The following is a 57307-nucleotide window of genomic DNA, read 5'->3' on the forward strand; positions in this document are numbered from 1 at the left end:
GCTTCTTTATAACTGCCTTTATCGAATAACTTGTTTTTCGCGTAGTCATAGAAAGCCTTTACATCATTTTCGTCGCTCAGAGGAGGAGGAGCACTGTCGATAGAAATTTCCAATGGCTTGATATCTTTAGTCGCACGAGGCGGTTGATCACCCTCTGCTAACGGAGGAGAAAGGCCTTCTACCAAGACCTCTAAATTTCGACGAATGTCGCTATCAAGCAAATCAACTTTAGACGCGAGTTGATTGATATCACCCTTAAAACCTTCGAATGCCTCATTTAAAGTTATCAGAGAGCTGTCGCCCTTTTGTATTTGCCCCTGAATTGTAGATACCTTCAGCGCCAATTCCTGAATCAACTGTTGGGCATCGTCTAGATTTGTCAATCTCCTCTTAATCTGCTCAAGGTCGCCTCTCAGCGCTCTGAGATCTTCATCCATCTTTTGGCGTTGATAAAAGTCAGTCACTGCTGTCTCGCGCTCTGACTCAAGGGGAGCCTCAGGCCGTTCCTGTCCTAAAGCAAAAGGCACACAACAAGACCATAACCAAAGGAAGGCCAAAACCAACAGTCGCACAATATTTAAATTACTCACAATTAAAGTCATTAGAGTAAAAGTTAAGCGCGATTAACGAACCGCCTAGCCTTTGAGCTAATCGAGATAAACTATATCACTTCGTCTATTTTTGGATCGACTCTCATCATCAATACCAACTGCCAAAGGCCGTTCCGCACCATAACTGGCGACGTCAATTTGCTCCGCACGCGCGCCTAAGTATACGAGCGCTTGCTTCAATTGTTCCGCACGACTTTGCCCAAGTGCCAGATTATATTCTCGGCTACCGCGATCATCACAATTTCCCTCAATGCGGATTCTCAATGAAGGATACTTCTTAAGAAAAGTCCCATGTGCCTCAATAACCGGCTGATACTTGTCCTTAATTACCGAACTATCAAAGTCATAATAAATACTTCTTTGCGAAAGTAATGAGTCATTTTGTGAGAGCTCCCTCTTAATCTCAGCCTGACGCTGTAACGCGTCCTGACTTAAAGCGTTTTGCTCATCCAGTTTTGTCCGCTCATTTTGAAGCCTTTGCTCCTCACGCTCAAACTCTCGTTTTAATTCATCTTGTTGGGCCTGTAATTCGGCTTCTGAAACCGCATCCAAACCATCGGTCGACTGAGCAGTTTGCTCAAACGAACGTCTATTTGATTGGTCAAACAAATCAATTTGCTCAATTTCAGCATTCGTTTTTGTTTTACTCGAGCACCCAACCAGTGCAGTGACCAACCCAGCTAGCAACAAGAATTTCATGGTCATAAAATATCCTGAATTAATTTGTGATTGAAGGCCCCCACGAGGGCTCTCGAAGATCATCCCCCCTTGGGTCAACGTAACGGAACTTCACTCGCCCGTTCTTAGAGACAAATCGTAATATACCACGCCCCTCTGCTTCAGAAGCATAAACAATAATTTTACCATTAGGAGCGATACTCGGCGACTGATCGCGAGAGCCATCAGTCAAAATCTGCAGCACACCCGACTTCATGTCTCGCACTCCAACATTAAATTTTCCTTCGTCAGAATTAATCAAAGCGATAAAACTGTCATCATGGCTAAATTGCGCTGACGCATTGTACCGACCATCTGTAAGTGGTTTCTCTGTTCCACCGCTCACAGGAACCCGGTACACCTGCGGCCGATTTGTTCGGTCTGAAGTGAACACTAAACTTTTACCATCGCTTGAAAAGCTGGGCTCGGTGTTGATAGATCGACTATTCGTAATTTGAACCAAACTTTGATCTTTAAGCGAGACCACAAAAATATGCGACCCCCCATCCTTGGCTATTGCCATCGCCATAGATTGTCCATCCGGAGACCACGCTGGTGCGGAATTTGATCCTAGAAATGGGCCGAGTACCCTTGGCTTACCGTTAGCGAGTTTCTTTTTGTAATTAACTGGCACAATGTAAACTGCAGCCTTTCTCTCAAGGAAAGAAACGAAGGCTATCCTGCCACCATCCGGCGCCCAACGCGGTGACAGAATTGGCTCTTTTGAGACGAAAATTTCATTCGGATTATCCCCATCGAAATCTGCTACAACCAGAACTGATTGATCTTTTTTCTTGACCACATATGCAATCTTTGTACTGAAGATCCCTCTATCTCCCGTTAATTTTTCATAAATAAGATCAGCAAAGTGGTGAGCCATTTGATGAAGCTGCTTTGGGTCATCTTTGATCTGATAACCAACTGACATAGCCTGGCCGGGAATATCGTACAACCAAAAGGCAGCCTGCAGGCGTCCATCATCGAGCTTGACAAAATTTCCGACCACCAGATTTTGTACTGCCCGTGAAGCCCAGTTCGTATAGTCCGCATCATCGTCTAATTTCAAACGACTCCAACTGCTATCAACACTTTGTATCGCGAAGATTCCTGTCTTAGTTAAATCCGACAAGATAATCTCAGAAATACGTTTGGCTTGATCCCCTTCGCCCTCAAAAGGTAAAACCGTTATCGGTATTTTCTTGCCCTCACTCGCAATGATCTCGATTTCTACCTGAGCTGATACAACGCCATACGACATAACGATAGCGAAAAAAATAATGCCAACAAATTTCTTAATCATGCGAAAAATAGAAAACATCCACCCCCCTAAAATATAAAAATAATACTCACTCCAGTCCCGAATGTCTTTTGGAAGAATGATTGATCTTTCGGCACCGGTAATGGTGAAGCAATTTGAATGGCCTTTTTAACTGATTCATCATAGGCAGCATCGCCACTGGTTTTAACCAACTGGATGACAACAACGTCTCCCGCCTCACTTAAGCGTAATTGATAAATCACCCGCAAGCTACCCCTGGGCTCGAAATTCCAGTTCTCGCGCACCTTCTTTACGATTGCATTGCGATATTTATTCAGCTCATCTTGCATTGTCGCTTCCGCAACGGCCGCATCCGCTTTTTGCTTATTCAATTCCTCAATCCCCTGCTGCCTTTGTAAGTCTTGATCTTGCTTATTTTTATCAAGAGTTGCTTGCAACTTTTGTACTTCTTCTACCCTGCGCTCCCTTTCTTCTAACTGGCGCTTAAGGTCTTTCTCTTCACGCTGCTTGTCTTCTTCTACCTTACGGTTCTGTTCTGCTAACTTACGCTCACGTTCTTTGTCTTTAAGCTTCTTGTCTTCTTCCACCTTACGATTCTGTTCTACCACCTTACGCTCACGCTCCTCATCTGCTACCTCCTGCTTACTCTCTTTTTCTTGCAACTGACGCTTGAGCTCTTTCTCTTTTAGCTGCTTTTCTTCTTCCCGCTTGCGCTCCATTTCTTCTCTCTGTTGCTTACGCTCTCTTTTTTCTAACTGTTGCTTGCGCTCTCTTTCTTCTAACTGGCGCTTAAGGTCTTTCTCTTCACGCTGCTTATCTTCCTCCTGCTTACGTTTTTCGACTCGCTTTTTTTCTAACGCAATATCCCTTGGAGACGGACCAACTTCTGGTTTAGGCTCTGGTTTAGGCTCTGGTTTAGGCTCTGGTTTAGGCTCTGGTTTAGGCTCTGGTTTAGGCTCTGGTTCTGTTTCAGGGTCGAGTTGAGTTTTAGCAGCCTCCTGCGGCGCATTAACCTCTGCCTTCAGGTCTGGTAACCACAGCTCTGCCATTACCGGCTCTGGATCCCGACGGTTCCAATCCAAACTAATGAATAAAAACAAAAATAAAACCGCGTGCACTAGAACGGACAGAAAACCCGACTTAATTCGAGAGTTTTTTATCCCACGAACCATTTATTCCTTCGGTGTTACCATCAGGCCAATACGCTCAACATTCATTTTTTGCAACACGTCCATCATGTCCATAACCCGTTCATATCGTACGCTTTTATCTGCTGAAATCAGGATAGGTTGCTTCGGATTAAACTCTTGCTTTTTAGTCACAATCGCCAAAAGCTCACTCCAACCAATCACTCTCGTTGCCTTTGATTTCTCTCGATCGATATAAGCGTAGTCACCACTGGCTTTGATGATCACCTCGAGCGGCCTTATAGGAACTTGAGAGGACTTACCGACAGTGGGTAATTCAACCACGCCAGGATTCAACATAGGAGCAGTCACCATGAATATTACAAGCAATACCAACATCACATCGATATACGGTACGACATTCATCTGATTCATCAATTTGCGCTGTCTTTTCACCATCACATCCCCCAATAATTGTAAGGACTGAGCGTTCGCTAATTCACCGTTACTGACCGTTGTAACAGATTGGATATTTCGTCCATCCCGCTTTCATATCGAGCCGTTAAACGCTCAACATCCCTGACATATTGGTTATAAGCTAGAACAGCCGGTATTGCTGCAAATAGGCCCATAGCCGTAGCCACCAGCGCCTCGGCAATCCCTGGAGCTACTTGCGCGAGCGTTGCCTGTCCTACATTTGCAAGCCCTCGGAACGCGTTCATAATCCCCCAAACTGTTCCAAAAAGACCAACATACGGACTCACTGATCCAGTCGTTGCTAAAAATGATAGATGCATTTCTAATTGGTCCAATTCTCTTTGATACTGCGCATTCATAGCCCTTCTGGTGCCATCCATGAGTGTCGGCAAAGACATTCCTGATTGCTGTTGTAACTTTGTAAATTCCCGCAAAGCCGACTCAAAAATTCTATCAAGCGCTCCTCGTGACTTACTCGCCCGCACATGCTGATAAAGACTTTTCGGGTCATCCACCGAGGCAAAATAACTCTGAAAGGCGTTAGCACTACGAAAAGCATCTTTGAAGACCCCGCGCTTTAAAAAGATATACCACCAAGAAACCAGCGACATTCCAAGAAGCACGATCATTACCAACTGAACCAAAAAACTCGCGTCAGCGATCAGCGAGAAAAAAGACATATTCTCCGATACGGTCACAGGCATGAAAGACCTTTCGTTTAAAAAAGAGAATTAAACATAATGTTGCAATGTTTCCATAAGCGGTTCTGGAAACCTAACAGGTGAAAAACTTTTCACGCTAATCGATGCCAAATTAACATTCGCATCCGCCAGCATCAATCCTGTTCTACGAACAGCCTGCTTTAATGTGATTTGGGCACGCTTAACCTCCACCTCATCTACAGACACTTCAACCTCATCATCTAAACGAGCAGGCTGATGGTAGCTCAATGTCACCTTGCGAACGACCAATACCACACCATAATCCTGGACTAATCGCGAGGATTCGTAGCCAAGATACCGTAGCCAATCAGCCCGAGCACGCTCGAAGAAATCAAGATACCGCGAATGATAAACTACGCCAACCGCATCTGTATCTTGATAATAAATACGTGTTGTTAAAGAGAAAATAATCTCTAAAGCTCCTTAAACAAATCTTGCTCACCAACCACGCTCGTTTCCAAGCCAAAATGGCTAAAAGCTCGAGGTGTCGCCAATCGTCCCCTTGGGGTTCTTTGAATATAACCTTCTTGAATCAAAAACGGTTCGATAACATCTTCAATGGTATCGCGAGACTCTCCGATCGCTGCAGCAAGATTATCGACACCAACGGGACCTCCAGCGAAACGATAAATGATCGCCTCTAGCAGCTTCCGATCCATGACGTCAAGACCTCGACCATCAACATCCAAGATCCTTAGAGCCTCATCAGCGACAGTTTGATCAATTTTACCTTGAAATTTAACATCCGCAAAATCCCGAACACGTCGTAATAAACGGTTTGCAATGCGTGGGGTTCCGCGTGATCTGGACGCTATTTCTCGTGCACCATCTCCATCAATGCTCGTATTTAAAAGCTTTGCAGATCTTTTTATAATCTCAGTGAGTTCGTCAGGCGTATAAAACTCTAGTCTGGACACAATTCCGAATCGATCACGTAAAGGATTAGTCAACATACCAGCCCGGGTGGTGGCTCCAATTAACGTAAAAGGCGGGAGATCAAGCTTCACTGAGCGCGCAGCCGGACCTTCGCCAATCATGATATCCAGCTGGTAGTCTTCTAATGCAGGGTAGAGTATCTCTTCGACCGCTGGTGACAACCGATGTATCTCATCAATAAACAAGACGTCATTAGATTCTAAATTCGTTAGTAACGCCGCCAGATCTCCAGCTTTTTCAATCACAGGACCGGAAGTCTGCCTGATGTTAACTCCCATTTCGCGGCCAATAATGTGCGCCAATGTAGTTTTACCCAGGCCCGGAGGGCCAAAAAGTAAAACGTGGTCCAGAGGTTCCTTGCGGCCTATCGCTGCTTGAATAAACACACTTAATTGACCACGGATTTTTTCTTGGCCGACATACTCGTCAAACCGACTCGGGCGTAGCGCTCTCTCCACGCGATCCTCTGGGGTAATCGGCGAAGATGCAGAGGAAACCAGTCGGTCCGTTTCAATCATAGAATCAGTTATCGCGCACAAAACCAGTGATATACGGGTCAATAAGCTGAGCATGCTCTATGGTCAGTATATCTGCCCTTGCCGCCAAGTAATTCAAACGCTCATTAATACGGCCCGTCAGGCCAATGATCAGTGTTGTGAAATATTTCTTTCCCAAGTGCGATAACGCGAATGCTTGGGCATCTGCACCATCTAGATCTGTAGTCACAAATTGCCCTTCTCTCTGCTCACGATGGTAAATTTCTTGAAATGACTCTAGATCACCTTCTAGCTGCTTTAAAGGGGATTTCAACTTGCCAGAGAACGTTAAGCTCATCATCACCTGTCGAGCAACGATGTGATCAATCAGGGACGCCTGCTTACCCCCAATATTCGTTTTGAAATGCGCGATCAATTGACTCACTTCTACGTCGTCAAATTTCTCTTGAACCATGCGCTCCCATTCAGGCAGCATCCACTCATAGGAGCTATAACTGTCAATCATACTCGATTCAATTGTTTCAATTAAAGCTTCTTCGGCCTGTCTCCACCAAGGGTTTTCCCGATTCCATCCGGGCCCTAGGTCCCTATCTCGGCCCACTTGAAATAAAAAATCCCTTACTGAAAGATGCGTTTCCTGCTTTAGAAAATAAGTACTGATCGCCGACGCAGAATCCAAATGGTGTATTGACCACAGCTCTTGTGTGCCATCCTTGCCTGCCTGAGCTGGTAGAGGGGCAATCACAAGAAAAAAAACGAAAAACAACAGTGGCGTTAAAACGGCCCGAGTTCCTTGCCCAATCAAACTTGACCGATCTTTCATTCTCTTTAATATCTCGGTGATAACCATGCTCTGATTATATCTGATGACACCAAAGATCATTCAGATCAGCTATTTTATTTTTAAGATTGGAGCCGAATCAGGATATTAATTTGATGATATGAGCTGTAGCGTTTGGCGAATCAGCTCTGGGAGTGTTAAACCCTCCTTAACTTTCAATACGGAGGCTCGAGCATCACGCTCACTGTACCCCAGTGATACCAAAGCGCTGACGGCATCATCGACAAGACTGGGCTTAGAGGCGCTCATAACTGAGCCGTCAGGTTTAGACAGCTTATCGCGCAACTCCAATATCAAACGCTCAGCTGTCTTTCTACCGATCCCAGGGACTTTCGTTAACCGAGCCACATCTTCAGATGCCACTAGAGATAGAAGCTCATTCAAAGTTAAGGCTGAGAGAATAGCTAATGCAATCTTCGCACCAATACCATTGACTTTAAGCAGTTGCTTAAAAGCTGTTTTCTCTCCTGGCTTGCCAAATCCATAGAGTAAATGAGCATCTTCTCGCACAAGAAGGTGCGTATATAACGTAACTTGCTGTCCAATCTCAGGCAAATCGTAAATGGTACTCATTGGCGCTTCTATTTCATAAGCAATACCGCCGACCTCAACCACCAATGTAGGTGGTAATTTTTCTATTAAAACTCCACAAATTCGACTGATCATAATCTCGCTACTCGATGCGTGACTGACTTGATTTTAATTGCTGGATTCTACTTGTAACGCGCTCTGAGTGCGCGTAACAAATTGCACAAGCCAACGCATCAGCTGCATCTGTTGCGGGTGCGCTTGGAAGATTCAACAACCGCCTTACCATTTCCTGAACCTGAGATTTATCCGCATGCCCATTACCGACAATAAATTTTTTAACCTGTAAAGCAGTGAACTCTGCCACCGACAAATCTTTCAGAACCGCTGCAGAAATGGCCGCTCCGCGAGCTTGGCCCAACAATAATGTTGACTGAGGATTCACGTTCACAAAGACCTTCTCAATGACTGCAATTGTCGGATCGTGAGTTTCAATAATCTCGATGAGGCCACTTAAAATCTCCTTCAATCGATCAGGTAGTCCTTCACCTGCCGTTTTGATACAACCACTGGTCACATAGGTCAATGACTGCTGATTCACTTCAATGACACCGAAACCAGTAACCCTCAGCCCAGGGTCAATACCTAAAATTCTCAAGAGCTTAGACACACCCGGTTGAACAGACGATTACATGTCATAGTCTGCTGTCGTATAAACGTCTTGTACATCATCAAGCGCCTCTAAAGCATCCAAAAGTTTTTGCATTTTCTCAGCCTCTTCACCCTCGAGCGCATTTAAAGTGGTTGGTTTATAGGTCACTTCCGCAAGCTCTGGCTCTAACCCGGATTCTGCAAACATACTCTTGAGCGTCTCAAAATCATTAGGGCTCGCTATAACTTCAACACTGTCGTCCGCGTCGGAGATGACATCCTCAGCACCTCCGGACAAACCCACCTCCATAATCAATTCCTCGTCAGCTCCCGGTGCGAACACAAACTGTGCGCAATATTTAAAGAGAAAAGCAACAGAACCATCCGTACCTAAGTTACCACCATGTTTAGAAAAGGCATGCCGCACATCAGCAACCGTTCTTTTAGTGTTATCGGTAAGACAGTCGACCATCACAGCGGCACCACCAATACCGTACCCCTCATACCGCGCTTCTTCGTAATTGACCCCCTCAAGCCCGCCCGAGCCCTTTTTAATGGCCCGATCAATGGTGTCTTTGGTCATGTTCGCATCAAGCGCTTTATCTACTGCCAGACGTAATCTAGGGTTTGAAGCAGGATCGGCGCCAGCCAGACGAGCCGCAACCGTAATTTCCTTAATCAGTCGAGTGAATACTTTTCCTCGCTTCGCATCAGCCGCCGCCTTCCGGTGCTTGATGTTCGCCCATTTGCTGTGTCCGGCCATAACTACCTACCACTCCCGACTGTTTTATGTCCCACAAACTGACCTTTCTTCATCCCATTAACACGTTGAAGCGCAATTGATCACCGCAAGCCTTGCCAATGCTAGGTATTGAATTTTCTGTATTCATTTCATACCCGATTTCATACCCGATTTTGATTTTTCGTTTGGGTTACCGCTGTCCCGCTAGTGAATGCCACCTTCTCGTACTCAAAAAACTCAACAACAGTCTCGATGCTGCCGCTCTCGTAATAGTACCTTGCTCGGCATCTACCCGCACAAATCAACCGAATTGGGCACTCCGAGCATTCCTCGATGGTGTCGACATTCATCTTACGCAGCGTGTTGAGAACCGGCTTCTTGAGGTGGTTAATTCGGTTACTACATTGTAAACTGTCACCAAGTCTTTCCTAAACATCCGTCCGACATGCTCAAACACATTATAAAAAGTTTACTCGATAAATCAGGAATTATCCGCGGCCCCCTCCATCGCAATGATCGTGCTGGAGCTCTTCACCGAGCTTGGGGCCATGTATTCACTAACCACATGGTGGGAGACTATGTGGAGTTTGGGGTCTATCTCGGGGCAAGCTTCGTAGAGAGCTATGAGCAATACCAGTTGTTTCGTAATTGGACTGTTGGTCAATTGCAAAGTGAGGAGTTGTGGCGTCGCGAAGTGGCCTCCAATTACATTGACCACCATGCCTTTTTTAGAGGGCTCGACACCTTTGAAGGAATGCCCGAGAACAACGAAGGTAACGCTACTTTTGCCGGAAAAACCTTTGTATCCTCCCTTGCTAAAGTGGAATCCCGCTGCAATAGAGCGGGTATGTCTAGTGAGCAATATTCATTGTATCAAGGGCTTTTTTCAGCAAGCAAGAAAGCCCTAACAAGAGATCTAAGGAAGATTGCTATTTTGAACGTGGATTCCGATCTTTATGAGTCTGCACTTGATGCGCTGACCATTTCCGAACCTTATCTACAGGTGGGGTCAGTAGTAATGTTTGATGATTACAACGCATTCAATGCAGATAACCGTAAGGGAGAGCGTCGAGCTTTTCGCGAATTCTGTTTAACGAGTCGTTATAAATTTGAGCCGTGGTTTTCCTATATGTACAGTGGTCAAGCATTTTTATGTGTGGAGGATTGATCTTACTGTAGCGCCGACTTTCTGTTTTTGCGAAACAGATTCAACCATCCCCAGGTCATCAATCGGATCAAGGCCCAAGCCAGTCAGCCGCCGATTCATTAGCCCAAGCCGTTCGGCCATGCCTGCCCATGACGCATTGGCGAAGGGATCATGCTCGGCTAAAATGCAAAATTTACTTCTACTTCTGTTTGATAAAATCCTAGCGTGTTACTGTAACCGCTCACGCTGAAGGTAGTAGCATTAGCGGTTTTTGCGAAGTGTACACTTGAATAGGCAGCAAACTCATTCTCTATGTCAAATTCAAATGTATCGTAGCGTACAACACCCTGTTGATCAATTGTGCTAGGTATACGTACATCTATACCACCTTTAATTACATAAGGCATACTGCCCACTGCCAGCCTTAAGCCTGCATCTTTCCAACTGATTTCGCCCCAGATACTATCTATGGGCGCCACAGCAGTAACTAAACCTTGGTTAAAATCAGTAATTGTGTGCATGTTCCCTACGTGGAACATAAAACTATCGTTAACGTGCGTTACTACAGTTTCTATAGTCTGCGAACTATTAATTGTGCCCCACATGCCTGACATATGAAACCAAGGATTACGATGTGCTAATTGTGTGTACTGCCCTTGAAAGTACCAATCTTTAGCAAGTTTTATATTACGCATTCCTGTTGTAAAGTTGCCAGATTCGTCTGACGGGCTATAGTTGAATTGTCCGTCACTAACTACATGATCAAAACTATAGTCCATCCTAGTAGCATTCTCTGTTAATTCTGCGTCATACCAGTGGTTCTGTATATCGGGAGTATGCATACTGTTGATGTTAACAACGAACATTCTGCCTAGGCTATCAACAGCCATAACGTTATTGAAGATACTAAGATTAAACCCATTTATCTCACCGCTGATCGCTACTGTACCGGACCTTCCATCTACTGGCATCCGTAACTCACCAATTGGCAACAACGCCTTTTCCAAGTCAATAACACCTGCACCATATACGCTGGGGTCAAACCCTTCAAAGTTCGTGAATGCTGTACTTGCCAGTATCTGTGCGGCTACGTCATCAGTGACATAGGGCCATACCTGCTGTATTAGGGCAATACTGGCCTGAGCACTAGCGCCACCTAAGTCACCTAGTTTAGAGGTGTACACAGCATTACTACCATCATTGAGCGTCACGGCCGTTACGAGAAACTTATCTCCGTTTGGACCAGTTAAGAATCTCACAGTGTTTAAACCATCTGTCTTGTTAGATTCATTTGCACGCGAGTCTGTAACAAAACCTTCAAATACGTCAGTGAAACTCTGTACGTACTTTCCTTCTATGGTTTGCAACAATACTCTAGTAGATTCTTTACTATTCGAGTTTTGCGAGCTTAATAGGATATCTACTAAACCATCATCATTTATATCTCTCAGTTGTGGGTTATAGTCACCATTTACAAATTCGTCCCATCCTACACGCACGGTAGCTGTTACATCAGTGAAGGTGCCTGATCCATTATTCTTTAAAAACTGTATTTCAGTTCTGTTCCTTCCATCTAGTGGTGCTGTACTCACACCGATGATAACAACGTCAAGACTGTTGTCGTTGTTAAAGTCAAATGGTAATGCCCTAATGTCATGACTGTGTTCATCTGAGTCATCAAACAATGGCGCTTTAGCGGGAGTATCAAAAATAGGATCGGGTAACACTGCAAGTTTGGTGAAAGTACCAGTAGTTACACCAGTTTGTGTAAAACTATAAAGATGCGTGTCCGACGCAGCGTCACCTCCTCCGCTATCAACAAAAACAAATGTAACTGTGCCGTTGCCTAAAAAATCACCTGCGGCTAATCCACTCATACCAGAGTGGTCAGTGGTGATTTTATTGAGCGTGCCACTCACATCGCCTTTGAGCACTACTGTATTACCGTATCCACCTAGTACAACATCATCAAATCCATCACCATTTATATCATGTACCGTAACATCATGAGTCCAATAATTGGTGTTGTAGTCCTGTCTACTAAAACTGCTTGTGCCTGCGTTGGTGTATACAATTGTTTCCCCAAGAAAATTCATGTCCGTACTGTGACCGACGACCATATCAACATTATCATCACCATTGAAGTCGCCAAACTTAACACTAGGCTCAGTGCCAATAATGCGATTGTCGGTCCCTGAGAACCATGAGCTAGTTTGATTTTCAAGTTGGTTACTGGCATTCCAGCCAAATATGCTTATCTGACTGTTCTGCCAAGCGGCGTTCTTAGCATCTTGGTTTGCGGCATTCGTAAGTTCAGTTGCACTCTGACTCATACGTCCAGAAATAACTACTTCCTCTTTGTTATCGTTGTTAAGGTCTTGTACAAATATGTCTTGTACTGGAGCAGTGGTACTGCCCGATGTAAACAAACTGTACGCACCAACCCTAACGGGTGTAGCAAAGTCTACATCTGTGTTTGGAGTTTGACGAACATTAGATCCTCCTCCCCCGCCACATGCTGATAGCAGAACAGTTATTAAGGCAATTTTATTTATATGTGCTGTAAATGCGTATAGCCAACTAATTTTCCGTGCAAAAGTTAAATCTCCCTTGAAAATAATGAAGGAGAAACTCGCCGGCATCCGATGTTTTGTTTAGACGTTGAAACGAAAGTGCATGACATCCCCATCGGCCAATACATAATCTTTACCTTCTAATCTAACTTTACCAGCATCCTTAGCTGCGCTCTCGCCGCCATATTGAACAAAATCGTCATAACCCACAACCTCAGCTCTAATAAAGCCTTTTTCAAAATCCGTATGAATGACCCCAGCTGCTTGCGGCGCCGTACTTCCTCGGCGGATCGTCCATGCTCGAACCTCTTTCTTACCCGCCGTAAAGTATGTTTGTAAGCCCAGCAATTCATAAGCCACTCTAATAACCCGATTCAGCCCAGGCTCATCCATGCCAATATCAGCCAGGAACATTTTTTTCTCATCGTCATCAAGGTCGACCAATTGCGCCTCCAGTTGAGCGGATATCGCGACTGCATTAGTCCCCTCCTTCTCAGACAGCGTTATTACCGCATCTAGCATTGGGTTTTGTGTGAACCCCTCCTCACTCACATTGGCGACATACATAACCGGCTTCATCGTGAGCAGAAAGAAGGGGTGCAGCGCATCGCGCTCTTCCTTGGACAAATCTACAGCACGCGCCGGAATCCCTTGATTAAGGGCCGCATCAACTTTTTCCAACACATCTAAGATACGCTTCGCTTCCTTATCATTACCGGACCGAGCCAGCTTGTTATAGCGAAACAGCTGTTTTTCAATGGATGCTAAATCCGCAAGTGCAAGCTCAGTGTTAATGACTTCGATATCAGAGAGCGGATCAACCTTGCCACCCACGTGAACGACGTTGTCATCCGTAAAGCACCGCACAACGTGAGCGATCGCATCGGTCTCTCGAATATTTGCCAGAAATTGATTGCCCAGACCCTCTCCTTGAGACGCCCCCTTGACTAGCCCGGCAATATCTACAAACTCGACAAGTGCTGGCACTGTTTTTTCAGGTACAACCATTGACGATAGTTTATATAGCCTCGGGTCAGGAACCTCCACGACACCGATATTAGGTTCAATAGTACAAAATGGATAGTTCTCAGCTGAGATCGCTGCTTTTGTCAGCGCATTAAATAGGGTCGATTTCCCCACATTTGGAAGCCCTACAATTCCACACTTCATATCCTTATTTCCTCAATAAACTCTTATTCAATTACAACTTTGCGTTAGATGAATGCAAAACTAACATGACCTGACTCATCAATCCCGCCATAATCTCTTGCTTCATTTTCAGCGATCGCTGTATCGCCTCATCAATTAAAACTGCCTCACTTTGTTTAGGTGCATGAAGCACGTAATCAGACACCAATCGTTTATCCCCAGGATACCCGACACCAATTCTTAACCTCCAAAAATCAAGACCGATATAACGACCAATGTCCCGAACTCCATTGTGCCCGCCATGTCCACCAGATTGCTTGAGCTTGATGACTCCCGGTTCTAAATCAAGATCATCATGAATCACCAAAATATCACTCGCTTCAATACCATAGAAACTGCACATCGATTGCACTGCACGGCCACTCTCATTCATGAAGGTATGCGGTTTTAACACCCAAGCATCGCCTTCATTTATGTTGATTCTCGACACATCTCCAAAAAATTTTGACTGTGGTTCAAATACGATCGCTAACTGAATAGCCAATTCATTGCACCACCAAAAACCGACGTTGTGTCGAGTCGCTTCGTACTTGCCACCTGGATTCCCTAATCCTACGAGCAATTTCATACTTAAATTTTACCTGTCATCTCAGTTATAAAAAAAGCCGAGCATCCAATGGTGCTCGGCTATTTAAGTACGGCCGATAAGACTTAAGTCTCGCTCGACACAACTTTATCTTTAGTTGTAGGCTCCGTTGACTCGGCATTCTCTTCGTCACCAGGCCCACCGCGGGGTTTTTGTACTGCAACCAATCCAAGATCCTCTCCACCTCGTCCAAGGTGTGCTGATTCGACACCTGAAGGAAAAATTAACTGGGACAAATGAATCGACTCCCCAATCTCCAGCGCACCGCAGTCAACCTCAATAAACTCCGGCAAATCCCCTGGCAAACAGGTTACTTCAACGTCAGACTCTATGTGATTCACAACGCCCCCACCCAACTTAACGCTCGGCGCATTATCTTCATTGATGAAGTGGAGTCGCACACGCATAGTGATCTTCTCTTTAGCTGAGACGCGCTGAAAATCAACATGCAACACCTCCATCTTCCAAGGGTGCATTTGATAATCTCGAAGCAATACTTTCTGTGATTTGCCCCCTAACGACATCTCTAGGATCGAAGCGTGAAATGCTTCTTTTTTCAATTGCATTAAGGTTTCCTTGTGGTCGAGCTCGATCATATAGGCTCCTTCTTGAGCACCATAGACCACACCTGGGACCTTACCCGCTCTGCGGAGACGGCGGCTCGCACCCGTTCCCTGCGCAGATCGACCTTCAGCATTTATTTTCATTTTAATATCTGACATATTACTTCTCCAATCTAAATGGGAATCTCGTCGCGACCAATTCGACCCCCGTATAAAAGTGCTAGTTTAACCCAGCAAAAAATATCGTTCTTCAATCAATGAATAACGACGAAACAGAATCCTCATTACTAATACGACTTATCGTTTCTGCAAAAAGATTGGCAATCGATAATTGCCGAATCTTGCCACACCCTCGAGATTCCTCTGTGAGCGGTATGGTATCGGTAACAACCAACTCATCAATCTCAGAGTTAGTAATTCTCTCAATCGCGTTACCTGATAACACTGGGTGTGTACAATAGGCTAGAACCTTCTTAGCCCCATTTTGCTTAAGAGCAGCCGCTGCTTCACATAGTGTATTGGCCGTATCGACCATATCATCCATCAAAACACACGTTCTATCACGCACCTCACCAATAATATTCATCACTGTGGAGACATTCGGTTTAGGCCGACGCTTATCAATAATCGCCAAATCTGACTCAAGCCTTTTTGCTAGAGCCCTTGCCCGCACCACGCCTCCAACATCGGGAGATACAACAATTAAGTCCTTATAACCACACTTCCAAATATCCCCCAGGAGCACTGGTGCCGCATAAACGTTATCGACTGGTATATCAAAAAAACCTTGAATTTGATCCGCATGCAGATCCATCGTCAACAACCGGTCTACTCCAGCAGATTGAAGACAATTAGCCACGACTTTAGCACTAATTGCCACTCGCGCGGATTTCGGTCTACGATCTTGTCTGGCATACCCAAAATAAGGTATCGCTGCTGTAATGCGTCCAGCTGACGATCGCTTGAGCGCGTCAACCATCAACAATATTTCCATCAAATTTTCGTTAGTCGGATTGCACGCTGACTGAAGGACAAAGACATCTCGGCCCCGCACGTTTTCAAGCAACTCGACCATCACCTCACCGTCACTAAACCTCCCGACGGTAGCACGACCCAGGCCGATATTTAAATGCTTAGCAACCTGTGCGGCTAAATTGGGATTCGCATTCCCCGTAAATACCATCAAACTTTCGTAGGCCATACTGTCACCGCTCTCCCGAAAAATGTCCTAATTTAGTTCGCTCTACAGTACCCAGTAGCGCGAAGCAATAATTAATCAGCTGAAGCTCAAGCGTGTTAAAAAACTATAGCTTCAGTTTAAAATATGGCTGGGGAAGAAGGATTCGAACCTTCGCATGCCGGAATCAAAATCCGGTGCCTTAACCAACTTGGCTACTCCCCAAAAACTTGTGCGCCTAATCACCCATCAAATCGCATAATGGGTGGTGATCCAATCCTCGAGCCGCAAATCCAAACCAACGCGATGGCACTTCCGCAACTAGCGCCTTAGCTCGCTCTGGATCCGCAAACTGACAGAATATGCTTGACCCCGACCCACTCATGGCGGCGGCCCCGTACTGCCCCAACCACTCTAGCGCCGACTGCACTTCTGGATACAAACGACATGCCGTATCTTGCAGATCATTTCGGCCCTCGTATGAGGAAAAGTCCGCTATTTTGATGGGTTTGGAATTTCGTGTCAATTCTAGGTCACCAAACACTGATGAAGTGGAAACAGAACAATTTGGATACACAACCAAGTAACAAGCCTCCGCAAGATCCAGTGGAGAGAGGTGCTCACCGATTCCCTCGGCGAAAGCATTACGACCAAAGACAAAAAATGGCACATCGGCACCAAGCAAAATAGCTAGATCCTGTAACTCCTGCCTTTTGAGATTAAGCGCCCACAGCTTATTCATCACTAAAAGAACCGTTGCCGCATCTGAACTGCCGCCTCCAAGACCCGCTCCATGAGGGATGCGTTTCACCACATCCAGCTCAACACCTTGATTGACAGAATAGCGCTCCACTAACAATCGAGCCGCCCGGACCGCTAAATCATCAGTATCAGACCAAGGGTGTTGCGACACGCGCCGGACCTCGTTTTGAGGTATCGCTCTAAACCCAATTGAATCGGCAAAATCGATCAACCGAAATACGGTTTGAAGCGAATGATACCCATCCTCTCGTTTCCCAATAATCCGCAAAAACAAATTAAGCTTTGCCGGCGCTGGGAAATAATCAAAGCCCTCTCGCATCGTCACAAATCAAGCCTTTTCCATTTATCTAAGACAAAGCGAATTTTGAGATCTTCAAATTCAAGTCTCATGGCTCGAGGAAGCATAGACCCCTCAGCATATTGCTCAAAAGTAATTTTCCACCCATCTTGCTCCAGATAGGTTAAGCGTTGCTGATCATCTCTTGGGGCCACGTGATCCACAGCCACCTGGGGATTTACCCGCCCGCGGGCCCAATACTTCAATCCATTTAAAGGCAAACTCCAACCCAGTACCTGCTTGGTTAACTCTTCTACCGAAGAAGCCTCATAGACCTGATCTTTCGTCTCCAAAACAGCGCCTGTCCGAGGAGAGACCAATATCACAGCAATGATCGATCCCATAGGCGCGTAAATATCAACGGCATCAATATCAGCGCGATGACTCCACTTGATTCGAGCCGAGGAACCCTCCTCCCCTATCTTCGCTGAAATTCGACCCGAGACCTGAAATTCGTCGTCGACTAACTGAGCTGCTGGCAGCCTCATCTCTTGCAATAGCGAACAACCTGTCACAAGGACACTCAGAACAACACAAAATCCCCAGGCCTTAATCGACCCCATACCGCTTCGCTGTATCGAGCAAAACATCGTTTTCAGGGAATTGGTCTAAGGCAAACCTCCAGACAGATTTAGCCTCGACCTCATGGCCTATAGCCCAAAGCGCTTCGCCTAGGTGGGCCGCTATTTCGGGATGACGCTCTAGCTCATAAGCTCTTTGCAACAACGCGATACTTTTATCATAATTCTTCAGCTTAAATTCAATCCAACCCATGCTATCAATAAATACAGGGTCATCTGGAGACAATTCAAGCGCGCGGACAAGCAACGTTTTAGCCTCTTCAAATCGATCCGTTTTATCTACAAGGGTATAACCCAACGCGTTGTAGGCCTGCGCGTTATTGGGCTGTAACTCCATCAAACGTCTCAGTCTTATCTCTAAAATATCGAGACGACCAATTTGTTCTGCCGCCATAGCCGAGCTGTATAAGAGACTAGGCTCGTCCAGCCTTATTTTCAAGCCGTCGTCAAGAACACTAAAATACTTTTCAAGCTTTCCAGAATCTCGATATATCATCCCTTGCAGCTCAACAAACGCCACAAAATATTCTGGCGTCTCGCTCGCCCTTAGGTTGAGATAATCTATGGTCGACTCAAGCCCCTCTGAGGCCAACTTGAGTTTCGCTAAATGCGATTGTGCCTCAATAAACCGCCCGCCTTTAGGTACGCTTGAAAACCAATTCGCAGCCGTTTCAAGAGAATTTAATTTTTCATCGATGAGACCCAATTGGAAATAAGTCGAGGCTCGATCTTCATACCCTAGAGAAAGTGCTAGATGAACCCAATGTTTAGACTCGTCATATCTCTCGACCTCAAACATTACCAAAGCAAGAGTAAACCGCACATTGGCATTACTGGCATCATCTTGCGCCATGCGCTGTAAATGAGGGATTGCATCTTCGTAACGCTCTTCTCGAATCAAATCTTCTACAACACTGGCACGCACAGTACCCGCCTCAGGATGAGACTCCAGAAAGTCAAAAAGAAATGTAATAGATTGGGCGCTATCAATTTTTCTCAAAGCGGAGGCCCGCAATAAAGCGGCATCTTCCGAGCGAGGCCCAAAAACCAATGCCTCATCAGCATGCTTGCTGGCTTCTTGAGCAAAACCGGCTCTCAAAGCTGATTGGCCAAGCAATAGCGACTTAAGTAAAGAGTCCGGCGTGTTTAATGTGACCTCCAAGAAGAACCGATAACCCCCCTCGCGATCCTGTGCGCTACCTACCAGGTCACCTACATATTTAAGTTTCGTATCTATAGCACTGTCATTATTAACCAAAAACTCTAGAACTAAAGGTCTCGCAACATCAAATTCGTTGTTCCTCAAAATCACCGTCAAGTAGACGAATTTGGCCTTTAATGAATCGGGCTCCAAGCGAAACCATATTTTTGCCGCCTCTAGCGCAAGATCCAGCCTGCGGGCAACATTAGCTGCATCGGCGGCCATCTCTGCAATATCAGATCGCTCCTCACTGCGGAGTATGTCCACCAATGTCTCCGCGGAAAGCTCATAAAGCTTATTATGTTTCGCGAACTCAGCGATCAAGAATTTAAACATCAAGTCTGATCGAAACGCACCACGTGGACGATCTCGTCGCCGCTGTTCCTGCAGCGGATTTAACTCATCACCTTCTGACTGCGCCTGAACCACCCAAATGTCGTGGGATATTACGGAGGGACAAGAAACACAGTCGTCAGTAAAGGAACCCGTCGCAGCGAACACTGGAAGCGACATCAGTAGAATAAAAAAGCCTGCAAAGAGTGATAGCACTATCTTCATATTCGCTCGAAAGGTAGTTCTTAGAAGTCTTTTGATCACAATTAGAGTAAAAAATTCACATTGATTAGCAACCAATTATGTCCTCAGCCTTCAAAAAACAGCTAAGTTCCGGTATATTACCGCACTTAGTCTGACTGGCTCGCCCCGAGAAGCTGTGGACCTAAATATTGTTAAAGTCACGAACTAAGCCAGATCAACACAACCCGTTAAAAACAAGCTAAAGTCACAAAAAAATATGGCCGATCAAGATACTCCCCTCACATTGTCAGCCTCCGGACTGACCCGAAGATACGGTAATAATATCGCTGTCAGCGACGTGTCTTTATCGCTACACAAGGGGGAAATAATTGGCCTACTTGGGCCCAATGGTGCAGGTAAATCAACGACGATGAAGATGATCACTGGCAATCTGGCTCCTACTGAAGGGTCTATTCAGGTGTGCGGTATAGACCTAATTGACAATCCGATTGCTGCAAAAGCAAAAATCGGCTATTTACCCGAAATTCCTCCTGTGTATAAGGAACTTCGAGTCAATGAGTACTTAAAGCTTGTCGCAAAACTTCATAAAGTATCCTCAAAAAGAATACAAGCAGCAATTGATAATGCCGAGGAAAGAACAGGGTTGACCGAGATGGGGCAACGCCTCATTGGTTCACTTTCAAAAGGCTTTCAGCAACGCGTTGGTATTGCACAAGCGATCATCCATGAGCCTGAAGTCGTGATTTTAGATGAGCCTACCGTTGGGCTAGATCCGAATCAAATTATTGAAATTCGTTCTTTAATCAGAGAATTAGGTGAGAGCCATAGCGTCATTCTCTCGACACATATACTTCAAGAGGTAGAGACGATATGTGACAGTGTTCAAATACTGCACAAAGGACGGGTTGTTTTCAATGACGAAATCGGTGGGCTAAGACAGTTTCGGTCAGGAAAATCAATCCAAGCCTCTTTCCGTAACCCTCCCACTAAAGAGCTGCTAGAGAATGCACTAACTAATGTAAAGGTTACCGCCATCCGAGAAGGGGTCTATCGGATCTCCGGGCTTGAGTTAGAACATGACCCTACCGACGACCTGGTGCAAATCAGTGTTCATAAGGGCTGGGCGTTATTTGAACTGGTAGGGGCTCAGGCAAGCGTTGAAGAAGTGTTTGTAGAACTCACCACTCAAGACGGCATCTCAATGTGATGTCCCCAACAACTACTATGCATGTAAAAAATACACAATGATTATTGTTATAGCAATGAAGGAACTCCGATCGATGTTTACCTCTCCACTGGCCTGGGTCGTCCTTGCCTTTGTTCAGGGTTTCTTGGCTTATGTTTTCCTCAAACAAGTTGATACATTCATGATCATTCAAACGCAACTCGCGAGAACACCAAACGCTCCTGGATTAACCGAGCTGGCAATTGTTCCCATGTTCGGGGCTGCACAAATGGTTTTATTAATGTCCATTCCACTTTTAACAATGAGACTGATCGCCGAGGAAAAACGTAATCAGACTATGGCTCTTCTTGTGTCTGCCCCGATATCCATGATGCAAATTATTGTCGGCAAATTTTTAGCTATGACGGTCTTCTTGTGCCTCATCCTTACACTCATTGCTACCATGTCACTCTCACTATTGTTTGGTGGTGCAGTTGATCTCGGATTGATCATTGCAAATCTATGTGGTCTTTTATTGCTGGGCATGGCCTTTTCCTCGATTGGGATTTTTATTTCTTGCCTAACAATACATCCCGTTGTGGCGGCGGTAATGACTTTGGCTGTCTTTATGGGCTTCTGGGTAATTGGGCTCGCAGCATCGGATCCAAGTAGTTGGCTTAACTGGGTTTCGATTTCTAAGAGATTCGAAGGATTTATGGACGGATATATCTCACTGCCAGACGTTACCTTCTTCGTGGTTATTATTGGTCTCTTTATTTTTTTATCAATTCGAAAACTTGACTCGGAACGGCTGAGCTCATGAAAATTAACGCAAAATTAAGATTCCAGTTACTGATACAAAATGGGGTATTCGTAGGCCTTTTGCTGGGCATTGCCGCCGTTGTAATTTTCTTGGCCGAAGAATCTAATATTCGCTGGGACTTAACTCACAGTCAGCGGAACACGCTGTCTTCAGCGACAATTGAGACTCTCAAAAAAATCGATAGCCCCATTACAATTACTGCGTTTGTCACTGCCGACGCAGAGGGTGATCTACGCCAACCTATCGTCAACTTTCTCACACCGTATCAACTGGAAAAAAATGACATTCGGTTTAGCTTCATTAATCCCAGAGAAGATCCATTCGCCGCCAAGAAAGCTGGGGTTACCGTCAACGGAGAGTTGGTCATTGAGCTAAAAGGTCGAACTGAAAAGCTCAAGACGTTAAATGAACAAGATTTAACCAACTTACTCATTCGCCTAATGAGGAATAATCAACGGGTTATCACAGCTTTAGTCGGACATGGCGAAGGGGACTTCTCTCGTCAGGGGAGCAAAGATCTAAGTGATCTTGGTGCAAAGCTTTCAGCGCGCGGCTTTCAGCTTGATGTCTTGAATTTCGCATCCGGACAAGACCTTGAACCTGGCCAGTCGGTATTGATTATTGCCGCCCCAACCGTCACCTTACTTCCTGGTGAGGTTAACCGCATTAAACGGTACCTCGAAGGTGGTGGCAATCTCCTTTGGATGATAGACGACGCAACCACGGCAGGATTAGAGCCTATCGGTGAGCATCTTGGTGTTGTATTACCCACTGGCGTTGTCATTGATCCGAGTGCCCGCCTTCGAAGTGGGTCTGTCGCGCTTTCGCTTGCGCAAAGTTATGCCGATCACCCCGTAACCGAATTGATGAGCGTGAATACGGTATTTCCTTACGCTCGAGGCATTTTCGAATTTAACAATAAGGACTACAGCTTCACCCCATTAATCACTGTCGCACCACAAGGATGGATTGAAACCCAGGGATTAAAAAATGCTACCTTCCAAAAGGGAAAGGATATACAAGGCCCCGTCACTATTGCAGCTACACTTGAAAGAAGCATAAAAGATAAAGCTCAAAGAGTTGTCATCGTTGGGTCGGGCAGAGCATTTTCGAATGAGTTCCTAGCTTCATTGGGAAATGCTGATTTAGTAACCAATATCATCAATTGGCTCTCCGGTGATGAATCACTAATAGCAATCGAGCCTAAACCGCGTATCGATATGTCCTTGAATCTACCCCTCATCGCGATTTCTTTAATTGTTACAGGCTTTTTGTTTGCAGGCCCGATTGGATTATTGATTGCCGGAACGCTGATTTGGTGGCTTAGACGCAGAGCATGAGGTCGCGATTATTAATTAATTTTCTCCTAATCTTGGTTCTTACTTCGCTGGGCGCCTACCTTCTTTGGGACGAAGAGCCATCATCTGCGTCGCCCGATCGATTGGTCATGCTGGATCGAGATCAAATCGCACGCGTCTCAATTATAAAAAATAACAGCTTTGAGATCGATATGACGAGAAATTCACAAACATGGTTAATTACAAAACCCTTTAGAGCACGAGCAAATCCTGAAGTCGTCAAACTCGTTCTCGACCTCACCGATGCATTTGTAATCAACGAGATTAAAACTTCCTCTGCGAATCTCGGGTTTAATCCGCCACAATATACATTAAGTTTTGGCCAAAAAACGATTAAATTTGGCAGCATAAACGAAGTTACTAATGAGCAATACATTCAAGTTGGCAACCGGACTTTCCTCACTAAAACACATCACGGGTATAACCTGCCCGACGATCCTATTAAAGTGGTTGATAGGAGAATTTTGGGGGGCGAGGAAATTCCAATTCTGTTTAAAACCAACTCATGGCGCGCCGAACGTCAAGGGGATCAGTCATGGAATGTGATGGCTGCAGATGACAATTTAACAAGCATAGCTTCGTCGAAAATAAAAATTTGGGTTGCAGGGTGGCGATCTACCGCTGCAACCAAAATAGAAGTCCCCAATGACGCACCAGGTCTTATATATGAATCAGTATCGATTACATTTGAAAACGGCAGTCAAATCTTAGTCTCGATTGAAAAAGATAACGATGGTTATCTCTTGTATCGATCAGACGAAAGTGTTGCCTATAGAGTAGGGCGAGATGCGGGCCTTAGATTGATTGACCCCTATGAGGTCGCACGAACACTGTAAGTGAGCGCCTCGCCGAATGCCTGAATTACCAGAAGTTGAAATCACCAAACAAGGCATAGAGCCTTTTCTGATCGGTCAGTCCATAAAAAAGTTTATTGTTCGCAATCGAAAACTTCGATGGCCTATTCCAGAAAAACTTGAATCAACGTTGGCAGGCCTTGCGATCAAATCAATTAATCGCAGAGCAAAATATATAATAATTGACTGTAGTATCGGCTGGCTAATCATACACCTGGGAATGTCAGGCAGCCTGAGGGTACTCAACTCTCCGAACGACGACCCCACAAAACATGACCACTACGACATTCACTTAACCAATGACACCGTAATTCGTTACCGTGATCCTCGTAAATTTGGCGCCTTACTGTGGACAAGACAAAGTCCTGCGATTCACCGCTTAATAAAACACCTCGGACCAGAACCGCTTGACCAAGACTTTGATGGAAATATTTTATATCAAAAGTTACGCACTAAATCCTCTTCGATCAAATTACAGATCATGAATAATCAAGTGGTGACTGGAGTGGGTAATATCTATGCCAACGAATCATTGTTTCATGCTGGGATCCGCCCAACGCGCCGCGCCAATTCAATTAGCCGAGCAAAGCTGCACATTTTAGTTACAGCAATTAAAAAAACTCTTGCAAAAGCGATCCAATCTGGCGGCAGCAGTCTGAGAGACTTCTATTTAACGGATGGCTCTACCGGATACTTTCAACAGGAATATACGGTTTATGGGCGTAACGGCGAGAAATGCCACGTCTGCGAAACACCAATTAAAACCGTCACGTTGGGACAACGATCATCTTTTTATTGCCCGACATGCCAAAAGTAACTCAACTTGGACTCTGAATCGCTTTCATTAACCGCTCGTACTTTTGCAATAACTCATCTTTGCTCTCAATCCTCATTGGATTGAGCGGAATGCAGTCTACGGGACACACCTCTTGACACTGCGGATTATCAAAATGGCCGATACACTCAGTACATTTCTCGGCGTCTATCTCGTATATATCTTCGCCTTGATAAATTGCTTCATTCGGACATTCTGGCTCACACACATCACAGTTAATACAGCCATCCGTTATCATTAGGGCCATTAATCCCTCCCAGCCACTCTGAGTTTCTGCTGAATATGTTTGAGCACAATCGGATTAACAAACGTAGAGACGTCTCCGCCGAGTAAAGCGATCTCCCTCACCATCGTCGCGGATATGAAGGTGTACTTTTCAGCTGGCGTTAAAAATAGCGTTTCAACATCGGGATACAAGTTACGGTTCATGCCGGCAAGTTGAAATTCATACTCGAAATCAGAAACCGCCCGCAATCCTCGAAGTACAATCTGGGCCTCCTGCGTTTGAATAAAGTCCATTAGCAACCCCCGAAAACCAGTTACCGATACATTATCAAAAGGCTTGAGCGCCTCTCGTGTAATAGCGACGCGCTCATCCAAAGAAAATAAAGGGTTTTTTGCGCGGCTGTCCGCCACCCCCACAATAACTTCATCAAAAACAGATGAAGCACGACGTACGAGATCCTCGTGACCAGCAGTCAACGGATCGAATGTCCCCGGGTACACAACTTTATTTATTTTATTTTTCATCTTGGTTTCGATACTCCCATAGCGCGAAGTGAACACGACCAGCCTTTGCCCCCTTAATCACATTGAATCCTACCGGATTCAAGATGGGGTGAGCTGTCTCTAAATAGATTTTACATCCATTGGCGAGATGATTAGGCAAAACAGATAATACGTCCTCAATTAAATGTTGCTGCGCGAATGGAGGATCTAGAAATACGACATCAAAGTCACGTTGTTTATGCCTGAGGAAATCTAGAGCATCTGAACACGTAACGCTAATATTTAACGCTCCTATTTTCTTACAATTGTCTCGAATCGATGCACACGCTTTTTGACTTAAATCGACAGCATCAACGTTACTGGCCCCTCTAGAAACCGCCTCAAATGACAGGGCACCACTTCCAGAAAAAAGGTCTAGACATAATGAATGATCCAGCCGTTGCCCAAGCCAATTAAATAAAGTCTCTCGAACTCGGTCTGGAGTCGGTCTAATGCCTAATAAATCGGGAAATCGTATAACCCTACCCTTCAAGTCACCGCCAATGATTCGGATTGCATTAGCCATTGGGCTCATTCGAGCGCTTGTCTGGTCCAACAATGATTCGTACAGTTTTATCTATACTCATGCGACGACTAACCGCGTCTTTAACTTGATCGAACGTCACTGCCTCAACTCGGCGTGAGAAACTGTCAATATCATCAATAGGAAGGTCATAAAACCCAATCATTGAATAATACTCTAGTAACTCCCCGTTACTATCAACATTCAAAGCAAAAGCACCAGTGAAATATTTTTTCGCCCGCTCTACTTGCTCAAGTTCTGGGCCATTACGAATAAAATCGCTCAAAATAGTCAAAGTAATCTCAAGTGCCTCCCAAGCCTGGTCCTTCCTCGTTTGAAATGCGATAACGAAGGGCCCGGGATCTTTGAGCGGACTAAAGTAACTACCCACCCCATACGTCATTCCTCGCTTTTCACGCAATTCATCATGAAGGATCGAAGTCATACCACCACCACCCAGAATTTGGTTCGCAAGCACCAGAGGCAGGTGATCCGGGTCTCCTCGCCGTATCCCAACCATCCCAATGCGAATGTGTGCTTGAGCTGCCTCATGAGGAATAACAAGCTCCTCTGAATCAGTTCTAGGAGGATTAGCGGCTAGGCGTTCTCTATCGATTGAACCTCGGGGCAGATTTTCTGACACTTGTTGCGCAATTTCCCGCGCTCGCGCCTCATTTAAATCACCCACGATGGTAATCACTGCATTAGCCGCGCGGTAAAACCGGGAATGAAACCCAACAAGGTCACCTCTAGTGAGTAGCTTAATGGTAAGTTCTGAACCCTCACCAGTGGATCGGTATGGATGTTCCCCAAACAATGTTTGATGCAAGGCTCGAGAGGCAATTGATGCCGGTCGAGTATCGCTTTCTCGCAAAGACACAAGTGAAGCATTTATTTCTCTATCGAGCACTTCTTGAGGAAAAATTGGGTTGGCCAATATGTCAGTGAGAAGATCTACCGACTGACCAAGAGGTTCCTCGTAAGATAAACTCCTCAGAGTGATCCCCGCTCGATCCAAATCAAATCTACCTCCCATTTGAGACCCCGTCATGGCAAGTCTTTCTGCGATTGCATGTTCGTCATACTGACGCGTACCAGTATCCAACAAGTGCATCGTTAAACGGGATAAGCCTTCCTTGCCGTCGGGGTCAAAAGCGGCACCCGCCACAAAATCGACCGCAACATCGACCATAGGCAAGCTGGTTGATTGAATAAATATCACTTTGGTACCAAATTCTGTAACCCACTGCTCTCGCACTTGTGCATGAACACTCAGAGGATGCAAACACAGAAATAGGAGCAGAATCCTGAAATAGGAACCTAGAGAAGTGAAGGTATGACAACCGATATTCAGCATGTTGAGGCTCCAGGGAAATGTTCTATTTTGATGTCTTTGGCTCAAGGATGGCGATCGTTGCTTGGTGTTCAACCAAGTATTTCTCTGCTACTTGTCGCACCTGATCAGGTGTAATTGCCCGTAATTTTTCATTGATAACGTCAGAGGCATTAGGAGCAAATCCAATTACCCACATCTGTCCCATGCGACTGGCTTGCCCAAGCACCGAGTCGCTCGAGAAAACTTGGCTCGCAACTACCTGAGCTTTTACTCGATTTAATTCATCCTTGCTCACGCCGTGAGTTACAAGCTTAACGACCTCATCAAGCCAAGCCGCTTCCAAATCTCTCAGCTCTCGGTCTTTGACGGCGGTAAATGCAACATAGAAAACTCCCGGCCCTCTTCTTAAACCATCATAACTCACGCTGACAGAGTGCGCGATGCCCTCCTCCAAAACCAGACGTTTATGCAACCGTGCGGCAGAATGTCCATCCAACACCCCCGCCAGCAAGTAAAGCGCATACGGTTCCCAATCTGCATCGACATCAATCAACTGAGGCGCTGGATATGCAGTAATTTGAGACGTCAACGTTGTATTTGCTCTAACTGTCACCGTTCGACTACCTAAGCGGCCAGGCTCTTCCTGAGGTTTTCTAACAGGCAACAGTCGCGATTTAATAGGACCAAAATACTTCTCGGATAGACGCACTACCTCTGCCGGATCCACATCGCCAGCCACAACCAACGCCGCATTATTCGGGACATACCAACGAAGATACCAATCCGCTGTGTCCTCAAGGGTCAAGTGCTCGAGGTCGTTCATCCAACCCACTATCGGAGTCCTATAAGGATGAGAAAGATACATCGTTGCGGCTAACTGCTCCCAAAGCAACCCATGCGGATTATCGTCAACCCTTTGCCTTCTCTCCTCCATGACTACGCGCAGTTCATTATTAAATTCCACTTCCCGCAGCAATAAATTGTGCATTCGATCAGCTTCCAACTTAATCGCAAGCTCTAATTGAGAGCTATGAAGCTCTTGAAAATACCCCGTGTAATCAGTTGAAGTGAACGCATTCGACCGTCCACCCGTTGCAGCTATCCTTTTCGCATACTCCCCAGGGGCAAGCGTCTCTGTCCCTTGAAACATCATATGTTCGAGCACATGAGCAACCCCGGTCCGGCCACCCGCTTCATCCATACTTCCAACTCGATACCAAACCATCACCACGGCGACTGGCGAACGACGATCAGGCTCAACAATAACCCGCATACCATTTGATAGTGTGTCCTGGAAGACCGACAAAGCAGGTTTCACATTTGATTCGGCTGATACTGAGGAAGAGGCAATCAAGGTTGCCAAAATAACAAAAATCACTTGTCTCGCACGATTTTTTTTCATATAAATCAATATCTCATGTCCTAAATGAATAACCTTTGAAAATTAAAACTGCTGGTATCCGTCAAACCTTCATCGAAAGTTTACAATATCGCTTTAAACCAGCGCTTAATGAACACACAAATCAAATTAACTCGTCCCATACAGAATGATTAGGTTTCTAAAGTCCAGTAAAGTTTCAAAAATCGTTGACAACCCGGATGTTTCAACAAACCCCATCTCAGAGCTCGCGTCAAAAAGGACTTGGGCTAAGAGCTTATCATTAACGCGCTCCAAGCTAGGGCAGCGTCTCGCACAAATTTTCTCCTCGAATGGGCCTATTGATGACGATTTATTTGAACGGCTCGAAACAATCCTGATAACCAGTGATATAGGTGTAACTGCGACGGAACAACTAATCGCAAATACTAAGTCAGTTGTAAAGAGAGATAAACTGCAAACAAGACAAGGAGTCAAAGCAGCACTTAAGTCAGAAATGCTACATTTACTGCAACGTCTTTGCGGGCCTGTGATGGAAAAACCTGGAGAGCCTTACGTTATTTTGATTGCCGGAGTTAATGGCGCAGGGAAAACAACAACTATTGGAAAACTCACAAAAAAATTTACAAGCTCTGGCAAAACTGTCTTACTTGCTGCCGGGGATACCTTTAGAGCCGCAGCAGAGGAACAAATTAAAATTTGGGGGGTACGCAATCAAGTCAGTGTAGTTTCTCAAGAGAACGGCGACTCTGCTGCAGTAATCTATGATGCCATCCAATCGGCAAGATCTAAACATATTGATGTTGTCTTGGCCGACACAGCTGGGCGCCTTCCAACTCAAAAACATTTGATGGCAGAATTAGAAAAAGTGAAACGTGTCATGGGTAAGGCTCTAGATACCTCACCTAATGAAGTAATGTTAGTGATTGATGCCAATACGGGTCAAAACGCGATCGAACAGGTAAAATCGTTCGATAGGGTCCTGGGGATTGATAGTATTGTGTTGACAAAATTAGATGGGACCGCCAAAGGTGGTTGCTTATTCGGGATTGCTGATTATCGAGCTATCCCAGTAAGATACATAGGTACTGGTGAGGGTATTGATGACTTACAACCATTTGCTGCTCGAGAATTCATTGATGCCATGTTTATAGAATGAGTGACCTGCTCACCAAAAATCTAAATGATCGAAACTGAACAGATATCCAAACAATACCCCGGTGGTCAACAAGCCCTCAAAAACGTATCGATTTCGATCCAAGAAGGGGAAATGATCTTTCTAACAGGCCCCTCAGGTGCTGGGAAATCAACCTTGATGAAACTTATTGGTGGCGTTGAGCGGGCTACAAGTGGTTCTATAACAATTAACGGGACCAAAATCTCAAATTTGACTCGGGCAGCATTACCCTATCTCAGACGAAACTTCGGCTTTGTATTTCAAGATAACAAATTACTACTCGATCGTAGTGTTTTTCATAACGTAGCACTTCCCTTATTAATATCAGGTTTCTCAAGGTCGGAGATAAAAACGCGCGTGCGCGCTGCATTAGATAAAGTAGGGCTGCTCGAAAAAGAAGGGGTGAGTCCCTTGACGCTATCCGGTGGGGAACAACAGCGGTTGTGTATCGCGCGAGCCATTGTAAACAAACCGGCGATATTGCTAGCAGATGAACCAACCGGAAATCTTGATCCAGGATATGCCGCCGATATTGTCGCAATGTTTCGCGCGTTTAACCGCGTAGGTGTCACCGTAGTTATCGCCACGCATGACCCGGCTATGATTCAAGGGTTGGGCGCCCGCGTAATCTCGCTCAAGCAAGGGGAGCTGCAAGAATGAATTGGATTTATATAAGGTTCAGCGCTTTCAGCGATAGCATCAGCCGATTTTTTCAGCAACCAATCACGTCGCTGTTGCACATTCTGGGTATGGGCATTGCCCTATCCATCCCTATGGGCTGCTACATGCTGCTCGATGGTGCAGATCAATTTTCAAGAAAACTAAACAACTCTACTCAGTTGAATGTATTCCTGACGACCGACGCCTCCGATGAGGAAGTCAAAATCGCTCAGACACAACTCGCTGAAATATTTGATGGTGATATTAAGTTTATTGATCGCGACCAAGGCCTCTCAGAATTATCGGAAAATCCAGAATTTAGCGAATTAGTTGCAAACCTTGATACCAATCCGATCCCACACCTGTTCGTTTTAACGCCCAACCACAATGACCCTCAAAAACTGTTGTCTATCGCTCAAATTATAGAAAATTGGAATTTTGTGGAGGAAGTCGGATTTGATGCGGATTGGGCTGGCAACCTTGAGTCATTTGTTAAATTATCAAAAATTCTCGTCATGCTGGTCGTACTACTCATTGGACTTGGCTTTGTTGCGAGTATCTTTACTACTATTCAATTACAAATCACCATTCGCAAAGATGAAATCGAAGTGGCCCGGCTGGTTGGGGCAACCGGGCGCTTCATACGTCGTCCGTTTCTATACTATGGGTTCATACAAGGGCTACTTGGTGGATTATGTGCCGCATTTATCATTTTCTTAGGTATGAAGTATGGGCTAAAGTCAGTACAGCCCATGCTTGAAACTCTGGGTATTTTCGTTCACAAACCCAATTTACTCACGCTTGGGGCACCTTTGATTCTTAGTGTGTCTCTCAGTCTACTCGGTGCTTGGCTTTCGTCAAACAACCATCTCAGAAAAATCGATTCTTAACAATACGTTAGGAATAAAAATACAACTTTTTAACAAGCTTGGCGCTCTCGTCAAGAGAGTGCTAAAATATCTAGTAGGATACGATTTATGAACAATGCGCTTATAACAACAACTTTGCCGCCAATCGCCAGCTTGGATTTATATATCCAAGCGGTGAATAGGATTCCTCTGCTCACCGCAGAGGAAGAGACGCGCCTAGCGAAAAGACTTAAAGAAGAGAATGATCTTGATGCCGCCCGAGTGCTCATAATGTCGCATCTGCGTTTAGTCGTATCAATTGCACGTCGGTTCAACGGATATGGACTGCCGTTTGCAGACCTGATTCAAGAGGGAAATATTGGCTTAATGAAGGCCGTCAAGCGTTACGACTACGAAAATGGCGCCAGACTTGTGTCATTCGCCATGCACTGGATTAAAGCTGAAATTCATGAATTCGTGCTCAAGAACTGGCGAATTGTCAAAATCGCCACAACAAAAGCGCAGCGCAAGCTCTTCTTTAATTTACGGAGTATGCGATCCAATCTCGACCCACTCAACAGCAACGAAATTGATAGGATTTCAAAAGAGCTAAACGTTAACTCAAGTGATGTCTCCGAAATGGAGGCTCGCATGTCAGGGCATGATCTCGCGCTTGATCCACTATCCATAGATGAAGACAATGAGTATTCGCCAATCTCATATTTACCAAGTCCAGACTTAGATCCATATCAAACCCTTGAAGAGAAGCAAGTCGAAACAAATCAAAGCGAGGGTCTGACCGCCGCACTATCGACTCTTGATGAAAGAAGCCGAGCCATTATCCAAACTCGATGGCTCAACGAGAAGAATCAATCAACACTGCATGAATTGGCTGATCGATACGGAGTTTCTGCTGAACGCATTCGTCAGATAGAAGCTCAAGCCATGAAGAAAATGCGAGCTGCGATGAGTGAGGCTTAACCTCAAACTCAAAAAACTGTTCCTAAATCATCAATGCCGCCATCAGAGTGGCACCTTGATCAGTTGCAAAATATCGCTCGTCAACTTATCTGGATCGGTTCCGTATGGAACAAAAAGACGTACCTGACCATCCCGATCAAAAACGTATGTGCCAGCTGAATGATCCAATGAATAGGTATCAGGCATCGAACCTTCAATTTTTTGATTAATCACCTTGAATTCCTGGGTGACCGTTGCAATCTCAGCAGCAGTGCCCGATAAACCCAAGAAAGCTGGATTAAAGATCTCCATGTAAGAGCCAAGCTTTTCTAAGGTATCCCTTTCTGGATCAACTGTGACAAAAAGAACTTGTACGTGTTTTGCATCAGCGCCAAGCCTTTCCATTACGGCATTGAGCTCCGACAAGGTCGTAGGACAAATATCAGGGCAGTGCATAAAACCAAAAAACAAAACGACAACCTTACCCTTAAAATCAGTCAACCGAACAGATTGGCCACGATGACTTGTCAACTCAAACTTCCGCGCGAAATCAGCGCCAGTAATGTCCGTGTGATTGAATTGGAGCTGACTTCCGGTAGGTTTACCACAACCACCAATCAAGCCTATAAAGGCCATGAACACTGCCACCTTAGCGATGCCTTGGATTGGGAAATACATACCCATTAGAGAATTAGATAATGGTCCAACAACAACGCCAAGAAAATCAGGGACAAATATAAAATTGAATATCTAAACGTAGTTCGTGCGATCGCATCAGTGTAAGACTGCCAAATACGGTAGGAGTAAAATAAAAATATCAGGCCAAGAATTAACGCTGATACACCATATAACCAATCACTCATCCCAACAACAAACGGAAGTAGTGAGACCGCAAGTAAAATTAGGGTGTAAAGAAAAACATGTAACTGAGTAAATTTAACCCCATGCGTTACGGGCAACATAGGGACCTCGGCTTTTGCATACTCTTCTCGACGATACAAAGCTAATGCCCAGAAGTGAGGTGGTGTCCACGCAAATATGATCAGGAAAAGTAACAAAGACTCGTAAGTCACCTCACCCGTAACTGCTGCCCAACCAAGGATCGGCGGCATAGCCCCAGACGCACCACCAATAACAATATTTTGAGGCGTCAACGGTTTAAGGATAATGGTATAGATGACGGTGTAACCCACAAATGTCCCAAGAGTCAACCACATTGTCAGAGGATTTATGAAAACATACAGCAAAAATAAACCCAGTCCTCCAACGATGAGCGATACCGCTACGGTCTCAAAGACAGTCACGGCACCGGTCGGTAGTGGTCTCGCACGAGTGCGAGCCATCACACCATCTATTTTTTGCTCAATTAAGCAATTAACCGCAGCTGCCGCTCCAGCAACCAGCCAGATACCAACAGACCCATAAATCAAAATCTCAACAGGAGCTAGCGTAGGTTGCGCCAGAAGCATTCCTATAAACGCCGTGAAGACAATCAACATGACTACTCGAGGTTTTGTAAGCCTCACATAGTCTTCAAACCGGGTATATGGCGATGTGGTTGATGTGCTCACTGCGTCCCTGTCGAACTAACTATGAAAAGTGTTAAGTTTACCATTTGACCAATACTCAGAGCGAATTACTCACTAATTAATTTTTTTCCAGGCTTTCGAGATCTTTAATAGTTTCCCGACATCTTTTTTCATTAGAGATGGATCAATGTTGACAGGAAAACGCATCATCAAATTACCAATCTGATCGACTAAGTAGATGTAATTTGTCGCTTCTACCGGATCTCCAAAAACACTCAAATCGCTCGCATCCGGCACTGAAATAAACTGTGTTCCCTCGTACTTATCAGTTATTTTCTTTGGTAGTTGGCTGTCCCCCAATACAAAGTGAAGTCGTTGAAGTCTATTCTTTTCAGCTCCTTGCGTTAGACGTATTTGGCGCATGAGATAGAGCTTCTTTTCACAAATATCCTTACAGCCCAATGCATCAATCGATACAAAAGACCAAAAACCGTTAAGGTCTGCAAAAGAAAAAATATCTCCTTGAGATGAACGCACCTCCAAAGCATATACAGGCACAGGTTCAATTAATTCACCATGGTTGACAAAACCGTCTGGCTCCCAAAAGTAATATAGTGCCGTAGAGGCTATAATCGGCAAAACACAGATTGCGAGCACAAGCCACGGTATCAGCCAACTATTTTTATTAGGCTTCGTGTTGCTTGATAAATCCATAATATATATACAAAAATAAAGTCAAAATACTAAAAAGTATCCACTGTCCCGCGTAGGACAAATGCTTAACTATTCCAAAGCTCGGGTTGGACCATGTACGCTCAAAAATATTCGTTACGCCATCCACCGCGTCACCTTGGATGACATAGTCGAGTACGTCAAGTGAATATAATGACCGGTACCGTTTGAGATCAAGATTCTGCCAAATATCACCCGCAACCGTATTGTTAGATAACTCCAAGGACCCTAATCCAGGTTTAACAGCTGTCCCACTGACCAAGACAACACCCTCCGGCATATCTATGCTTGGCACCTGCCCGAACTCCCGACCACGCGGAATCCAACCTAAATTAATAAGCACAACGTCACTCGAGCCGGTCAATAAAAGCGGCACCAGCACTTCGTATCCAGCCTGCCCTCGACGAATACGATTGTCGAGGATCATACGCCGCGATGAATCAAATACACCCTGCGCAGTCACTCGCCGAAACTCAAAGTCAGATGAAAGATCACGGGCCTTGTTTAGATTTAAAACTTCTTCAGCTTGTATGGCTATAAATCGCGACTCTAGAGTGCGCTTATAATCCGCTCGTTGGAATTGCCAATAAGCTGCGAACAGCGTTAAGCCGATAATAAGAAGTGCGATAATAGTGATGACCCAACTAGGGTGCCGCATACTGTATGGCATCTTCTTGGAAATTCGAAAAAATTAAGGTCAAATACAATGAAAATAGTCGTAATTTTATTTTTAATCGTGATATGCGGAAGTTTAGCATCAGCCCTGGTGTACCTGGTACGAAACAAAGGTAAGTCAGAAGGAACAGTTAAAGCATTAACCCTCAGGGTCGGGCTATCCGTTGTACTCTTTGGTCTGCTGATGGCCGGACATTATTTCGGCATCATCCCATCGACTGGTCTGTAAAAAAACCCACCCGTTATGAAACGGATGGGTTTTTTGAAATCATCTATGGTTACAGCCAGTACACCAATACAAACAGTGCTAACCAAACCACATCAACGAAGTGCCAATACCAAGCAACACCTTCGAATCCAAAATGAGCCTCCGGTTTGAAGTGTCCACGAATACCTCGCAACCAAATAACGATAAGCATAATCGTTCCGATCGTGACATGAAATCCGTGAAAGCCGGTTAACATATAAAACGTAGCACCGTAAGCTCCACTCTCCAGTGTCAAATCCAGCTCGGTATAAGCATGCATATACTCCTCAGCCTGGAGGGCCAAGAAAGCCGCACCGAGGACGATTGTCAAAAACATAAACACGTGCAGCTTCATGCGCTGACCTTTTAAGAGCGCCCAGTGCGCGATCGTAAGCGTTACGCCCGAAGTCAACAGTAACGCCGTATTGATTGCAGGCAGCCCCCAGGCACCCATCGGCGTAAATTTACTTGCCACTCCAGGACCAGCAGTTGGCCAACTAGCCGAAAAACCACTCCAAAGCAGAGACTCAGTATCACCCTCTGCCAGCCAAGGGATTGAAAGTACCCTCATATAAAAGAGCGCTCCAAAGAAACACGCAAAGAACATGACTTCAGAGAAAATAAACCAGCCCATTGACCAGCGAAACGATACGTCTACCTGCTTATTGAATTTGCCAGATTCGCTCTCACGAATAACTGTGCCAAACCACCCAAACAACATGTACACCATAACAAGCGCCCCGGCTGACAACACGTAGCCGCCGCCTGAAACAGCGTTCATTGTTAGTGCCGCCCCAAACGCCATCAAAAATAACCCGATTGAACCGATAATCGGCCAATGGGAGGGCGCTGGCAAATAATATCCACCGGACTGCGAGCTCATTGTTTACTCCCCTTTAATAATCTCATTTCTTATATTCATCAAACAATGTATTAAAACATCTACTAATTGGCAACTATATTCACCACTGTAATCAAACCAGTAACAAACAAAACCGCACAAATTATTCCCGCAATAACCACATGTTGCGGCCGAAGCGCACTCAAATCACGCTCTAAATCTCCACTTTTACCAATCCCCACAAATGCACACAACACAGCTCTCAACGCTTGGATGGGAATTTTAACCCACGAACAACCAATCACGACTTAAATTCGTGGAAATCAACCTCCACAGTCGAGTCGCCGGCACTTCTTGTACCTTCAATCTCGAACATCGTATATGACAACGTAACAATACCCACATCAGCCGGCAAACTCGGATCAATCACGAACACCACAGAAAAGTCTCGAGTTTCGTGAGCATTTATTTTCTGTTGCGTGAAACAAAAACATTCTAACTTCTTTACGTATTGCGCCGCATGCTGAGGACCATAACTCGGGATCGCTTGGGCATCAAACACCTTGTCGGTTGGGTTAGTCAGCCTAAACGTTGCATATACTAATTCACCTGGATGCACATTCATTCGCACCTTCATAGGGACCAATTCCCATCCAACTTGGCTCCTTGTATTCGCATCAAATTCCATCACAACCGTGCGACTTTCATCAATCTGTGTATTTACTATTTCATCAGGCTTTATCAAGTCATAAACACCCGTGACTTCACAGATTTTTTTATACAATGGCACAAGCGCATAGCCAAAAGCAAACATCACTAACGCAACTACAACCAGCTTGCGCGATAGAGTTTTATTTTGATTATCTAGGTTAGTGGCTTTCATTAAAACATTGTACGACGAATGACAAACCCCAAAAAGAACGCGATAGCGATTGTGGCCAACGTCAGCGCAGTTTTTGTATTCTTAGTCATTATTGTTTCATCGTTAACTTTTATAAATCCTGCCTCAGAAAATACAGGACGATATTTAACATCGTCCTGCCATCGAGTTAAGGTAGGTTTTAGCTCCTTAGGTCAGGAGGTGTTTCAAAAGTATGGTACGGAGCTGGAGTGGGCAGATGCGTCCACTCTAGTGTCGTAGCGCCTTCCCAAGGCTTTTCTGGTGCTTTTTCACCACTGCGGATTGCTTTAAGCACCACATACAAGAAAAACACTTGAGACAAACCAAATCCAAAAGCGCCAATCGACGAAATCATGTTCCAGTCTGCAAACTGAAGCGCATAATCGGGAATGCGACGCGGCATTCCAGCTAGCCCTAGGAAATGTTGAACGAAGAACGTAACGTTGAAAAATGTGATTGATAACCAAAAATGAATCTTAGCTAAACGCTCGTCATACATTTTGCCAATCCATTTCGGCAACCAGTAATACACACCAGCGAAAGCAGCAAACAGTGCGCCTGCAACCATCACGTAATGGAAGTGAGCTACCACATAGTAAGTATCATGGAGCTGGATATCAATTGGCGTAACCGCTAAAACAAGACCCGTGAAACCACCAATCGTGAACAAGAACAAAAATCCCTGAGCAAACAACATCGGCGCTTCAAACGACATTGACCCCTTCCACATTGTAGCTACCCAGTTAAATATCTTGACCCCTGTAGGTATGGCAATCAACATTGTTGCGAACATGTAGTAGAGCTGAGCCTCAACAGGCATGCCCACCGTGTACATATGGTGCGCCCAGACCAAGAACGAAAGTATCGCAATAGAGGCGGTCGCATACACCATAGAGGGATATCCAAATAAAGGCTTCCTCGAAAAGGTAGGTATCACTTCAGAAATAACACCAAAGGCTGGAATTGCAATGATGTACACCTCAGGGTGGCCGAAGAACCAAAATATATGCTGATACATCACAGGATCCCCGCCACCTGCCGCATTGAAAAAGTGTGTCCCAAAATGACGATCCGTCAAAGTCATAGTGACCGCCCCTGCGAGTACAGGCATGGATGCGACTAGAAGGTACGCTGTGATCAACCACGTCCAGACAAATAAAGGCATCTTCATCATTGTCATCCCTGGTGCCCTCATATTGAGAATCGTAGTGATGATATTGATTGAACCCATAATGGAAGACATACCAAGAATATGAATAGCAAATATCATCATATCCATGCCCATGCCTTGCTGAATTGTCAGTGGAGCGTACATCGTCCACCCCACACCCCCAGCACCGCCAGGAGCCAGTAAAGAACCCATCAATAGAATACCCGCTGGAGGCAACAACCAAAAACTCCAGTTATTCATTCGAGGGAACGCCATATCAGGCGCACCGATCATCATTGGAATTTGCCAGTTCGCAAAACCGACGAACGCCGGCATGATAGCGCCAAACACCATAATTAATCCGTGTAGCGTCGTCATTTGATTAAAAAACTCAGGTTCTACGACCTGGAGCCCAGGCTGAAATAATTCTGCCCTGATAACAAGTGCCATGGCACCGCCCACAAGGAACATCGCAAAACTGAACCACAAGTACATAGAACCGATATCCTTATGATTCGTTGTGGTGACGTATCTCATGATGCCTGTTGGCACGTGATGGTCGTGACTATGATCGTGTACCGCTTCCATTTTGATTCTCCTTAGACGAATCTCAATTCAATTAATTTTAAAAACTAAACGCTATTCAGATCGAGCTGCAGCAATGTCAGCCGGTTGCAAGAAGTCTCCGGTGGAGTTAATCCCATTCCTTTGATAAGCAATAACAGCCGCAACATCCATATCAGAGAGGATAGGGCCCCAAGCTGCCATCATTGGATTCTTGGCACTGCCATTTAAAATGATATCCAAGTGCCCTTCAAGCGACCCAGTAGCAATCTTGCCACCCTTAATTGCTGGGAAAGTTGGCGCCATACCTACGCCACCCACCTGGTGGCATGCAACACAATTCGCGTTATAAACCTGTTCACCCGTAGCCACCAACTCAGCAACCAAATAGCTCTTATCAGAATCAAAGGATGGCGCTCCAGCCACATTCAATTTCGTTTGGATCCAAGCCTGGTAATCTTCCTCAGTCACAACTTCCACCACAATGGGCATAAAGCCATGTTCCTTGCCACACAGCTCGCTACACTGGCCTCGGTAAATCCCTACGGTCTCTGCCTTGAAGGCAATATCGCGGATAAAACCAGGAATCGCATCTTGCTTAACCGCAAGGCCAGGAACTGCCCAAGAGTGAATAACGTCGTTTGCCGTTGTTAAAATACGAATCTTCTTGCCAACTGGAACAACAACTGGATTATCAACTTCCAACAAATAGGTACGTCCCTTCTCAGTAACACCATTAATTTGGCTCCGTGGTGTTGCGAGTGTGCTGTAAAACTTGACGCCTTCATCCAGATATTCATAACCCCAGCGCCACTGATATCCCGTCGCCTTGATGGTAATGTCAGAGGCCGAAGAATCTCGAGTCGCTAAAAGCAATCGGGTTGCCGGAAAAGACATAGCTATCAAGATAATGACTGGTATCACAGTCCAAATTATTTCGATAGTCGTGTTTTCATGGAAATTTGAAGCCTTATGCCCTACCGATTTCCGATGCTTCAAGATAGACCAAAACATGGCTCCAAACACAAAAATGGAAATACCCACGATGATCCACATCACTAAACCATGGACGGCTTGAATTTCTTTACCCAACAAAGTGCTAGCAGGCGTAAAGTTTAGGTTCCACTCAGCAAACACCGAACCAGGTGTCAACGCCAGTAACATGCCGAGTACCCGCAGACCAAATAAGCCTCTCATCATTCCCCCAAACATACTTTTGACATTCATAAAGGCCCTAATTTTAACTCAAAAAAAAAAATTCTTATCTCAAAATCAACATTTGAATTTGCTTCGCTAAATCACGCTTTCCGGCAGCAGACAAAAGCCGACCCACTTCAACGCGCTCTCCATGCGACCCTACACAAACTTTTAAATAGTTAGATGAAGTTTGCTCTAAGGAGACGTGTAACCAGTACCGATTGAAAGAACTCTTTTGGTACATCCCTGAGAAGCTGGATTCGAAAACAATTTGGTCTCCGTCAATCCGTATCAAATCGTAGTCATCACTTTGTTTTTTCAACCACCAATACGCAACGCCAAGAGCGACACACTCCAAACTTGCAAAGGGCAGCACCAACCATAGACCTTGTGTGGCAAAGCCAATTGCGATGGAAACTGTCACAGCGCCAAGTAGCAAAAATACCGTAGCGACTGAAGAACGTGCAACATCGGGCCTTCGCATCAAGATTTCTGCGTTACTGAGTATTGTCAATCCATTAGAATCTTTCACTACTAGACCGCCTCCATAAAAAATAAGTGTGCTAAATTTATTCCCAAAGAGACTGTAGCACATCACTTTTCGAGACCGCAAAAATAAAGGTCAAAAACAGTACTAAATTACATAAGACTACAACTGTTCAAAACGTTGACATCTTAATATCAATTACTTTTTGCCCTTTATGTGAGGTTCTTGTTGGAACTCGCCAAGCGTGTCCTAACACCAACTCACAAGTCGCAGTTAGCCGACCGCTCTCGGCCGCGCTCGACTGTTCGGCAAGATACCGAATAGCATCCGCGCCTAACAAACCGGCTTTAGGGGAAGTCTTAAGCGCAACCGACCCATGCGCACGAATATCTCTCATCATGGACAACGCGTCAGCATACGTGAGCGTCAACTCTTCCATCTCCACAACCGGATCTGAAAAGGATGCTGCCATCAATTGATCGCCTAAATCATGCATGTCTAAATGCGCGCACAAACGAAAACCCCGTTTGTGGTCTGGTCGCTTCAGTTCTTTCAGAGTATCAGGCCCTAATGAAGAGAATATGAATAAGCCTCCAGGCTTCAAAATACGGTGGACCTCCGCCAAGGCCTGGGTTAACTCGTCACATTCGAAGAAGAAAGGTAAATCCAGGTTCGAGTACACCATATCCGCTGAAGCTGAGGCAAAAGGCAGCGCACTAAGATCCCCACAAACATGCAACTGCCTAGCCATCCAGGGAAACCTGAAACCAACACTGAGACGCCTCGTTGCCAAACGAGAGTGAGCAAAATCAAAACCTATGAGCTGGGGATTCGACGGGAATCTCTTTTTTAGGCCGTGAGCACCAAAGCCAGAAACCAGAATCAGCTTAGGCTCTAGACGCAGAATCTCTAGCCGAGCATCAAGTCGTTTAGCGACCTCATCGTAGAGAAAGATCTGATGATCAGAACGGCTAAAACAGTGATTGATCGTGGCTCTGACTCGCCCTTTCATTCAACGGGAGACGTTATCGGTTGGCACCAGTCCAAGCCGGGAAAACAATTCATCATCGCCGCATGCTGTCGCATTTGGTGTGGTCAACAACTTCTCTCCATAAAACACCGAATTAGCGCCCGCGAGAAAACAAAGCGCCTGCATCTCATCGGACATGTCATTCCTACCGGCGGACAGCCGAACCATAGCCTTTGGCATTGAAATTCTAGCCGCAGCAATCGTTCTAACAAATTCGATCGGGTCGATGCCCTGGACACCAACCATTGGAGTGCCGGGAACTTTCACCAAATTATTAATTGGAACGCTTTGAGGATATGGGTCCATATTCGCGAGTTGGGCGATCATATTGGCACGATCATCACGGGACTCCCCCATTCCAATAATGCCGCCACAGCAAACTGACACACCGGCATCTCTAACTCGCTGAAGCGTTTCATGTCGGTCGTCTTGCGTACGGGTCGAAATAATCTCTCCATAGTATTCAGCGGACGTATCGATATTGTGATTGTAATAATCCAACCCTGCGTTTTTAAGGACCTCGGCTTGCCCGTCCTTGAGCAGCCCCAGCGTGGCACAAGTTTCTAGCCCAAGAGATTTCACTGCCACGACCATCTCCGCGACCTTAGATAGGTCTTTATCCTTAGGCCCTCTCCACGCAGCCCCCATACAAAAACGACTTGCACCTTTTGCTTTTGCTTCTCTGGCCGCTCTAACCACGTCGTCTAATGCCATCAACTCATCGTCTACAACGCCTGTGTTAAACCGGATCGACTGAGGACAATATCCGCAGTCTTCCGGACAACCACCCGTCTTAATCGACACCAAGGTAGACAGTTGTATCGCGTTAGGCTTGAAATGTTGCCGATGAACTTTCTGCGCATCAAACAATAGATCCATTAACGGCTGTTCAAAGAGGTTTTTAACTTCTTTCTTAGTCCAACCATGCTGAACCTTAAAAGGCGAGGGACTACTGCTTGTTACTTCTAATAGCTCAACGTTCACATCGTCTCCTATGCATTCTTTTTATAGCAGTTACATCACCGCATCTGCTGTATTACCCAAAAATGTGGCATATTCAGCTTGAGTACGATCAATGTCTTGCACAACAAACAAACTCTTTTACGAAAGTGACTTTTACAGGCGCAAGTATACTCAATGTTTAGCGTAATCTTATATCAACCTGAAATTCCCCCGAATACTGGCAACATTATTCGCTTATGTGCGAATACTGGTTGCACCCTGGATCTCATTGAACCTTTGGGGTTTCATTGGGATGACAAAGCGCTCATGCGTGCTGGGCTTGATTACCATGAATTTGCACAAATCCAAAAATACCCAAGCTGGGAAGTGTGGCGAAATAGGCACCAAAATTGCCGAGTAGTCGCCTTCACAACAAAGGGCTCAAGCAGATATGACCACTTCGACTTCCAAACTGGAGATTGCCTCTTATTTGGGCCAGAGACGCGCGGGCTTCCCGATAGCGTTCTCGATGAATTCCCAACCGACCTCCGACTACGCATCCCCATGATCTCAGCAAGCAGAAGTTTAAATCTATCGAACACTGTTTCTATAGGCGTATTTGAAGCATGGCGGCAAATGAATTTCAGCGGTAACAAATAGTCAATCCGATTTTAGGGTTAAAGCTCTGACTTGGGTGAACGCGCAAACAGTTCCTTTGCTGCATCTCTCGGAGAAATTGCGCCAGATAAAACCCGCGTTACGGATACGGTAATTGGCATTTCAACCTTAAGACGCCGAGCTAACAACATGACTTCGTTTGCCGCATGAACACCTTCCGCCACTTGGCCCAAAGCCTTCTCAGCCTCTCGAAGAGATTTACCTAAACCCAACGCATAACCGAGTCGTCGGTTACGAGATAAGTCACTGAAACACGTCAGCGCCAAATCACCCATGCCAGATAAACCCATAAATGTTTCAGGCTTAGCTCCCAAAGCAATGCCGAGCCTACACACCTCACTCAAACCTCGCGTTACAAGTCCGGCTAGAGCACTTGCGCCAATCCCTAACGCATCCCCCATCCCCGCAGCAATCGCAATTACATTTTTAACAGCACCGCCCACTGACACCCCGATCACATCCTGATTAAAGTAAGTTCGAATGCCACCCTGAAGCAATACCTTGGAAAATACATCTGACGTAGACGAATCCGCTGACGCAAGACTTACAACTGTGGACTTTTGCTCACCCACATCCCTCGCAAAACTGGGCCCAGAAAGAACTGCATAGCGGGCCTTGGGCGCGACATCTTCGATCACCTGAAAGGGTAACAAACCGGTATCCACCTCAAAACCTTTGCAAGTAATTAGGTAGGGAATTCCATCACCAACGATTGAATGACATTCTATAACAGACTGACGCAGCCCCACAGTTGGGACCGCCATCACAATCCCTGATGCGCCATCAAGGGCCGCCTCTAAGGCATTAGTAACTTGAACGCGTTGAGATAGCGAGACTCTAGGAAGATATCGTTGATTTTCTCTGTACTGATTCATGCTATCAACTAAGTCAGCGTTAGCGCTATAAAGACTCACCAAAGATGATCTACCGATGGAGACGGCTAATGCCGTTCCCCAAGCGCCTGCCCCAATAACCGCAATCTTCATCTCATCTCACAATCCCACACAAACGACTAGGCCCTCAGATATAGAAGCGATTAATCGAGGAAAGAATCAGTGCTTAGTTGCCTCACTACTCTCTGGGGTAGCTTGCTCTTGCTCTTGCTCTTGCTCTTGCTCTTGCTTGCGCGCTCTATAAACTGCTTCAAAATTCATCGGCTGCAACAAAACTGGCGGAAATCCCGCCTTAGAAACCGCTTCAGATATTGTCTCTCTCAAATAGGGAAAGATGATATTTGGCGCCGCAATACCCAACGTCATTTCTAGTGAATCACCAGTCAAATTACGGATTTGAAATACACCGCCCTGACTAGCCTCCACCAAAAAGAGTGTTGTATCCTCAATCTTTGCAGTCACCGTCGCCTTCACCAATACCTCATAAAAACCATCCTCTAACGCCTGAGCTGTGTTGTTCATCGTAATTTCAATTTGCGGTGCCCCTTTTTTTTCCTTAAACACGCCAGGCGCACCAGGAACCTCTAGGGACAGATCTTTTACGTACAACTTCTCAATCGAGAATACTGGCTTATCATTTTCACTCATGATTTTTTAAATTAGTCTTGTCTACTGTTGATGAGAAACCATCTCGTAAAAGCGCCTCGAGATCTCCTTTCTTGAGGAGAGAGACGACGTCATCATGACCGCCAACATATCGATCGCCAATATATATTTGCGGAACAGTTCGTCTGCCTGTTCGCTCTACCATCTCCGCACGACGATCTGGCTGATCATCCAAATTTATCTTATTAATAGTAGCGCCTTTTGAAGCCAATAACTTCTCGGCACGTACACAGTATGGACACCAATCGGTGCAATACATGGTGACCTCAACGGTCGCGCTTTCAGTTTGTTGCATCAATTGTCTCCCCCCTTAATAAATGGAGATTACTTTCCTTCTCGCGAAGTAGGTAAACTGGCTTGAGTCCATGCAGACATGCCGCCAGATAATACATATAAATTATCAAATCCTTCTTTGGATAGTAACTTTTGAGCAGCCCGAGATTTAGCGCCCGAAGTACAAACCAACGCAATTGGATGTTTCTCAAGTTTTTTCAGTTCATGCGCACGCTGCTTAAGAGACCCAAAGGGCATATTTTTTGCCCCCAAGATACTCCCCGCCTCAAAATCTTTCGCATCCCGTACATCAATTACTGCGGCGTGCTTACGATTTATGAGCTGTACCAGCTCCTGAGCCTCTAGCGTTATAGGTGTTGCGTTACCCAACATAAGTCTGGGAATAATCAGATAACCACCACTGATAAGCACAGCCATGACAAGCCAGATATTTGATGAAATAAAATCCATTGTTGACACCATACATCTCCAGAAAGCTATATAAGTCCTTAGTCATTCTCATCTTATGGTCTCAAGCCGGATACTGGCCGAAATAAAACCACAGTCTCTTTATGAAAATGTAGGTCGTAAATTAATGTCTAATGGGGATTTTACTGAAATTTGTCCTCGAAAGCTCAACGCGTCATCATAACGATTAAAATATGCCAATGATTATTTAGTTTTTAGGTTAAGTACATATGAAAAAATTAGTTCTCTTGCGACACGGAGAAAGCGTTTGGAATCAAGAAAACAGATTCACAGGTTGGGTGGATGTCGACCTAAGTGATAAGGGCGTCCGAGAGGCCAAAGAAGCGGGGGCGTTACTGAAGAGGGAAGGGTTCAATTTCGACCGGGCATTTGGATCAATGTTAAAACGAGCGATCCGCACAATGTGGCTCACACTGGAGGAGTTGGATCAGATTTGGGTCCCTCAATCGCTCACCTGGCGTTTGAACGAACGGCACTACGGAGCGCTCCAGGGATTAAACAAATCAGAAACTGCTAAAAAATTTGGCGATGACCAAGTTTTGCTTTGGCGTCGAAGTTATAACACCCCGCCTCCACCGCTTGAAAATAATTCTCCGATGGACCCAAAATTAGACAAAAGATATAGCTCAGTTCCGGACAAAGATCTCCCGGTTACCGAATGTCTGCAAGATACCGTAAAAAGATTTCTACCCCTTTGGGAAGAAACCATCGCCCCCCTAATTTTAAATGAAAAAAAACTTTTAATCGTAGCTCACGGAAATACCCTCCGAGCATTAATTAAACACCTCGACCACATTAGCGAAACTGATATCGTTGACCTAAACGTGCCTACCGGCATCCCGCTTGTTTACGAACTAAATGATACGTTACAACCCATGAGAAAATATTATCTTGGGGATGAATCTAAAGTCAAAGCTGCCACTGCTGCAGTAGCGGCTCAAACAAAAAGGTAGTCTATCAAAATGAATAGTATTCGCTCCCTCACAATGCTCGCAGGCTTCATGCTAGCCTGCGTGCATGTAACGACTATTGCTGCGGACAACATTCAAGAGAAAATTAAAAATACAGATCAGAAAATACTGAAGGAGCAGAAAAAAATAAAAGAAGAGGAAGATAAACAAAAAAAAGCAAAACAAGAACTCAGCAAAACAAAAAAAGAAATCGACAATTTAGATAGAAACTTAAATCAATTATCAAAAAAAGAAAAAGTGCTGCTTGGCGATCTGAAGGCGCTGGAAAAAAAAGAAGACAAGCTTCAATCTAGCATCACTGATGAAAAGATTCGTTTATCTCGGCTAATAAAACGCACCTATATTTTAGGGTACTCGCCTGAAGCTACGCTCACAAGTAGCTCCTCAGCTGATAGCAAAGCATCTACTTTCTATCTCAAAAAGATCGGCCTGCAACGATCTGAAATCATCAAAAATTTTAATGCGAAAATTACTGAAATTGATCAACTTCAAGATATGAAGCAGAGCATAAGAAGAGAATTAAAAAAAATAAAAAAGGACACGAGTAAACAAAAAAGTGCGGCGGAACGTAAAAAACAAAAAAAATCGTTTGAAATAGATGGTTCAAAAACACGGGTAAAACGTAGCGAGCAAAAAATTAAGGAGGAAAATAAACGACTCATGCAATTATTTGCAGAACTTGAAAAAAGTAAAAAAGAGCGCATAAAAAACAATAGCTTACCGGACAGAAGCCTTATCGGGAAACCATTTCAAGCGCTGAAAGGGAAACTTAGGCTTCCTGCCCTAGGTACAGTTACTGCAAAATTTGGGCAAAGAAGAGTGGGGAGCGAACTTCCTTGGGAAGGCATATTTATATCGTCCAGCCCAGGCAATAGTGTTAAGTTAATAGCCGGAGGCTCTGTAGTTTATTCCGACTGGCTAAGAGGGTTTGGAAATTTAATCATCGTTGACCATGGTAAAGGCTACTACAGCCTTTATGGCAATAACGAATCCATCTGGGTTAGAGAGGGTGATCAACTCGCAGCTGGGGACCAATTGGGAACTGTTGGTAATAGTGGGGGTCACACAGCACCTGGGGTGTATTTTGAGGTACGACACAACAGTAAACCTCTAGACCCAATGGAATGGGTTACTATTACTAACTAAATAGAGGACATTATGGAAATGTCCGCCGCGCCGAAAACTCGGTCAGCAATTTAAGGGATTCTTTATGACAAGTAAACTAAGTAAATTAGGCTTATTATCACTCGGGCTTGTAGGCGGGCTTCTAATTAGCCTCCAGTTCTCTGCGATAGCTGATAGAAGCGCTGCAACCCTACCTATCGATGAATTAAGATCGTTCACCGAAGTTTACGGTCGCGTCAAAAATGATTACGTTGAAGCAATTAATGATAAAGAGCTAATAGAACACGCCATCAATGGCATGCTGTCTGGCCTCGATCCACATTCGGCTTATTTGAATGAAGAAGCCTTCACGGAAATGCAAGTGGGCACTCAGGGTGAATTTGGAGGTCTTGGTATCGAAGTCGGCATGGAAGATGGCTACGTTAAGGTTATCGCTCCGATAGAAGACACACCTGCCTGGAAGGCTGGGCTTAAGTCGGGAGATCTCATTATCAAACTCGACGATACAAATGTGAAGGGTATGACACTTAACGATGCCGTTAAGTTAATGCGTGGCAAACCAGGTACAAACGTTATTCTTTTGATTATTCGAAAAGGGGAGCCTCAACCTAAAACAATCACGGTCACGCGCGATATCATTCAAATCCAAAGTGTCAAATATCGCATGCTCGAAAAAGATTATGCCTATTTCAGGGTGACCCAGTTTCAAGAACATACTGGAGAAAAACTCGGACAAGCGATTGAAAAGCTCTTCTCCCAAAACGAGAGACCAATGAAAGGGATAATCTTAGACCTGCGGGATGACCCTGGAGGGTTGCTGACCTCCTCCATTGGCGTGTCTGCTGCGTTTCTTTCTAAAGATAAACTTGTCGTGTACACGGAGGGACGAACCAATGATGCCAGCATGCGCATGTATGCTCGGCCAGAATTCTATGCGAGAGGACCTAAAGGTGATTATTTAACAAACGTTCCAGAAGCTGCAAAAACAGTTCCCATGGTTGTGCTTGTGAACGGTGGATCAGCATCGGCTTCTGAGATTGTCGCCGGCGCTTTGCAAGATCATAAACGTGCCGTAATCATGGGCACCCAAACTTTCGGTAAAGGATCGGTACAAACCATCCTGCCATTAGGGAACGGCACTGCCATCAAACTAACGACGGCGCGCTACTTCACACCCAGTGGCCAATCAATACAAGCAAAAGGAATCACACCCGATATTGTGTTAGAAGATGCTACGCTCAAAAGCAATAAAGACCCGTCTCTGCCAACGAAAGAAGCGGACCTCAAAAATCGCTTGGACAATCCACAAGGCGATGATGGAGCGGTACAAAAAGTCTTAGAGAATGATGCAAAAGCAGAAGAGATGGCTGACTATCAACTGATGCAAGCTCTCAACTTACTGAAGGGATTGCAAATTTTGTCGCCCCGCTAAACACTCATGAGGAAATGCTGAGTAAGCCTTATCCATTGCAGCTTATCACGCGGGATAGAGTCTTTGGTGGGCGATGTCGACAAAACCAATATGAACGATGACCAACTTCTAAGATATAGTCGGCATATCCTTCTGCCAGAAATTGGCGTCGAGGGTCAAGATTTAATCCAACGAGGCAGGATCTTAATTATTGGCGCAGGTGGATTAGGCTCACCTGCAGCCTTATTTCTTGCTTCCAGTGGAGTTGGCTCAATTACGATTTGCGATGAGGACACGGTGGACCTAACGAACCTTCAGCGTCAGATCATTCATACCACCGCCTCTATTGGCATGCGCAAAGTGGATTCTGCCGCTCGCTCCATGAAGGCCATCAATCCAAACATCAACATCAATGCAATAACGCTTCGCGCTTCAGGGACTATGTTGGAGCAGCTAGTATCTGAAGCATCGATTGTTTTAGATTGCTCTGACAATTTTGAGACGCGACACGCAGTGAATAAAGCTTCTGTTAAGTTAAAGAAGCCTTTGGTTTCAGGTGCCGCAATTAAATTTGACGGACAACTTGCCGTTTTTGATCCGCGAAATCTTGAAAGCCCGTGTTACCAGTGTCTATTCCCCGAAGAAAATGAATTCGAAGAAACGCGATGTGCTGTAATGGGCGTTTTCGCACCTCTAGTAGGGATCATTGGAACAGCGCAGGCGTCCGAAGCACTCAAGTTATTAGCAAACATTGGTCGGCCGGCTACGGGAAAACTGATGCTGTTTGACGCCCTAGAGATGGAATGGCGCTCCATCAAGTTAAGCAAGGATCCGCGCTGCTCCATTTGTGGCGTATAAAACTCGCCCTTGAATAGAAGGTAATTAAAAATAAGGGCGTCAAACGTCCCCCAACAGCATCCTTATCTGAACGTCGCTGTATGTCATTGGATCTTTGGTATAACGGCTTTTTGCAAATTGATACCATCGACCAACCACGTACGCCATAATTTGGTTACCCTTTGGTTCAATTTCTAGCGCAGAGTTCAGATCCCCTTGATTGATTGCGAATCGCAGTGACTGCTTAATCGAGGACTCTAATCGATCGTGCAAACGATTAATGCGATCCTGTAACCTGTCATTTTCATAGACCAAAGCGTCCCCAATTAAGACACGAGTCATGCCGGGGTTTTTCTTCGCAAAACTCAATAGCACACTAACCATCGAGGACACTTGATTTAACCCACTTTCCTCAGTTTCAGAAATTTTATTGACCAACCCAAAAATAGTTTGCTCGATAAACTCAATCAATCCTTCATACATCTGAGCCTTACTAGCAAAATGTCGGTACAGGGCCGCCTCAGATACCTCGAGCCGCGATGCTAACAAAGCCGTGGTTATCTTTTTACAATTGGGGTCCTCCAACATCTGTGCTAATTGCTGGAGAATCTGAAGTTTTCGATTGGCAACTCTGGGCATCGGCAAGAAAAATGATTTATTGACTAAGTTTAGTAGGTACTAATTATCAGCTACACATTAACATACACATCCTGGACAATGCTTCCAAACTTTTCTCGCGCTTTAGTGTCCGTGAATCCTAATACAGCCGCCTTACCTTAGCGTCTACCCAGTTAGGTTGATTTAACTCGCGCGTTACCCAAACTGTCTTCATCCCCAGTCGTTTCGCTGAAAATAGATTGATTAAAGAATCCTCAACCATCACACACCTTGAAGCTTCAAGTCTGTGTGTTTTCAGTACTTTACGAAACCCAATCATAGAGGGTTTGGGATTCATATTCGTAGACTCTATTGAAAAGACCCCAGCTAGGAAGCGACGAATCCCTAACAACCTCAACATTTTTTCAAGATATGCGGTTGGAGAGTTAGAGAATACGATTTTCTTACCCGATATTTGCCTAAACAATCGTATTAACCTGGAGGAACGCGAGGCAAGGCTATGCAATTCTCCGATATCATGAGTTTTTTTAAGGAAATCCTCTGCGTCAACGGCATGATGCCGCACTAAACCCAACAGGGTTGCTCCATATTTATCCCAGTAAAGCTTGCGTAAGCGATTTGCCTCATTCCTCTCAACACATAAATGACGCTCGATGTATTGGGTCATTTTCTCGTTGATGAGTGGAAAGATTTCCCTTCCAGATGCGAACAATGTGTTATCAAGATCAAAAATCCAAGCTGACGGTTTAACCTCGGATTGTTGTATTTTGCAGCATGCCTCAGTGAGAAATTTCACACTAGCGGCTGCGAATCAGAGTACCAACGCCTTGGTCGGTCAGCACTTCCAGTAACACCGCATTTTCCACACGACCATCAATAATATGAACACTATTCACGCCGCTCCTTGCCGCATCAAGCGCAGATGAAATCTTAGGTAACATACCTCCGAAAACCGTTCCATCTTCAATAAGACGATCGATGTCGCCAGGGGTAAGACCCGTCAATAATTGTTCATTCTTATCAAGGATACCAGCCGTGTTCGTCATCAATATTAACTTTTCTGCTTTAAGTACTGACGCTAGCTTCCCCGCTACAAAATCAGCATTGATGTTATACGCTTGACCATCCTCACCGTAACCGATCGGCGCCACGACGGGGATAAACCCCTCCATTTCCAATGTCGAAATGACTCGTGGGTCTACAGATTCCACCTCGCCGACTTGCCCTAAATCTAACGGCTCACCATCCGCAATCATCTGAAGTTTCCTGGCTCGAATAAGACCCCCATCCCGACCCGTCAAACCTACGGCTAAACCACCCGCATTATTAATCAGACTAACAATATCTTTATTGACGTGAGCGCCAAGGACCATCTCAACTATATCCATAGTCTCTTTATCCGTAACCCTCATACCTTGAATAAATGTCCCCTTTTTGCCGAGACGAGCCAACATGTCATTAATCTGTGGGCCACCACCATGGACAATTACCGGATGCATGCCAACAAGCTTCAACAACACTACGTCGCGTGCGAAAGATCGTTTTAACTTTTGATCGACCATCGCGTTACCGCCGTACTTGATGACAATGGTCTTTCTATGGAAGCGCTTTATGTATGGCAGAGCCTCTGCCAATATTTGAGCTTTTTTGTGAGCCTCCCCAGTATTTAGCGACATTAGTAGAATCCCTGTTTAAATGCCTTATCGTGGCGTTCTAATTTTAACCGACTTATTGTATTTCGAGCCAGTACCTACTATTGCGCTACTTATCCGTTTAAAATACGACTCTCTTAAAATACATTTTTCTTCTTCACGAATGAATAGTAGACGTTTTTTCTTATTGCTGCTGTTCTTACTCACTTCTATTAGTGCGTTCGCCAAACCGGATAAGACCGTCAGCTCTAGGGGTCAAGTTTATGTCTTAGGCGACCTATCGAGCGGAAGCATCATCAGTAAGAAAAACGCATCTCGAACTATTGCTGCCGGGCCCTTGACGAAACTGATGACGTTATATGTTATTTTCTCCGCCCTCGAGTCTGGAGACATTCGTTTAAACGATAAAATAAAAGTATCCGAGATTATTTCTAACGTACCCGGGCCTCGCATGTTCCTATCCGAAGGAGATCGCGTCAAAATCGAGGACCTCGTCAAGGCCATAATAATCTATGGCGCTAACGACGCATTAATGGCACTTATTGAGGAAGTTTCAGGGGCCGAGTCTACATTTGTAGCAACGATGAACAAAAAGGCAAAGTCAATTGGTTTAAGCTCTTCACGCTTCGTCGGTGCTTTTGGACAAAAGGCGAAGCAAAGTCGCACCACTGCGTCCGATTTATATCGACTATCAGTCGCTATCATTACAGACTTTCCGCAATATTACCCCTACTTTAAATTACAAAAACACGAATGGCAAAGCATTACCCAACACAGCCCCAATAGTTTACTGGGTAGGGATAAACACAATGACGGACTCATACTAGGAAACATACCCACCATCGGGCTTCTTGGATCTATTTCTAGCGATCGAAATGGGCGTCGAATACTGTTGGTGCTAGGTGGCGTAACGCCTAAACGCACTTTTCCTCTAGAGGCTCAAAAGCTGATAAATCAAGCTTTTGAGGAATTCGAAACGATCCTGCTATTCAAGTCGAACACATATCTTGGTCAAATCACAGTTTCGCAAGGTAAAGATGAGGTTATCGATATTGGGTCCTCGAAAAACATTTCCGTTACGATCCCAAGAGGGACGAAGGAAGATCTCAAAGTACACATTGAAAGCATGCAACCTCTCATCGCACCAGTTAAATATGGGCATATTGTTGCCAAACTTACCGTACGCCTAGAAGACAAGACAATCTTAACGTCAGATCTCATTACTCTAAAAGAAGTACCACGAGCAGGAATTTTAATTAGAGGCTGGAGAGAATTAAAATCTTTCGTACTTCAACTGATAGGATTCTTAAACAATTAATAGTCAAATAAGAAAAAAGTAAAATATCTATCATGGGCACTCACCAAACTGAAAAAACCGAGGGTATCGAATATCCACTCTCGTTCCCGATTAAAGTTATAGGACATTCAACGATTAACTTTAAGGAAGATGTGCTAGAAATTCTGAGAAAACATGCACCCGATGTCGATGGCCACGAGGTAACCACCAGCATGAGCAGCAACAAAACTTACATCAGCCTGACATGCACCTTCCTCGCTGAATCACGGGAACACCTAGAAACTATCTATGCCGAACTTAAGGCCAGCCCATCCGTTTCGATCGTTATTTAGTTATTCTCTCAATCAGTCCTATTTTGTAAGGTTGGAATTGTGATTGTTAAAATGCTTGGTTTAATAGATTATGAGGAATCACTCCAGAGGATGAGAGAGTTCACACTTAAACGCTCTGAAAAAGAAGAGGATGAATTGTGGGTCGTCGAACATCCTCCGGTGTACACATTAGGATTAAAAACAAAAATAGAAAATCTTCCTCATGTTGAGCAGAAAATACCGCTGATTCAATCTGATCGCGGAGGTCAAATAACCTACCACGGACCCGGCCAAATCATCATATATACATTGCTTGACCTTAAAAGACTGAAACTATCCGTTAAAGGAGCCGTTAGATTATTGGAGCAAACCGTTATTAATTTACTATCATCGCTTGGCATTAAGGGTAATGGAGACGAAGCGCGACCTGGGATTTACGTTCAAGGTAAAAAAATAGCATCCTTGGGGCTTAAAATTAGAAACGGATACTCATATCACGGTGTCGCCTTAAATGTTGATATGGACCTTAGTCCATTTGAGCAGATTAATCCGTGCGGATATGCCAATCTAAGTGTCACGCAACTCAAAGATTTAGATGTTAATCTGTCCATTGATGACATCAGTCAGCGGTGGGTTGATCAATTTCTCGTATCCTTTGAAGATAAAATTTAATACCAATATGAATACCAAAAAAATCAGAGAAACAGGGTCACAGAAAACCGCAAAAAATCCGATCAAAATACAACTGACTGATCCTCTCAGGAAACCCGATTGGATACGTGTCAAGCTTCAGACGAGCATCAAATTTCAAGACGTCAAAAATAAACTTCGCAAAAGCTCCTTATACACCGTTTGTGAGGAAGCGACCTGTCCAAACATCGGAGAATGTTTTTCTAAAGGAACGGCTACGTTCATGATTTTGGGAGACCTATGTACACGAAGGTGTCCATTTTGCGATGTTGCACATGGTCGGCCCAATGGCGTTGATGAAGCCGAACCAGGGAGGCTTGCTAGTACCATTAAAGATATGGGTCTCAAGTACGTGGTGATCACAAGCGTGGATCGCGATGACCTAAGGGATGGCGGCGCAGCACATTTCTCCGCCTGTATCAAAGCTATTCGCTCGGTCTCGCCAAATATCAAAGTTGAAATACTTACCCCTGACTTCAGAGGTCGGCTTGATACTGCGATTCGTTTGTTAAGTACCCAACTACCAGATGTTATGAACCATAATCTAGAGACCGTTCCTCGACTGTATAAACAAGCACGGCCCGGAGCCGACTACCAGCACTCTCTTGATTTGCTACAGCGATTTAAAAAAACAAACCCCAGCGTAGTCACTAAATCTGGCGTTATGGTTGGGCTCGGCGAAACCGATGCTGAAATCGTCGAGGTCATGCGCGATTTAAAAAAACACGAGGTAGATATGATGACGATTGGACAGTATTTACAACCGACTAAAGGGCATCTACCCGTAGAACGTTATGTTCACCCTGACCAATTTCGCCGATTCGAACAATTAGGACTCTCAATTGGGTTTAAACATGTTGCATCCGGGCCATTAGTTCGGTCCTCCTACCATGCTGACGAGCAAGCTAACGCGACTATCGCTCGAGATAATTGAGTAGAGCTTGCAACACTCTAGCCGACTCTAATCCCACGAGGCAATCACTGACGCTCTCAACATGCCGAGAACAACCCTCTTGACGGCACGGCACACAAGATCCCAGCCCTTGGATCAACGTTACATTTCCAGCCGTCTGTGAGCCGACCTGAGACCAAGCACTAAGGCCACCAGAATAGTCCTTAGGCCATGGGCCCCAAACCAATGGACTAGAGGGGCCAAAAATAGCGATCGTTGGCGTGCCAGTTGCCGCAGCCATATGAGTGACCGCCGTATCGGTTCCAACATAACAATCCGCAGAACAGATTATTTTTATCAATTCATCAATTGATGTTTGATTTAAAAGATTGAGCACCCTCGGTTGGTCAGCATATATCCGCTTTAAATCGTCAAGATCTGGCTCATCAAATGTCCCGGCAAGGACAACCCCTAGTTCACGCTCAAGACATGCTTGAATTAAGGATTGCCACTTTGAAAGCGGCCATTCCTTATATTTGAACTTAGGTGTCAAATGCATCACGACATAACAATTTTTATACAGCCACTGATTAAATAGGGCAACTTGAATCTCTCCTTCGGTCAGTCGTTTAGAGATCTGAGGCGCTCTTTTGGAACTATCCACTAAATCAGCCACAATGTCGTGATACATTGCTAATGTATGCCGTCCCGTACCATCAAATTCGACCCATTTATGTAGAGCCCACTTCTTCCAAAAATATTTATTAGTCGTAGTTAATGTGCCATACCGTTTTTTTCCCATCAACCACGCATACAAAACCGGCCTATCACTCGGCAATAAAGAAATAGCGATGTCGTAACGACGATAGTGTTTCAATATCAATCGGAGATGCGTGCTAAAACTGCTTCGTACTGGTACTAAAATCATATTATCAATTTCTGGGTTGGATAAAACCCCGGCCTCGGTACCACGAAACACCAACATATCTAGTTGATCGTTAGGGTAAAGAGTTCTCAATGCATGAACAACGGATGTCGCTAAAAAAACATCCCCTACTCTTCTGGGACAGATGACTAAAATTTTCAAGCGGCTTTCTCCTCTTTTTCCCATACTTTAGTCTCAACGGTAAGTGATATCTTTATACACTTATGAAAACCAAATCTTTCTGAATGAGGCTTTATTTTAAGCAATTGACTGTCCTCGGAGTAAAATGATTTATAAATTTCTAACAAGACAGCTCAAACGATCAGCCGTGAACGCACCAACGCGAGTCCTTATCATTAAAACTTCCTCATTGGGTGATGTTATCCATAACTTCCCAATGGTCTCCGATATCTCCATCGAATTTCCAAAATGCAAAATAGATTGGCTTGTTGAGGAAGCTTACGTTCCGCTGGTTAATTTGCATCAATCGGTTGAACGCATTATTCCTGTTTCTTTACGTCGATGGAAACAGGCTTTTTTTTCCAGAACAACCTGGCAAGAATTCAGAAGCTGCATTCACGAAATCAAGAAGCACCGGTACGATTTAGTTATTGATTCTCAAGGGTTAATTAAAAGCGCTGTACTCGCAAAACTCGCCGGGGGACCGAGTTGCGGATTTGGAGCAGGCTACGCCAGAGAAAGATTGGCAGGAATGAGCTATAAAATTGGAATAAATATTGACTGCGACCAACACATGCTGGACCGGTGTCGCAGGTTAGCCGCCTCAGCGTTGAGTTA

66 protein-coding genes and 1 tRNA gene (1 of these 67 cut by a window edge) are annotated in these 57307 nt (G+C 44.9%); 21 read left to right on the forward strand and 46 right to left on the reverse strand.

Annotated features, from left to right (window positions below; all coding sequences use genetic code 11):
* The 12 genes from O3A65_05800 to O3A65_05855 form a co-directional block, all read right to left on the reverse strand.
* Positions 1-590, reverse strand: a 590-nt coding sequence (locus O3A65_05800) for a hypothetical protein (GenBank protein MDA1331983.1), incomplete at its 3' end; no start/stop codon positions are given.
* 57 nt (positions 591-647) lie between these two features.
* Complete coding sequence (locus O3A65_05805) at positions 648-1316, reverse strand: OmpA family protein (GenBank protein MDA1331984.1); 669 nt, start codon at positions 1314-1316, stop codon at positions 648-650.
* A gap of 13 nt (positions 1317-1329) precedes the next feature.
* Positions 1330-2646, reverse strand: a complete 1317-nt coding sequence (gene tolB / locus O3A65_05810) for a Tol-Pal system beta propeller repeat protein TolB (protein ID MDA1331985.1) — start codon at positions 2644-2646, stop codon at positions 1330-1332.
* Positions 2647-2654: 8 nt separating this feature from the next.
* Positions 2655-3779, reverse strand: a complete 1125-nt coding sequence (gene tolA, locus O3A65_05815) for a cell envelope integrity protein TolA (protein MDA1331986.1) — start codon at positions 3777-3779, stop codon at positions 2655-2657.
* Entirely contained in the window at positions 3780-4193 is a 414-nt protein-coding gene (gene tolR, locus O3A65_05820) for a protein TolR (GenBank protein ID MDA1331987.1), read from the reverse strand.
* Between the two features lie 35 nt (positions 4194-4228).
* Positions 4229-4915, reverse strand: a complete 687-nt coding sequence (tolQ, locus tag O3A65_05825) for a protein TolQ (GenBank protein ID MDA1331988.1) — start codon at positions 4913-4915, stop codon at positions 4229-4231.
* Positions 4916-4942: 27 nt separating this feature from the next.
* Positions 4943-5341, reverse strand: a complete 399-nt coding sequence (gene ybgC, locus O3A65_05830; GenBank protein ID MDA1331989.1) for a tol-pal system-associated acyl-CoA thioesterase — start codon at positions 5339-5341, stop codon at positions 4943-4945.
* Positions 5342-5346: 5 nt separating this feature from the next.
* A complete protein-coding gene (ruvB, locus tag O3A65_05835) occupies positions 5347-6387 on the reverse strand; it encodes a Holliday junction branch migration DNA helicase RuvB (protein ID MDA1331990.1) in 1041 nt (346 codons plus the stop codon).
* Positions 6388-6391: 4 nt separating this feature from the next.
* Positions 6392-7189, reverse strand: coding sequence for a hypothetical protein (locus O3A65_05840; protein MDA1331991.1), 798 nt, complete (start codon positions 7187-7189; stop codon positions 6392-6394).
* 105 nt (positions 7190-7294) lie between these two features.
* Positions 7295-7873, reverse strand: coding sequence for a Holliday junction branch migration protein RuvA (ruvA, locus tag O3A65_05845; GenBank protein ID MDA1331992.1), 579 nt, complete (start codon positions 7871-7873; stop codon positions 7295-7297).
* Positions 7874-7880: 7 nt separating this feature from the next.
* Positions 7881-8405, reverse strand: coding sequence for a crossover junction endodeoxyribonuclease RuvC (gene ruvC / locus O3A65_05850; protein MDA1331993.1), 525 nt, complete (start codon positions 8403-8405; stop codon positions 7881-7883).
* An 18-nt stretch (positions 8406-8423) separates the two neighbouring features.
* Positions 8424-9149 carry a YebC/PmpR family DNA-binding transcriptional regulator gene (locus O3A65_05855; protein MDA1331994.1) on the reverse strand — a complete coding sequence of 242 codons (726 nt, stop codon included), beginning with the start codon at positions 9147-9149 and terminating at the stop codon, positions 8424-8426.
* 424 nt (positions 9150-9573) lie between these two features.
* Between O3A65_05855 and O3A65_05860 the strand changes: the two genes are divergently transcribed.
* Positions 9574-10296 (forward strand): methyltransferase, encoded by a 723-nt coding sequence (locus O3A65_05860; GenBank protein ID MDA1331995.1) that lies wholly within the window; start codon positions 9574-9576, stop codon positions 10294-10296.
* A 158-nt stretch (positions 10297-10454) separates the two neighbouring features.
* Here the strand turns inward: O3A65_05860 and O3A65_05865 are convergent, their stop codons facing one another.
* From O3A65_05865 to O3A65_05905, 9 genes are all read right to left on the reverse strand, one after another.
* A complete protein-coding gene (locus tag O3A65_05865; GenBank protein ID MDA1331996.1) occupies positions 10455-12917 on the reverse strand; it encodes a VCBS repeat-containing protein in 2463 nt (820 codons plus the stop codon).
* A gap of 12 nt (positions 12918-12929) precedes the next feature.
* Positions 12930-14018: a redox-regulated ATPase YchF gene (gene ychF, locus O3A65_05870; protein MDA1331997.1), complete on the reverse strand. Its 1089-nt coding sequence runs from the start codon at positions 14016-14018 to the stop codon at positions 12930-12932.
* Positions 14019-14049: 31 nt separating this feature from the next.
* Positions 14050-14625, reverse strand: a complete 576-nt coding sequence (gene pth, locus O3A65_05875; GenBank protein ID MDA1331998.1) for an aminoacyl-tRNA hydrolase — start codon at positions 14623-14625, stop codon at positions 14050-14052.
* Between the two features lie 83 nt (positions 14626-14708).
* Positions 14709-15350: a 50S ribosomal protein L25/general stress protein Ctc gene (locus O3A65_05880; protein ID MDA1331999.1), complete on the reverse strand. Its 642-nt coding sequence runs from the start codon at positions 15348-15350 to the stop codon at positions 14709-14711.
* Positions 15351-15456: 106 nt separating this feature from the next.
* Positions 15457-16407: a ribose-phosphate pyrophosphokinase gene (locus tag O3A65_05885; protein MDA1332000.1), complete on the reverse strand. Its 951-nt coding sequence runs from the start codon at positions 16405-16407 to the stop codon at positions 15457-15459.
* Positions 16408-16531: 124 nt separating this feature from the next.
* Positions 16532-16608, reverse strand: a tRNA-Gln gene (locus O3A65_05890).
* A 13-nt stretch (positions 16609-16621) separates the two neighbouring features.
* Complete coding sequence (ispE, locus tag O3A65_05895; GenBank protein MDA1332001.1) at positions 16622-17464, reverse strand: 4-(cytidine 5'-diphospho)-2-C-methyl-D-erythritol kinase; 843 nt, start codon at positions 17462-17464, stop codon at positions 16622-16624.
* Between the two features lie 2 nt (positions 17465-17466).
* Positions 17467-18045 carry a lipoprotein insertase outer membrane protein LolB gene (gene lolB, locus O3A65_05900; GenBank protein ID MDA1332002.1) on the reverse strand — a complete coding sequence of 193 codons (579 nt, stop codon included), beginning with the start codon at positions 18043-18045 and terminating at the stop codon, positions 17467-17469.
* Positions 18032-19822, reverse strand: a complete 1791-nt coding sequence (locus O3A65_05905) for a hypothetical protein (protein MDA1332003.1) — start codon at positions 19820-19822, stop codon at positions 18032-18034. Before O3A65_05905 ends, lolB begins: the two co-directional genes overlap by 14 nt.
* Before the next feature lie 235 nt (positions 19823-20057).
* On the opposite strand from O3A65_05905, the gene O3A65_05910 reads away from it, so the two are divergent.
* The 5 genes from O3A65_05910 to mutM are packed head-to-tail and all read left to right on the forward strand — an operon-like array spanning position 20058 to position 24818.
* Positions 20058-21008 carry an ATP-binding cassette domain-containing protein gene (locus O3A65_05910; GenBank protein MDA1332004.1) on the forward strand — a complete coding sequence of 317 codons (951 nt, stop codon included), beginning with the start codon at positions 20058-20060 and terminating at the stop codon, positions 21006-21008.
* Between the two features lie 55 nt (positions 21009-21063).
* Positions 21064-21789, forward strand: a complete 726-nt coding sequence (locus O3A65_05915) for an ABC transporter permease subunit (protein ID MDA1332005.1) — start codon at positions 21064-21066, stop codon at positions 21787-21789.
* On the forward strand, positions 21786-23129 hold the full coding sequence (locus O3A65_05920) for a GldG family protein (protein ID MDA1332006.1): 1344 nt from the start codon (positions 21786-21788) through the stop codon (positions 23127-23129). Before O3A65_05915 ends, O3A65_05920 begins: the two co-directional genes overlap by 4 nt.
* Complete coding sequence (locus O3A65_05925) at positions 23126-23983, forward strand: hypothetical protein (GenBank protein MDA1332007.1); 858 nt, start codon at positions 23126-23128, stop codon at positions 23981-23983. Before O3A65_05920 ends, O3A65_05925 begins: the two co-directional genes overlap by 4 nt.
* A gap of 16 nt (positions 23984-23999) precedes the next feature.
* Positions 24000-24818, forward strand: coding sequence for a bifunctional DNA-formamidopyrimidine glycosylase/DNA-(apurinic or apyrimidinic site) lyase (gene mutM / locus O3A65_05930; protein ID MDA1332008.1), 819 nt, complete (start codon positions 24000-24002; stop codon positions 24816-24818).
* A 1-nt stretch (position 24819) separates the two neighbouring features.
* Here mutM and O3A65_05935 read toward each other — a convergent pair whose 3' ends face one another.
* Genes O3A65_05935 through O3A65_05955 form a run of 5 tightly spaced genes read right to left on the reverse strand, consistent with a single transcriptional unit; the run spans position 24820 to position 28865 of the window.
* The gene (locus O3A65_05935; GenBank protein ID MDA1332009.1) at positions 24820-25083 is read right to left on the reverse strand and encodes a YfhL family 4Fe-4S dicluster ferredoxin; all 264 of its coding nucleotides are present in this window, start codon (positions 25081-25083) and stop codon (positions 24820-24822) included.
* Positions 25083-25586 (reverse strand): pantetheine-phosphate adenylyltransferase, encoded by a 504-nt coding sequence (gene coaD, locus O3A65_05940; GenBank protein MDA1332010.1) that lies wholly within the window; start codon positions 25584-25586, stop codon positions 25083-25085. The genes O3A65_05935 and coaD overlap by 1 nt, the downstream gene beginning before the upstream one ends.
* On the reverse strand, positions 25576-26130 hold the full coding sequence (gene rsmD, locus O3A65_05945; protein MDA1332011.1) for a 16S rRNA (guanine(966)-N(2))-methyltransferase RsmD: 555 nt from the start codon (positions 26128-26130) through the stop codon (positions 25576-25578). The genes coaD and rsmD overlap by 11 nt, the downstream gene beginning before the upstream one ends.
* The gene (locus O3A65_05950) at positions 26123-27484 is read right to left on the reverse strand and encodes a pitrilysin family protein (GenBank protein ID MDA1332012.1); all 1362 of its coding nucleotides are present in this window, start codon (positions 27482-27484) and stop codon (positions 26123-26125) included. The genes rsmD and O3A65_05950 overlap by 8 nt, the downstream gene beginning before the upstream one ends.
* A 22-nt stretch (positions 27485-27506) precedes the next feature.
* On the reverse strand, positions 27507-28865 hold the full coding sequence (locus O3A65_05955) for a pitrilysin family protein (GenBank protein MDA1332013.1): 1359 nt from the start codon (positions 28863-28865) through the stop codon (positions 27507-27509).
* Between the two features lie 145 nt (positions 28866-29010).
* On the opposite strand from O3A65_05955, the gene ftsY reads away from it, so the two are divergent.
* From ftsY to rpoH, 4 genes are all read left to right on the forward strand, one after another.
* Positions 29011-30000: a signal recognition particle-docking protein FtsY gene (ftsY, locus tag O3A65_05960; protein MDA1332014.1), complete on the forward strand. Its 990-nt coding sequence runs from the start codon at positions 29011-29013 to the stop codon at positions 29998-30000.
* A 24-nt stretch (positions 30001-30024) separates the two neighbouring features.
* On the forward strand, positions 30025-30678 hold the full coding sequence (gene ftsE / locus O3A65_05965) for a cell division ATP-binding protein FtsE (protein MDA1332015.1): 654 nt from the start codon (positions 30025-30027) through the stop codon (positions 30676-30678).
* Positions 30675-31568 carry a permease-like cell division protein FtsX gene (locus O3A65_05970; GenBank protein ID MDA1332016.1) on the forward strand — a complete coding sequence of 298 codons (894 nt, stop codon included), beginning with the start codon at positions 30675-30677 and terminating at the stop codon, positions 31566-31568. The genes ftsE and O3A65_05970 overlap by 4 nt, the downstream gene beginning before the upstream one ends.
* Before the next feature lie 87 nt (positions 31569-31655).
* Positions 31656-32507 carry an RNA polymerase sigma factor RpoH gene (gene rpoH, locus O3A65_05975; protein ID MDA1332017.1) on the forward strand — a complete coding sequence of 284 codons (852 nt, stop codon included), beginning with the start codon at positions 31656-31658 and terminating at the stop codon, positions 32505-32507.
* Positions 32508-32549: 42 nt separating this feature from the next.
* Here the strand turns inward: rpoH and O3A65_05980 are convergent, their stop codons facing one another.
* The 4 genes from O3A65_05980 to O3A65_05995 form a co-directional block, all read right to left on the reverse strand.
* The gene (locus tag O3A65_05980; GenBank protein MDA1332018.1) at positions 32550-33164 is read right to left on the reverse strand and encodes an SCO family protein; all 615 of its coding nucleotides are present in this window, start codon (positions 33162-33164) and stop codon (positions 32550-32552) included.
* A 5-nt stretch (positions 33165-33169) separates the two neighbouring features.
* Complete coding sequence (gene cyoE, locus O3A65_05985) at positions 33170-34057, reverse strand: heme o synthase (GenBank protein ID MDA1332019.1); 888 nt, start codon at positions 34055-34057, stop codon at positions 33170-33172.
* A 72-nt stretch (positions 34058-34129) separates the two neighbouring features.
* Complete coding sequence (locus O3A65_05990; protein MDA1332020.1) at positions 34130-34729, reverse strand: hypothetical protein; 600 nt, start codon at positions 34727-34729, stop codon at positions 34130-34132.
* Entirely contained in the window at positions 34701-35405 is a 705-nt protein-coding gene (locus O3A65_05995; GenBank protein ID MDA1332021.1) for an SURF1 family protein, read from the reverse strand. Before O3A65_05995 ends, O3A65_05990 begins: the two co-directional genes overlap by 29 nt.
* Before the next feature lie 48 nt (positions 35406-35453).
* Between O3A65_05995 and O3A65_06000 the strand changes: the two genes are divergently transcribed.
* Positions 35454-35651 carry a twin transmembrane helix small protein gene (locus tag O3A65_06000; GenBank protein ID MDA1332022.1) on the forward strand — a complete coding sequence of 66 codons (198 nt, stop codon included), beginning with the start codon at positions 35454-35456 and terminating at the stop codon, positions 35649-35651.
* Positions 35652-35700: 49 nt separating this feature from the next.
* Here the strand turns inward: O3A65_06000 and O3A65_06005 are convergent, their stop codons facing one another.
* The 8 genes from O3A65_06005 to bioB form a co-directional block, all read right to left on the reverse strand.
* Complete coding sequence (locus O3A65_06005; GenBank protein MDA1332023.1) at positions 35701-36552, reverse strand: cytochrome c oxidase subunit 3; 852 nt, start codon at positions 36550-36552, stop codon at positions 35701-35703.
* Between the two features lie 62 nt (positions 36553-36614).
* Positions 36615-36815 (reverse strand): DUF2970 domain-containing protein, encoded by a 201-nt coding sequence (locus tag O3A65_06010; protein MDA1332024.1) that lies wholly within the window; start codon positions 36813-36815, stop codon positions 36615-36617.
* Positions 36812-37393 (reverse strand): cytochrome c oxidase assembly protein, encoded by a 582-nt coding sequence (locus tag O3A65_06015; GenBank protein MDA1332025.1) that lies wholly within the window; start codon positions 37391-37393, stop codon positions 36812-36814. Before O3A65_06015 ends, O3A65_06010 begins: the two co-directional genes overlap by 4 nt.
* A gap of 178 nt (positions 37394-37571) precedes the next feature.
* Positions 37572-39149, reverse strand: coding sequence for a cytochrome c oxidase subunit I (ctaD, locus tag O3A65_06020; protein ID MDA1332026.1), 1578 nt, complete (start codon positions 39147-39149; stop codon positions 37572-37574).
* Positions 39150-39200: 51 nt separating this feature from the next.
* Positions 39201-40352, reverse strand: a complete 1152-nt coding sequence (coxB, locus tag O3A65_06025; protein MDA1332027.1) for a cytochrome c oxidase subunit II — start codon at positions 40350-40352, stop codon at positions 39201-39203.
* Positions 40353-40386: 34 nt separating this feature from the next.
* Positions 40387-40854 carry a DUF2244 domain-containing protein gene (locus tag O3A65_06030; GenBank protein MDA1332028.1) on the reverse strand — a complete coding sequence of 156 codons (468 nt, stop codon included), beginning with the start codon at positions 40852-40854 and terminating at the stop codon, positions 40387-40389.
* 127 nt (positions 40855-40981) lie between these two features.
* Positions 40982-41821: a methyltransferase domain-containing protein gene (locus tag O3A65_06035; GenBank protein MDA1332029.1), complete on the reverse strand. Its 840-nt coding sequence runs from the start codon at positions 41819-41821 to the stop codon at positions 40982-40984.
* The gene (gene bioB, locus O3A65_06040; protein MDA1332030.1) at positions 41822-42823 is read right to left on the reverse strand and encodes a biotin synthase BioB; all 1002 of its coding nucleotides are present in this window, start codon (positions 42821-42823) and stop codon (positions 41822-41824) included.
* A 153-nt stretch (positions 42824-42976) separates the two neighbouring features.
* Here bioB and O3A65_06045 point away from each other — a divergent pair, with 153 nt between their 5' ends.
* Positions 42977-43441, forward strand: a complete 465-nt coding sequence (locus O3A65_06045) for a tRNA (cytidine(34)-2'-O)-methyltransferase (protein ID MDA1332031.1) — start codon at positions 42977-42979, stop codon at positions 43439-43441.
* 17 nt (positions 43442-43458) lie between these two features.
* Here the strand turns inward: O3A65_06045 and O3A65_06050 are convergent, their stop codons facing one another.
* From O3A65_06050 to O3A65_06065, 4 genes are all read right to left on the reverse strand, one after another.
* Positions 43459-44445 carry an NAD(P)-dependent glycerol-3-phosphate dehydrogenase gene (locus O3A65_06050; GenBank protein ID MDA1332032.1) on the reverse strand — a complete coding sequence of 329 codons (987 nt, stop codon included), beginning with the start codon at positions 44443-44445 and terminating at the stop codon, positions 43459-43461.
* 66 nt (positions 44446-44511) lie between these two features.
* Positions 44512-45000, reverse strand: a complete 489-nt coding sequence (gene secB / locus O3A65_06055; GenBank protein MDA1332033.1) for a protein-export chaperone SecB — start codon at positions 44998-45000, stop codon at positions 44512-44514.
* Complete coding sequence (grxC, locus tag O3A65_06060) at positions 44993-45277, reverse strand: glutaredoxin 3 (GenBank protein MDA1332034.1); 285 nt, start codon at positions 45275-45277, stop codon at positions 44993-44995. Before grxC ends, secB begins: the two co-directional genes overlap by 8 nt.
* 65 nt (positions 45278-45342) lie before the next feature.
* Positions 45343-45762, reverse strand: a complete 420-nt coding sequence (locus O3A65_06065; protein ID MDA1332035.1) for a rhodanese-like domain-containing protein — start codon at positions 45760-45762, stop codon at positions 45343-45345.
* Between the two features lie 227 nt (positions 45763-45989).
* Between O3A65_06065 and gpmA the strand changes: the two genes are divergently transcribed.
* The 4 genes from gpmA to moeB all read left to right on the forward strand — a co-directional run bounded on the left by gpmA (position 45990) and on the right by moeB (position 50145).
* The gene (gpmA, locus tag O3A65_06070) at positions 45990-46733 is read left to right on the forward strand and encodes a 2,3-diphosphoglycerate-dependent phosphoglycerate mutase (GenBank protein MDA1332036.1); all 744 of its coding nucleotides are present in this window, start codon (positions 45990-45992) and stop codon (positions 46731-46733) included.
* Positions 46734-46742: 9 nt separating this feature from the next.
* Complete coding sequence (locus O3A65_06075; protein MDA1332037.1) at positions 46743-47897, forward strand: peptidoglycan DD-metalloendopeptidase family protein; 1155 nt, start codon at positions 46743-46745, stop codon at positions 47895-47897.
* Positions 47898-47961: 64 nt separating this feature from the next.
* Positions 47962-49308 (forward strand): S41 family peptidase, encoded by a 1347-nt coding sequence (locus O3A65_06080; protein MDA1332038.1) that lies wholly within the window; start codon positions 47962-47964, stop codon positions 49306-49308.
* 90 nt (positions 49309-49398) lie between these two features.
* The gene (gene moeB, locus O3A65_06085) at positions 49399-50145 is read left to right on the forward strand and encodes a molybdopterin-synthase adenylyltransferase MoeB (GenBank protein MDA1332039.1); all 747 of its coding nucleotides are present in this window, start codon (positions 49399-49401) and stop codon (positions 50143-50145) included.
* A 39-nt stretch (positions 50146-50184) separates the two neighbouring features.
* Here moeB and slmA read toward each other — a convergent pair whose 3' ends face one another.
* From slmA to argB, 3 genes are all read right to left on the reverse strand, one after another.
* On the reverse strand, positions 50185-50763 hold the full coding sequence (gene slmA / locus O3A65_06090; protein MDA1332040.1) for a nucleoid occlusion factor SlmA: 579 nt from the start codon (positions 50761-50763) through the stop codon (positions 50185-50187).
* A 118-nt stretch (positions 50764-50881) separates the two neighbouring features.
* Entirely contained in the window at positions 50882-51538 is a 657-nt protein-coding gene (locus O3A65_06095; GenBank protein MDA1332041.1) for a pyrimidine 5'-nucleotidase, read from the reverse strand.
* 1 nt (position 51539) lies between these two features.
* A complete protein-coding gene (argB, locus tag O3A65_06100) occupies positions 51540-52418 on the reverse strand; it encodes an acetylglutamate kinase (GenBank protein MDA1332042.1) in 879 nt (292 codons plus the stop codon).
* Between the two features lie 139 nt (positions 52419-52557).
* On the opposite strand from argB, the gene O3A65_06105 reads away from it, so the two are divergent.
* The 4 genes from O3A65_06105 to lipA are packed head-to-tail and all read left to right on the forward strand — an operon-like array spanning position 52558 to position 55626.
* Complete coding sequence (locus O3A65_06105) at positions 52558-53712, forward strand: D-alanyl-D-alanine carboxypeptidase (GenBank protein ID MDA1332043.1); 1155 nt, start codon at positions 52558-52560, stop codon at positions 53710-53712.
* Between the two features lie 32 nt (positions 53713-53744).
* Entirely contained in the window at positions 53745-54023 is a 279-nt protein-coding gene (locus tag O3A65_06110; GenBank protein MDA1332044.1) for a DUF493 domain-containing protein, read from the forward strand.
* 39 nt (positions 54024-54062) lie between these two features.
* Positions 54063-54674 (forward strand): lipoyl(octanoyl) transferase LipB, encoded by a 612-nt coding sequence (lipB, locus tag O3A65_06115; protein MDA1332045.1) that lies wholly within the window; start codon positions 54063-54065, stop codon positions 54672-54674.
* A 7-nt stretch (positions 54675-54681) separates the two neighbouring features.
* Entirely contained in the window at positions 54682-55626 is a 945-nt protein-coding gene (gene lipA / locus O3A65_06120) for a lipoyl synthase (protein MDA1332046.1), read from the forward strand.
* On the opposite strand, the gene O3A65_06125 is transcribed toward lipA, so the two are convergent.
* A complete protein-coding gene (locus O3A65_06125) occupies positions 55607-56671 on the reverse strand; it encodes a glycosyltransferase family 9 protein (protein ID MDA1332047.1) in 1065 nt (354 codons plus the stop codon). The two genes, lipA and O3A65_06125, sit on opposite strands and share 20 nt — an antisense overlap.
* Positions 56672-56795: 124 nt before the next feature.
* On the opposite strand from O3A65_06125, the gene waaC reads away from it, so the two are divergent.
* Positions 56796-57307: the 5' portion of a lipopolysaccharide heptosyltransferase I gene (waaC, locus tag O3A65_06130; protein MDA1332048.1), read on the forward strand. It continues 508 nt past the right edge of the window; the window shows 512 of its 1020 coding nt (coding positions 1-512); the start codon lies at positions 56796-56798; its stop codon lies off the right edge, out of view.

This window comes from Pseudomonadota bacterium (assembly GCA_027624715.1).
GTDB lineage: Bacteria > Pseudomonadota > Gammaproteobacteria > Burkholderiales > Eutrophovitaceae > Eutrophovita.

Coding starts and splice junctions, on each gene's coding strand:
- O3A65_05805 (MDA1331984.1), bottom strand. CDS start 1,316: ATGACCATGAAATTCTTGTTGCTAGCTGGGTTGGTCACTGCACTGGTT.
- tolB (MDA1331985.1), bottom strand. CDS start 2,646: ATGTTTTCTATTTTTCGCATGATTAAGAAATTTGTTGGCATTATTTTT.
- tolA (MDA1331986.1), bottom strand. CDS start 3,779: ATGGTTCGTGGGATAAAAAACTCTCGAATTAAGTCGGGTTTTCTGTCC.
- tolR (MDA1331987.1), bottom strand. CDS start 4,193: ATGGTGAAAAGACAGCGCAAATTGATGAATCAGATGAATGTCGTACCG.
- tolQ (MDA1331988.1), bottom strand. CDS start 4,915: ATGCCTGTGACCGTATCGGAGAATATGTCTTTTTTCTCGCTGATCGCT.
- ruvB (MDA1331990.1), bottom strand. CDS start 6,387: ATGATTGAAACGGACCGACTGGTTTCCTCTGCATCTTCGCCGATTACC.
- O3A65_05840 (MDA1331991.1), bottom strand. CDS start 7,189: ATGAAAGATCGGTCAAGTTTGATTGGGCAAGGAACTCGGGCCGTTTTA.
- ruvA (MDA1331992.1), bottom strand. CDS start 7,873: ATGATCAGTCGAATTTGTGGAGTTTTAATAGAAAAATTACCACCTACA.
- O3A65_05855 (MDA1331994.1), bottom strand. CDS start 9,149: ATGGCCGGACACAGCAAATGGGCGAACATCAAGCACCGGAAGGCGGCG.
- O3A65_05860 (MDA1331995.1), top strand. CDS start 9,574: ATGCTCAAACACATTATAAAAAGTTTACTCGATAAATCAGGAATTATC.
- O3A65_05865 (MDA1331996.1), bottom strand. CDS start 12,917: ATGCCGGCGAGTTTCTCCTTCATTATTTTCAAGGGAGATTTAACTTTT.
- ychF (MDA1331997.1), bottom strand. CDS start 14,018: ATGAAGTGTGGAATTGTAGGGCTTCCAAATGTGGGGAAATCGACCCTA.
- pth (MDA1331998.1), bottom strand. CDS start 14,625: ATGAAATTGCTCGTAGGATTAGGGAATCCAGGTGGCAAGTACGAAGCG.
- O3A65_05880 (MDA1331999.1), bottom strand. CDS start 15,350: ATGAAAATAAATGCTGAAGGTCGATCTGCGCAGGGAACGGGTGCGAGC.
- O3A65_05885 (MDA1332000.1), bottom strand. CDS start 16,407: ATGGCCTACGAAAGTTTGATGGTATTTACGGGGAATGCGAATCCCAAT.
- ispE (MDA1332001.1), bottom strand. CDS start 17,464: ATGCGAGAGGGCTTTGATTATTTCCCAGCGCCGGCAAAGCTTAATTTG.
- lolB (MDA1332002.1), bottom strand. CDS start 18,045: ATGGGGTCGATTAAGGCCTGGGGATTTTGTGTTGTTCTGAGTGTCCTT.
- O3A65_05905 (MDA1332003.1), bottom strand. CDS start 19,822: ATGAAGATAGTGCTATCACTCTTTGCAGGCTTTTTTATTCTACTGATG.
- O3A65_05910 (MDA1332004.1), top strand. CDS start 20,058: ATGGCCGATCAAGATACTCCCCTCACATTGTCAGCCTCCGGACTGACC.
- O3A65_05915 (MDA1332005.1), top strand. CDS start 21,064: ATGAAGGAACTCCGATCGATGTTTACCTCTCCACTGGCCTGGGTCGTC.
- O3A65_05920 (MDA1332006.1), top strand. CDS start 21,786: ATGAAAATTAACGCAAAATTAAGATTCCAGTTACTGATACAAAATGGG.
- O3A65_05925 (MDA1332007.1), top strand. CDS start 23,126: ATGAGGTCGCGATTATTAATTAATTTTCTCCTAATCTTGGTTCTTACT.
- mutM (MDA1332008.1), top strand. CDS start 24,000: ATGCCTGAATTACCAGAAGTTGAAATCACCAAACAAGGCATAGAGCCT.
- O3A65_05935 (MDA1332009.1), bottom strand. CDS start 25,083: ATGGCCCTAATGATAACGGATGGCTGTATTAACTGTGATGTGTGTGAG.
- coaD (MDA1332010.1), bottom strand. CDS start 25,586: ATGAAAAATAAAATAAATAAAGTTGTGTACCCGGGGACATTCGATCCG.
- rsmD (MDA1332011.1), bottom strand. CDS start 26,130: ATGGCTAATGCAATCCGAATCATTGGCGGTGACTTGAAGGGTAGGGTT.
- O3A65_05950 (MDA1332012.1), bottom strand. CDS start 27,484: ATGCTGAATATCGGTTGTCATACCTTCACTTCTCTAGGTTCCTATTTC.
- O3A65_05955 (MDA1332013.1), bottom strand. CDS start 28,865: ATGAAAAAAAATCGTGCGAGACAAGTGATTTTTGTTATTTTGGCAACC.
- ftsY (MDA1332014.1), top strand. CDS start 29,011: ATGATTAGGTTTCTAAAGTCCAGTAAAGTTTCAAAAATCGTTGACAAC.
- ftsE (MDA1332015.1), top strand. CDS start 30,025: ATGATCGAAACTGAACAGATATCCAAACAATACCCCGGTGGTCAACAA.
- O3A65_05970 (MDA1332016.1), top strand. CDS start 30,675: ATGAATTGGATTTATATAAGGTTCAGCGCTTTCAGCGATAGCATCAGC.
- rpoH (MDA1332017.1), top strand. CDS start 31,656: ATGAACAATGCGCTTATAACAACAACTTTGCCGCCAATCGCCAGCTTG.
- O3A65_05980 (MDA1332018.1), bottom strand. CDS start 33,164: ATGTATTTCCCAATCCAAGGCATCGCTAAGGTGGCAGTGTTCATGGCC.
- O3A65_05990 (MDA1332020.1), bottom strand. CDS start 34,729: ATGGATTTATCAAGCAACACGAAGCCTAATAAAAATAGTTGGCTGATA.
- O3A65_05995 (MDA1332021.1), bottom strand. CDS start 35,405: ATGCGGCACCCTAGTTGGGTCATCACTATTATCGCACTTCTTATTATC.
- O3A65_06000 (MDA1332022.1), top strand. CDS start 35,454: ATGAAAATAGTCGTAATTTTATTTTTAATCGTGATATGCGGAAGTTTA.
- O3A65_06005 (MDA1332023.1), bottom strand. CDS start 36,552: ATGAGCTCGCAGTCCGGTGGATATTATTTGCCAGCGCCCTCCCATTGG.
- O3A65_06015 (MDA1332025.1), bottom strand. CDS start 37,393: ATGAAAGCCACTAACCTAGATAATCAAAATAAAACTCTATCGCGCAAG.
- ctaD (MDA1332026.1), bottom strand. CDS start 39,149: ATGGAAGCGGTACACGATCATAGTCACGACCATCACGTGCCAACAGGC.
- coxB (MDA1332027.1), bottom strand. CDS start 40,352: ATGAATGTCAAAAGTATGTTTGGGGGAATGATGAGAGGCTTATTTGGT.
- O3A65_06035 (MDA1332029.1), bottom strand. CDS start 41,821: ATGAAAGGGCGAGTCAGAGCCACGATCAATCACTGTTTTAGCCGTTCT.
- O3A65_06045 (MDA1332031.1), top strand. CDS start 42,977: ATGTTTAGCGTAATCTTATATCAACCTGAAATTCCCCCGAATACTGGC.
- O3A65_06050 (MDA1332032.1), bottom strand. CDS start 44,445: ATGAAGATTGCGGTTATTGGGGCAGGCGCTTGGGGAACGGCATTAGCC.
- secB (MDA1332033.1), bottom strand. CDS start 45,000: ATGAGTGAAAATGATAAGCCAGTATTCTCGATTGAGAAGTTGTACGTA.
- grxC (MDA1332034.1), bottom strand. CDS start 45,277: ATGTATTGCACCGATTGGTGTCCATACTGTGTACGTGCCGAGAAGTTA.
- O3A65_06065 (MDA1332035.1), bottom strand. CDS start 45,762: ATGGATTTTATTTCATCAAATATCTGGCTTGTCATGGCTGTGCTTATC.
- gpmA (MDA1332036.1), top strand. CDS start 45,990: ATGAAAAAATTAGTTCTCTTGCGACACGGAGAAAGCGTTTGGAATCAA.
- O3A65_06075 (MDA1332037.1), top strand. CDS start 46,743: ATGAATAGTATTCGCTCCCTCACAATGCTCGCAGGCTTCATGCTAGCC.
- O3A65_06080 (MDA1332038.1), top strand. CDS start 47,962: ATGACAAGTAAACTAAGTAAATTAGGCTTATTATCACTCGGGCTTGTA.
- moeB (MDA1332039.1), top strand. CDS start 49,399: ATGAACGATGACCAACTTCTAAGATATAGTCGGCATATCCTTCTGCCA.
- slmA (MDA1332040.1), bottom strand. CDS start 50,763: ATGCCCAGAGTTGCCAATCGAAAACTTCAGATTCTCCAGCAATTAGCA.
- argB (MDA1332042.1), bottom strand. CDS start 52,418: ATGTCGCTAAATACTGGGGAGGCTCACAAAAAAGCTCAAATATTGGCA.
- O3A65_06105 (MDA1332043.1), top strand. CDS start 52,558: ATGAATAGTAGACGTTTTTTCTTATTGCTGCTGTTCTTACTCACTTCT.
- O3A65_06110 (MDA1332044.1), top strand. CDS start 53,745: ATGGGCACTCACCAAACTGAAAAAACCGAGGGTATCGAATATCCACTC.
- lipA (MDA1332046.1), top strand. CDS start 54,682: ATGAATACCAAAAAAATCAGAGAAACAGGGTCACAGAAAACCGCAAAA.